Origin of the sequence: Curtobacterium sp. VKM Ac-1393 (assembly GCF_015350995.1) — a bacterium.
Classification (GTDB): domain Bacteria; phylum Actinomycetota; class Actinomycetes; order Actinomycetales; family Microbacteriaceae; genus Curtobacterium.
The window spans coordinates 227063-284733 of the sequence record NZ_JADKRW010000007.1; the positions used below are offsets into that span (position 1 = coordinate 227063).

Sequence of the window (57671 nt, forward strand, 5' to 3'; positions counted from 1 at the left end):
CCCGCGTACCCGTTCCTGGTGCGCGGACTCATGCTGCTGACCGGGGCGTCCTTCGAACTCGTGGCGGTCTCGGTCTCGCTGCTCGCCGGACTCGGTGCCGCGCTCGTGTTCCGACGCCTGATGGGGCGCTTCCTCGACCCGGCGCGGGCGACCTTCGCCACCGTGCTGTTCTGCGTGGCGCCGGTGTCCGCGATGTTCCAGGTCGCGTACGCCGAGTCGATGGGCCTGTTCCTGCTGCTCGTCGCGCTCCTGCTCATGGTCGACCGGCGGTGGTGGACGATGCTGCCCGTCGTGCTGCTGCTCGGCATGACCCGCCCGACCGGGCTCGCGTTCTCGCTGCTCGTCGTGCTGTTCGTCGGTGCGTGGGCGATCCGGCCCGCGTGGGTGCGTTCGTCGGAGCCGCTCACGCTGCGCAGCCTCGTGCCGCCGGCCGTGGTGGCGGTCGTGTCCGGACTGGTCGGCCTGGCGTGGCCGGCGATCGCCTGGGCCGTCACCGGGGTGCCGAAGGCGTACACCGACACCGAACTCGCCTGGCGGTCGTCCTACGTCGGGTGGCAGGAACTCGTGCCGTTCGCGCCGTGGGTCCAGGGCTTCGGTTGGTGGTTCCGGCAGCCGGCGGGCGGGGTTCTGCTGGCCTTCGTGGTCATCGGCTTCGCGGCGTTCGTCGGCATGCCCGCGGCACGGCGGATCGGCATCGAGCTGCGGCTCTGGGGCATCGCCTACGTCGTGTACCTGCTCGCCGTGTTCTTCCCGCAGTCGAGCACCTGGCGGATCCTCGTGCCCATCGCGCCGCTGCTCGGCATCGTGGCGTTGCCGCGGTCACGCGTCTACCGCGTGGCCGTCGTGGTGGCCTTCATCGGCCTGCAGTGGGTCTGGCTGTACTACTGCTGGTGGATCGACGGCTACGACTGGACCCCGCCGTGATCGTGGCGGCGCTCGCGTGCCTGGGCACGGGCCAGGAGGCGTGCGGCCGGTCCACTCCGCTCGCGCTTCGGCACCGTCGCTGACATCGGCTCCGGGTCGCCCGGCCGCCAGTTCGCGGCTGCCACGACCATCGCGTTGACGGTGGCGATGAACGGCACCGCGAAGAACGCGCCGACGACCCCGGCGATCGTCGTCCCAGCGGTCACCCCGAGGACGACGCCGAGCGGGTGCACCTTCACTGCGGTTCCCGTCAGGAACGGGTGCAGCACGTGACTCTCGAGCTGCTGCACGACGACCACGATGCCCAGCATCACGAGCGCCGGCACCCAGCCGTTGAACACGAGCGCGATGAGCACCGCGACCGCACCGGCGACGATCGCACCGACGACCGGGACGAACGCGCCGAAGAACACGATCACGCCGATCGGGATCGCCAGCGGGATCTGCAGCGCGAGTGCGCCGATGGTGACACCGAGGGCGTCCGTGACGGCGACCACGAGCTGGACGCGGATGAAGCTCGTCAGGGTCTTCCACCCGGCGTGCCCGGCGACGTCGATGCGTGCGCGGGCCCGTCGCGGGAAGAGCCGGACGACCCAGCCCCAGATGCGCGGGCCGTCGATGAGCACGAACAGGGTCGTGAACACGATGATGAAGAGGCCCTCGAGCACGTGCACGGCGCCGGTGCCCGCCGCCTGGAACCCGGACAGGATCGTCGCGGCGTGGCCCTGCAGGTAGTCGAAGCCGTTCGACACCCACGAGTCGACGTCCTTCTCGGTGATCCCGAACGGCTCGCTGTCGAGCAGGGTCCGCAGCGACTGCACGCTGTGGTGGAGTCGACGTTCGAGCGACGGCAGGTCGGACCGCACCTGCTCGGTCACGAGCAGCGCCAGCCCACCGAGGGCCAGCACCAGGGCGACCAGGCTCGACAGCACCGCCGTCCACTTCGGCCACCGGTGTCGTTGCAGGAACGACGACATCGGCATGAGCAGCGCGCACACGAGCAGCGCGATGAGGAACGGCACCACGATGTCCTGCAGCAGCACGACGAGCGCCACCAGCACGGCGAGCCCGGCACCCACGACGAGGAGGCGCCACGTGAACGCCGCCCCGATCCGCAGCCCGGCCGGCACCGCGTCGTCGGACCGCACGGTCCGGCCGGCCGGACCGGACCCCCCGGACCCCTCGGACCCCTCGGACCGGTGGGGACGTCCGTCGGGGGACTGACGGCGCATGGAGCGGATGTTCGGCATCCGCCAAGGTTACGAACGGAACCCGCGAAGAACCGGCGATCCGACACCCCCAACCTGGGCAGTTTCGCAGTTGCCCCATCAATACGAGATAATGAGCGAGCATGTACTTCGCGAAAGGGGACATCTGATGGCAGCCATGAAGCCGAGGACCGGTGACGGGCCGATGGAGGCTGTTAAGGAGGGTCGACTCATCATCGTGCGGGTTCCGCTCGAAGGAGGAGGCCGCCTGGTCGTCTCGGTCAACGATGCCGAGGCCAAGGAACTCCATGACGCACTCGCTGAGGTCGTCTCGGCCTAGCAGTCGAAAGCACCAGAACGACGGGCCCGGAGCGTGTACGCGCCGGGCCCGTCGTCTCGTTGTCGGCCCCGTCCGGCAGGATGGCCTCGTGCCGAGGACCCACATGCCGAGGACCCACATGCCGATCCGCCGCGTCGAGGAGTACCGCGACCCGGACCCGATGCCGCGCGACGTCTGGCCGGCGACGCTGCCCCCGGTGCGGCAGCTGCTCGACGAGGGGCTCGACCTCGACCCGGTGACGGTGTTCGTCGGCGACAACGGTGTCGGCAAGTCGACCCTGATCGAGGCGATCGCGTTGCGCTTCGGCATGTCAGCAGAGGGCGGCTCGACCCTGGCGAACCACTCGACGCGCCCGTCCGAGTCCGACCTGTGGGAGCACATCGTCCTGCGGCGGGACTTCGGCGCTCCCCGCGGCGGGTTCTTCCTGCGAGCCGAGACCATGCACGGGTTCTTCACCTACCTCGAGGAGCACCCCAACCACTCCCGCCCCGAGCCGGTCTTCCACGAGCGCAGCCACGGGGAGTCGTTCCTCGACTTCGTCATCGACCGTGCGCAGTGGCCGGGGCTCTGGATCCTCGACGAGCCGGAGTCGGCGCTGTCGTTCTCCGGGTGCCTCACGCTCATCGCGCTGTTGCGGTCGATCGTCGACAGCGGCGTCGGGCAGGTCGTGCTCTCGACGCACTCACCGGTCCTGGCGGCGTTCCCGGGTGCGACGATCCACGAGGTCGGCGAGTGGGGGTTCCGGCGCACCGAGTGGGACGACCTCGACCTGGTCCGCAACCAGCGCTCGTTCCTCGAGTCGCCGGAGCGGTACCTGCGGCACCTCGAGTGACCGCGCGGAGGCGGGTGCTACGCGGTGACCTTCGTCAGCTGCAGCAGTCCGTCGCCGGCCGGCGAGAGCGCACTGCGCACCGCACCCGACGTCGACACCTCGGTGAGCAGCAGCCGGAAGTCGGTGGTCGCCCGGTCCCGCTTGACCGGGTCGGCCACACGTCCGCGCCACAGCGCGTGCGGCACCAGGACGGTCCCACCGAGGCGCGCGAGCCGTAGCCCGTGCTCGACGTACTCGATGACGTGCTCGGGGTCGGCGTCGACGAGCACGACGTCGTAGGACGCCTCGTTCATGCGGGGGAGCACCTGGTTCGCGCGGCCCGGGATCAGCCGGATGCGCGCGGGCGCGGTTCCGGCGCTGATGTAGGCGTCGCGGGCGAACTGCTGGTGGTCGACCTCGACGTCGATCGTGGTCAGGGTCGCGTCCGGCGCGCCGCCGAGCAGGTACAGCCCGGAGACTCCCAGGCCCGTCCCGATCTCGATGATGCTCGTGGCGCGGGATGCTGCGGCGATGACACCGATCTGCGCACCGATCGCGGGCGAGATCGCCTCGACCCCGAGCTCCAGGGAGTGTTCACGTGCACGGGCGATCGCCTCGGACTCCGAGACGATGTCCTCGGCGAACTTCCAGTTCGACTCTTTCTCTGACACGCACACTCCGTTCGGGTCACAACTCTAGGGGTGCATCGGAGCCGCACGGGTTAGGCTCGCTCACGTGAACATCCCGCTCGACAAGATCCTGATCATCGGGATCATTGCCGTGCTCTTGCTCGGGCCCCAGCGCCTGCCGATGTACGCCCAGAAGCTCGCCGAGTTCGTGAAGGCCGTCCGCCGGTTCGCCGACACCGCGAAGGAGCGGATGCGCGACGAGATGGGCCCCGAGTTCGACGACATCGAGTGGCAGAAGCTCGACCCGCGGCAGTACGACCCCCGCCGGATCATCCGCGACGCGCTCCTCGACTCCGGCGGCGCCAGCAGCGCCGCAGCGGTCCAGACCGCGCAGGTGACGGCGTCAAAGGTGCGTGCGACGGCTCCCGTCGTGCCGTTGGCCGCGGGAGAAGCGCCACCCTTCGACGCGGAAGCGACCTGACGCCCGTCACGTGACCACGAGGCGGACGGGAGGCCCGGTGCCAGCTGGCACCGGGCCACCCGTCCGCCTGTGGTGACGACTACTGCAGGTCGGCGAGGAAGCGGTCCGTCCAGGCGAGTGCCGGCGCGCTCGGGACGGAGCTGCAGGTGGACGACGCTGTGGTCGAGGCGCAGGGCGTGTCCCGGTCGAGCGACCAGTAGTGGATGCCGGCGAGGCCGTTCGCCTTGGCGTAGGCGGACAGGGTGTCGACGTCGGCGAGGGTGAAGACCTCGTCCGTGGTGTCGTTGACCCCGATCATCGGGGTGACCTCGATCTTCGACGACGCGATGCCGTACGTGTGCTGCAGGTTCGTGACGGCCTGGATCGACGACTTGCCCATCTGGCAGGTGGAGCCGGAGAGCACGCAGTTCGCGGCGGTCGCGCGGCCGAAGTCCATCGTCATGAGGTTGATCGTGTAGTTCGTCAGGTTCGACGCCTTGATCGCCTTCACGGTGGCGTCGCCGGTGCTGTTCAGTCCGCCGTACGAGCCGTCGCTGGCGGCGAGGGTCGCGAGCGTGAACGAGAAGCGCATGCCGGGGTACTTCGTCTGGGCGAGGGCCGCGGCGCTCACCAGGTTCTGCACGTCCGCGGCGGACTGCCCGCTCTCGATGTCGAAGTCGACGCCGATCATGTGCGGGGTGGCGTAGCGCGCGATGAACGACTGCAGTGCCGCGCCCGAGCACTTGAACGAGCCGGCAGCGCCACCGGTGCTGACGATGTAGTTCACCCCGGCGGCGTCGAGCTTCGGGATGTTGGCGTTCGCGAAGGCATCCGCCGCGACGCCGCCCCAGTTCTCGCTGCCGCACGTGCCGGTCGCGAAGGCGAGGGTGATGGCCTTGAGGCCTGGCTCGCGGGTCGAGACCAGGCTGTTGCTCGAGCCGACCACCGGGATCCGTGAGCCGGTGACCGCGGTGTTCATGACGTTCGTGTTCCAGTCGAGGTTCACGGTGATGTCCTTGTACGGGCTGAACACCAGTCCCTTGGCAGTACCGCCGCTCCCGCCCGTGCCGGGGGTCGTCGTTCCCCCACCGGGAGGAGTGGTGCCGCCGCCGGTGCCGGTGCAGGCTCCGGTCGAGGTCCACGGCTGCCCGCTGCCCGTCGCCCCGGAGTGGGTCGCGGGCTCGTCACCCTGGGTCCACCAGTTCGCGGTGTAGTTCGTCCCGTTCTCGCTGACGGTGGCGCCGCCGTTGTAGGCGGTGCCGGCGCCCCACGCGGTGGCGCAGGTGGTGGCGGCGAGTGCCGGCGCTGCTGCGAGCGATCCCCCGGCGACGACCGCGGCGACGATCGTCGCCACGAGTCCTGATCGCATTCGGCTCTTCTGGTTCACACGGTTCTCCTGTCCTCGGCCGGACGTCGTCGTCCGGTGGGTGGAGCCCAGGCGGTCACATTCCGCAAGGGCATTGTGCAATGCCCTTGCATAATGCTCCGAGGTGGAACGACCTGTCCATGAACGAACACACAGGATGCGTCGAGCGGACCAGTGCCTCGAGGTCAGTCGCGGGTCGCCACGATCGTGTACGTCGTCGGCATCCGGTCGCGGTCGTGCTCCGGCCAGGCCCACGACCCGGAGCCGGTGTCCTCCATTCGCGGGCTGAACCGCCAGGGCAGCGTGCGGCCCTCGTCCAGGCGGCGGAGGCGCAGCCCGGCACCGAGCAGGGCGTTCACGATCTCGGACAGCGGGTGCGGCCACTCGAACGTCCGGGAGTTCGCGACCGTGCCGTCGCCGGCGTAGGTGCCGGCGTCGTCCCACTGCTGCGCCGTGCCGTCGGGGAAGTACCGGTAGCGGGCGACGAGCTCGTCGGCGGACTCGTCCAGGGCGTAGAGCGCGGGGTGGCCGTCGCGGATGAAGAACACCCCGCCCGGACGCAGTAGCCCCGCGACCTGTGCGGCCCAACGGTCGAGGTCGGGGAGCCACGTGATCGTGCCGATGCTCGTGTAGACGACGTCGAAGTCGCCCGTCACCGCGGCCCGGGCGTCGAGCACGTCGGTCTCGACCCAGGTGACGTCGAGTCCGAGCCGCGTCGCGAGGCCGGCGGCGGAGGCGAGCGCCGCGGGGGAGAAGTCGACACCGGTCAGCCGGGCGCCCTCGCGAGCGAGCGACACGGTGTCGGTGCCGATGTGGCACTGCAGGTGGCAGACGTCGAGCCCCTCGAGCGATCCGTTCGGCAGCCAGGGGGTGAGCGCCGGCAGGTCGTCGCGCACGACGTCGGAGCGGTGCGCCGGGTCGGACAGCTCGTCGACGGCGTAGGCGCGTTCGTGGAGGGGGACGCGGTCGTCCCAGTTCGCGCGGTTCGTGTCGCGGGCGCGGTCCCAGCCGACGCTGACGTGATCCATGCTCATGCTGACGAGCCTAGGACAGCGACAGGCCGAGCCTCCGTCCGGCCAGTCCGCGCCCCATCGTCGTGATGCCGTCGGCGATCGCGGCGAGGGCGACCGCCGCAGGGTCCTCCGGCGCACCGAGCACGACCGGCAGGCCGCTGTCCCCGCCCTCGCGCAGCGGCACCGACAGCGGCACGCTGCCGAGCACCGGCACGGGGGCGTCCTGTCCGCGGGACAGCCGTGCGGCGGTCTCGGCGCCGCCGCCCTCACCGAACAGGTGCAGGACCGAGCCGTCGGGCTGCACGAGGCCCGCCATGTTCTCGATGACCCCGATCACCCGCTGGCCGGTCTGGCGTGCGACGATCCCGCTGCGCTCGGCGACGTCGGCCGCGGCGGCCTGCGGGGTGGTGACGACGAGGACCTCGGCGTGCGGGAGGAGCTGGCCGACGGAGATCGCGACGTCGCCGGTGCCGGGTGGCAGGTCGAGCAGGAGCACGTCGAGGTCGCCGAAGAACACGTCGGTCAGGAACTGGTTCACCGTGCGGTGCAGCATCGGGCCGCGCCACGACACCGCGGTCGAGGCGTCGTCGACGAACATGCCGATCGACACGACCTTCACGTCGTGGGCGACGGGCGGCAGGATCATGCTGTCCACCCGGGTGGGACGGGGTGCGACACCGTGCTCGTCGGTCAGCCCCATCAGCCCGGGGATGCTGAAGCCGTGCACGTCGACGTCGACGACCCCGACCCGCAGGCCTCGGCGGGCGAGCGCGACGGCGAGGTTGGCGGTGACCGTCGACTTGCCGACACCGCCCTTGCCGCTCGTCACGGCGATGACGCGGGTGAGCGAGTCCGGGGTGAACTGGACGCCGCGAGGCCGGCCGGCCCGCAGACGTTCCGTGAGCGCAGCACGCGTCGCGGGGGCCATGACCGACACGTCGACGTCGACCGACGACACCCCGTCCACGGAACCGGCGGCGGCGCGCACGTCGCGCTCGATGGTGTCGGCGGCGGGGCACCCAACGATCGTGAGCTGCAGGTCGACGCGCACCGTGCCTCCCGGCTGCACGTCGACACCACGGATCATGTCGAGCTCCGTGACGGGCCGACGGATCTCGGGGTCGATCACGCGGCCGAGCGCCGCGAGGACGGCCGTGCCCAGCTGCTCGTCGGAGGGGACCGCGTCAGCCACGGGAGGAGTTGCCGGGCTCGTTCGCGTAGCCGGCGTCGTCGGCGTCGCGCCGGTCGAGTTCCTCGAGCAGCGAGCGCAGTTCGGCGCGGATGAAGTCCTTCGACGCCATGTCGCGCATCGCCAGACGGAGCGCCACGACCTCGCGCGCCAGGTACTCGGTGTCCGCCAGGTTGCGCTCGGCGCGCTGCCGGTCCTGCTCGAACTGCACGCGGTCGCGGTCGTCCTGCCGGTTCTGCGCGAGCAGGATCAGCGGGGCGGCGTACGAGGCCTGCAGGGAGAGCACGAGGGTCAGCGCGGTGAAGCCGATCGCCGCCGAGTCGAACTGCCACGGCTTCGGCGCGAGGGTGTTGTAGCCCATCCAGACCACGCAGAACAGGGTGAGGCCGATGAGGAACCACGGCGTGCCCATGCCCCGCGCGATGCCCTCGGTCGCGCGACCGAACGTGTCACCGCGGCCGCCGCGACGGCGGGTCGGGAGCACACGCGTGCGCATGCCCTTGGGGGAGTCGAGGCGGACGTCGGAGCGCTCGCGATCGCGACGGTTCTCATCCGTTCGGGCCACGGGTGGTCCTCCTTCCCGTCGTCACGGGTGTCTTGCGCGGGCGTTGGCGTGGAAGCGGTGAGGGTTCCCCCTCGCCCTGACTTCGCCAGTCGTCCGGCAGGACGTGGTCGAGGACATCGTCGATCGTCACCACCCCGACGAGGCGGTGGGCGTCGTCGACCACGGGGACGGACAGCAGGTTGTAGGTCGCCATCACGCGGGTGACCTCGGCGGCGCTCGCGTCGACCCGGACCGGCTCGGTCTGCTGGTCGATGAGTGTGCCGAGCCGCTCGTTCGGCGGGTAGCGGAGCATCCGCTGGAAGTGCACCAGCCCGAGGAACCGACCGGTCGGCGGCTCGTACGGCGGCAGCGTGACGCAGACCGCGGCGCCGAGCACCGGGGCGAGGTCGTGGCGGCGGACGAGCGCGAGCCCCTCGGCGACGGTGGCGTCGGCCGAGACGATGACGGGCTCGGTGGTCATCAGACCACCGGCCGTGTCCGGCTCGTACTCCAGGAGCATGCGGACGTCCTGCGCCTCTTCCGGCTCCATGAGCTGCAGGAGCGCCTCGCTCCGTTCGTCGGAGAACTGCGCGAGGACGTCGGCAGCGTCGTCCGGCTGCATCTGGTCGAGGACGTCGGCCGCGCGGGCATCCTCGAGCCGCGACAGGATCTCGACGCGCTCCTGGTCGGGCATCTCCTCGAGGACGTCGGCGAGCCGGTCGTCCGGCAGCTCCTCGGCGACCTCGAACCGGCGCTCTTCGGGCAGGTCGAGCAGGGTGCTCGCGAGGTCGGCCGGCACCAGGTCGGAGTACGCGGCGATGACGTGCTCGGCGGACTGTGCCTCGCCGGGGAGCTCGTCCTCGGTGACCTCGTTCCACGTCGCGAACGTCGTCGGGCCCTTGCCGAACGGCGACGGCGTGGTCTTCGGCTTGCGGAGGAAGAGCTGCGCGACCTCCCAGTCGCCCTGCCCGCGGTCCTCGATCGCGACGTCCTCGATGGTGGCGCGGATCCGCTGGTTCTTGATGAGCACCTTGCGGCCGAGCATCTCGGCGATCACCCGGACCTCGCCGCCGCGCTGCTCGAAGCGGCGCATGTTGACGAGCCCAGTGGTGATGACCTGGCCGGCACCGATCGAGGTGATCCGGCCGACGCTGACGAAGATGCGGCGCTTGCCCGGCACCTCGACGATCAACCCCACGACGTGCGGGGGATCAGCCCGGCGGTAGACCACCAGGACGTCCCGGACCTTGCCCACGCGGTCGCCCGCGGGGTCGAAGACGGAGCACCCGGCGAGGCGGGCGACGAAGACCTTCGTGGCGCTCACCCGACCCAGCGTAGTCGGTTGCGTGCTGCTGCTTCCCCGGCGGTGCACGTGCGATCGCAAGGTGTGCGGTGAATGATGGCTGTGTGAGCAATCAGAGTCCCTTCGCCGGCAGGACCGCCCAGGCCTTCCCGACGCTGCCCAAGGGCGACGTCCTCGGCACCTACGACAGCTACCCCGACGCCCAGCGCGTCGTGGCGAAGCTCGCCGAGGCCGACTTCCCGGTCAACCAGCTGTCGATCGTCGGCAACGACCTGAAGACCGTCGAGCGCGTCACGGGCAAGATGACCTACGGACGGGCCGCGATCGCCGGTGCGCTCTCGGGGCTCTGGCTCGGCATCTTCTTCGGCATCGTGCTCACCCTGTTCTCGCCGAGCTCCGGTGGCCTCATCCTGGCCGCCGCGATCATCGGTGCCGCGTTCGGCATGCTCTACGGCATCGTCTCGTTCGCCATCACGAAGCGCCAGCGCGACTTCACGAGCGTGCACCAGGTGCTCGCGACGAACTACCAGATCGTCGTCAACCCGCAGCTGACCGGTCAGGCGCAGCGGATCCTCGGTGAGCACGGCGCGACGCCGTCCACGCACTGGAACGAGGGCCCGCAGCAGGGCGGCCCCGGCGCGTCGGCGCCACAGCAGCAGCCCTGGCGTCCCGCCCCGCCGCAGCAGCAGTCGCCGTACGGCGGGCACGCCACACCCCACCAGCAGCCGGGAGGCCCGCAGCAGTCCGGCACGTCGGCTCCCGACACGCAGACGGGTGCGCCCACCGCCCCGGGTGCGCCGCGCTACGGCACGAACGACGGACCCCGGTACGGCGAGAACGCGGCTCCCGGAGCCGCTGCTCCTGCCGACCGTCCGGCATCGGGTGGGCCGGCGATCCCGGAGCGCCGTCCGCAGGACCCGCCGCAGTACGGCGAGCGGGTGCCCGGCGCGACGCCGCCGGCACCGTCGGCGCCCTCGTCTTCGTCGTCCCCGTCGTCCCCGTCGTCCTCGAAGGGCGACGAGCGCGCCTGACGGGTGCAGGGTCGGGGCTCGGGCTCGGGCTCGGGCTCGGGCTCGGGCTCGGACTCGCCGTGCTCGGGTTACAGCACCTTCGAGTAGCAGATCGACGACGGCGCACCGACGTAGGGCCCGAAGTTCGCGATGCGCGTGAACCCCTCGCGCTCGAAGAACCCGACGGCGCGCTTCTGTTCGTTGCCCGTCTCGAGCACGAGCGCCGGTGACCCGAGGTCCAGCGCGGCCTCTTCGAGCCGGCGCAGGAGTGCCGACGCGACTCCGACGCCGCGGGACTCCGGTCGGACGTACATCCGCTTGATCTCGGTGATGCCGTCGTCGACGACCCGGAGGCCGCCGCAGGCCAGCGGCGTGCCGGTGTCGTCGCGCACCACGAAGAACACCGCGATGGTCTCGGCAGTGGGTTTCTCGCCGGGTTCGTTGTCCCCGCCGTACGCCCGGTCGATCTCGAGCCGCTGTGCGGCGCGGAGCCGCTGGGCGTCCGGTGAGTCGAAGTGCTCGACCTCGATCGAGAACTGCGGCGTGCCGGTGTCGGTGGAGGCGTCGGGCGTCGTCACCCGTTCAGGCTAGCGGCCGGAGCGGGCGATCCACCCCTCCACTTCCGAGGGGGTCCTGGGGATGCCCACCGACAGGTTCTCGGCGCCGTCCTGGGTCACCAGGATGTCGTCCTCGATCCGGACGCCGATGCCGCGGAACTCTTCGGGCACCGTCAGGTCGTCCTGCTGGAAGTACAGTCCGGGCTCGATCGTGAAGACCATGCCGGCCTGCACGACGCCGTCGAGGTACATCTCGCGACGTGCCTTGGCGCAGTCGTGCACGTCGAGGCCGAGGTGGTGGCTCGTGCCGTGCACCATGTAGCGGCGGTGGAACTGGTTGTCCGGCTCGAGCGATTCCTCTGCCGAGACCGGCAGGAAGCCCCACTCGGCGGTCTTGCGGGCGATGACCTCCATCGCGGTGGCGTGCACCTGACGGAACGTGATGCCCGGCTTGACGATGGCGAACGCGGCGTCGGCTGCCTCGAGCACGGCGTCGTAGACCATGCGCTGCACGGGCGAGAACGTGCCGCTGACCGGCAGGGTTCGGGTGATGTCGGCCGTGTAGAACGAGTCGACCTCGACCCCGGCGTCGATGAGGATCAGGTCGCCGGGCTGCACGGCGCCGTCGTTCCGGGTCCAGTGCAGGATGCACGCGTGGTGGCCGGACGCGGCGATGGTGTCGTAGCCGACCGTGTTGCCGTCGGCACGTGCCCGGCGGTTGAAGGTGCCCTCGACGATGCGCTCGCCACGCGGGTGCGCGAGGACCGCGTCGAAGTCGGCGATCACGTCGTCGAAGCCGTGCTTGGTGGCGTCGACGGCCTTGCGGAGCTCGTTGACCTCGTAGGCGTCCTTCACGAGCCGCTGCTCGGACAGGTCGCGGGCGAGGACGTCGTCGGTCGCCGGTGCCTCGTCGGTCTCGGTGGCCCCGCCGAGTGCGGTGCCGAGGCGCGCGTCGAGGGTGCGGGTCAGGTCGTCGTCGGCCTCGCGCACGAGCAGCACCGAGGCGTCGAGCCCGTCGGCGACGTCGGTGAACGCGCCGAGGTCGGTGGTGGCCAGCCCGAGGTCCGCGGCGACGGCGTCGAGCGAGGGCCGCGGGCCGACCCAGAACTCGCCGATCTCGGGGTTCGCGTAGAACTCCTCGGAGTCACGACCGGCGGTGGCGCGGAAGTAGAGCGTGGCGTCGTGCCCGGAGCCGTTCGGCGTCATCACGAGGACCGAACCGACGACCGTGTCGGTGCCCCAACCCGTCAGGTGGGCGAACGTGGAGTGCGGGCGGAACGGGTAGTCGCAGTCGTTCGAGCGCACCTTGGCCTGGCCGGCCGGCACCACGATCGTGCGACCCGGGTGCTGCTCGGAGATGCGCGCCCGGCGTTCGGCGGCGAACGCGGCCTGCTCTCGGGGCTGCGGGATCGCCTGTCCGCGGTCCGCCCACTGCGACCCGATGAAGTCCTTGAAGGTCGAGGACCCGGGGGTCGTGGAACGGTTGCTCGTCGCGCGGGGAGTCGTGTCGGCCATGGCTCCATCATCGCACCGCGCTGCGCCGGCGTCCTGTGCGGCCGCTCACCTGTGGATAGCATTGTCGACGTGCCCGACCCGTTCATCGACCTGCACGCGCACTCGAGTGTCTCCGACGGCACCGAGCGACCCGCGGAGCTCGTCCGAGCGGCCGCGGCCGCCGGCCTGGACGCCGTCGCGCTGACCGACCACGACACGACCGCCGGTTGGGCCGACGCGTCGGAGTCCGCGCGCGAACTGCCGCTGACCCTCGTGCCGGGGCTCGAGCTGAGCACCCGCATCGGCTTCAGCAGCGTGCACGTCCTCGGCTACCTGGTGGACCCCGCGGACCCCGGCCTGCTCGAGGAGACCGACCGCATCCGCGACGGCCGTCTCTCGCGTGCCCGCCGCATGGTCGACCGGATCGGCGCGGACCACCCGATCACCTGGGCCGACGTGATCGCCCAGGCCAGCCCCGGAGCGACGATCGGCCGGCCGCACATCGCCGACGCCCTCGTCGCGCGGGGCCTGGAGCCCGACCGCAGTGCTGCGTTCCGCGGCATCCTGCACCCGGCCTCCGGCTACTACGAACCGCACGAGGCGCCGTCCCCCCTGCGCGGCGTCGAACTCATCCGCAGGGCCGGCGGCGTCCCGGTCATCGCGCACCCGGCCGCCTCGTCGCGGGGGATCGTCATCGACGAGCCGATGCTCCGCGACCTCGTCGACGCCGGGCTCGGCGGGCTCGAGGTCGACCACCGCGAGAACCTGGCGCACGGCAAGCGCACCCTGCTCGACTGGGCGGCGCGCTACGGCCTGTTCGTCACGGGGTCGAGCGACTACCACGGCACCGGCAAGCCGAACCGGCTCGGCGAACACCGCACCGCCCGGGTCGCGTTCGACGCCATCCTGTCCGAGGCCACCGGCAGTGCCCCCGTGGTCGGCCCCGGCTCGCGCCTGTCCTGACGACGTCCTGACCCGTCGCGCCGTCCCACGGAATCGACAGATCTCGCTCGGCGCACCCTGACCCCTCCGCGAAAGCGACAGATCCCCGCCGACAGTTCGCGGGAATCTGTCGCTTTCGCGGGCGCGGTCGGCGGGTGGGGACGACGAAGGGCCCGTCGCGTCAGCGACGGGCCCTTCGGTCTGGAGGCGCTACTCGCCGTCCGACGTGCCCTGCGGTGCCGAGGCGGTCGCCGAGGCATCGCCGGTGCCGGCACCGCGACGGCGGCGACGGCGGCGACGCTTCGCGGCGCCGTCGGTGGTCCCGCCCTCGGTGGCCGACATGCCCTCGGTGGGCGCGGAGGTCGGAGCCGTGGACTCGGCAGCAGGGGCCTGCGAGGCGGGCTGCTCCGCGCCTCCCGGCCGGGTGCGGCTTCGCGACCGCGAACGCGAGGCGTCACGCGGACCGGAGGCCGGGCGATCGCTGCTGCGCTTCTCGGCGGGGGCACCCGCCGACGCGGCGTGCGACGGGGCACCGGGCAGGCGGCCCTTGGTGCCCTTGGGGATGTCGAGCTCCTCGAACAGGTGCGGCGATGACGAGTAGGTCTCGACGGGCTCGGGGATGCCGAACTCGAGGGCCTTGTCGATCAGCGTCCACTTGTGCAGGTCGTCCCAGTCGACGAACGTGACCGCGATGCCGGTCTTGCCGGCACGGCCGGTGCGGCCCGCGCGGTGCAGGTACGTGTCCGGGTCGTCCGGGATCGTGTGGTTGATGACGTGCGTGACGTCGTCGACGTCGATGCCGCGGGCGGCGACGTCGGTCGCGATGAGCACGTCGCGCTTGCCGGCCTTGAACGCCGCCATCGCGCGCTCGCGCTGCTCCTGGTTGAGGTCACCGTGCACCGCTGCGGCGTTGAACCCGCGGTCCTTCAGTTCCTCGACGAGCTTCGCCGCGGCACGCTTCGTGCGGGTGAAGATCACGGTCTTGCCGCGACCCTCGGACTGCAGGATGCGCGCGATGACCTCGTCCTTGTCGAGCGAGTGCGCCCGGTAGATGAGGTGCTTGATGTTGGCCTGCATGAGGCCTTCGTCGGGGTCCGTCGCACGGATGTGGATCGGGCGCGACATGAAGCGGCGGGCGAGCGCGACGATCGGGGCCGGCATCGTGGCCGAGAACAGCATCGTGTGCCGCACCTCGGGGATGGCCTGGAAGATCCGCTCGATGTCCGACAGGAACCCGAGGTCGAGCATGCGGTCGGCCTCGTCGAGCACGACCTCCTGCACGTGGGAGAGGTCGAGGAGTCGCTGGCGCTGCAGGTCGATGAGGCGACCGGGCGTGCCGACGACGATCTGCGCGCCGGCCTTGAGCTGCTCGATCTGGCCCTCGTACGCCTTGCCACCGTAGATCGAGACGATCGTGGTCGAGCGGTTCGAGGCCGCGAGCTCGAGGTCCTCGGTCACCTGCACCGCGAGTTCGCGGGTCGGGACGACGACGAGCGCCTTGACGCCGTGCTCGGGGTCGACACCGAGGCGCTGGATGAGCGGCAGGCCGAACCCGAGGGTCTTGCCGGTACCGGTCTTGGCCTGGCCGATGATGTCCTGGCCGGTCAGGCCGAGGGGGATGGTCTGTTCCTGGATCGGGAAGGGCTCGAGGATGCCCTTGCCGGCGAGCGCATCGACGATGTCCTGCTCGATGTTGAGGTCTGAGAAAGTCAAAGAATCACCTTAGTTCTGGTGGAAGTCCCGGCCAGTCTACCGATGGGCGGGTGGAGCGGGGCGCGAGGCGGTTCCCGCTATGCTCTCCGGGTGGTGTCGTGGTGGAACCGGAAGCGCGCGGCGCAGCTCGCAGCAGCGTGGCTCGCGTCGCGGAACCCGCGGAACGCAGCCCAGGTCAAGCGTCTGGCGCTCGACGACGTCAGCCCCGAGCTCGACGTGTACCTCGGGCAGGCCGCGTACCTGCAGCTCTCGGTCTACGAGACGATGGGGCGGGCCGGTGCCTCGGCGCCGACGCTGTCCGGTCGCCTGGTGACCGGCGTGCTCGCGACGACCGCCCTCGACCGGCACCGCACGATCGTCGCCGAGATCGAGCGGGGCGGCTCGGACCCGGCTGCGCTGATGGCCCCGCACCGCGAGGCGATCGACCGGTTCCTCGAGCGCACGAGCGGTGCGGACTGGTACGAGTCGATGCTGACCGGGTACGTGACCGCCGGCATCCTGAACGACCTGTTCGGCAACCTGCTCCGGTCGCTGCCGGCCGACGTGCGGCAGCGGCTGCGGTCGGTGTTCGACGCGCGTGAGGAACCCGCCGTCGTCGAGGAACTGACCGCCCGCATCGCGGACGATCCCGAGGTCGGGTCGCGGTTGGCGATGTGGGGCCGGCGACTCGTCGGGGACACCCTGCTCGTGGCACGCTCGGCGCTGGCGTCGCACGCTCGCGAAGACCAGGAGCGGCTCGAGCCGGTCTGGACCGAGCTCATCGCCGCGCACACCCGCCGGATGGACGCACTCGGCCTGACGGCCTAGCGCCCGCTGCGGTGCGGTGCGCTGGCACTGCCGTGCGTCGGCGCTGCGGCGGCTGGTGGGTCGGCTCAGGCCACGTGTGCCTTGAGGCGCTCGTAGAACTCGACGTCGCTCTGCTCGCGTCGGGTGCCGAGCAGCCACTCGACGACCAGGGCGACGACGCCCGACCCGACGAGGGCCACGACCCAGATCCAGGTCGCGTCGTACTGCCAGCCGGCCCAGGTCAGGGCTTCCCACAGCACGGCGGCGGCGATGCCGCCCACGGCGGGACCGATCAGGACGCCACGGCTGGCACGCCACGGCAGGACCACGTGTGCGATCCCGCCGATGATCAGGCCGCCGAGGACGGCGAAGAGCAGCTCCACGTCGTCAGGCGACGAAGCCGATGCGGCGTGCCTCTTCCGCGCCGACCTCGACGTAGGCGAGCGCGGCGACCGGAACGATGAACCGGCGGCCCTTGTCGTCCTGCAGCGACAGGTGCGTCGCCTGCGACGCCAGGGCCTCTGACACGGTCTTCTCGATCTGGTCGGCGGTCTGGGCGGTCTCGAACGCGATCTCGCGGGGGCTGTTGATGATGCCGATCTTGATGTCCACGAGCACAGCGTATCCGAGCGGTCCCGGAGGGCATCCGACGTTCGCCGCGGGCGCACTCGACCGGCGGGGTGTGCGCCGCGCCCGCGTCCGACCGGGCGGTGTCGGCGGTCGTGGATACCGTACGAGCGTGCCGCAGACCACGCTGACACCAGCCCCCGCAGACGTCGGCGTCGCACGTGCCCTGGTCGACGACGCGACGCAGGCGGCCGTGCTCGCGCTGCCCGAGGGCCGGCACGCGGCGGTCATCGGCTCACCCGGCACGGGGAAGACGACCACGCTGGCCCGGCTCGTCGCCGACCGGCTGAACCGTCCGGGCGCGATCAGCCCCGACGGGCACGCCACGGTGCTGGCGCTGACCTCGGCGCGGACCGCCGCCACCGCGCTGCGCGACCGGCTCGCCGCCACGGTCGACCGCGTGGTGCCCGGAGCGCTCGCCCGGACCGTGAACTCGCTGGCGTTCCAGATCGTCGCGCACGCCGCCGCGGTCCAGGGGCAGGACGCCCCGACGCTGCTGACCGGTGGCGAGCAGGACCGCATCATCGCCGACCTGCTCGCCGGTCACGAGATCGACGGCACCGGTCCGGAGTGGCCCGAGCCGATCACCGCGGTGGTGCGCGAACGCGCCGGGTTCCGCACGGCGCTGCGCGACGTCATGATGCGTGCGGTCGCGGCGGGCGTCGAGCCCGAGGACATGCGCGAGCTCGGCGACGAGGGCGGCCGACCCGAGTGGCGGGCCGTCGGTGACTTCGTCGACGAGTACCGCGCGTCGGTCACGGCGTTCCGCACCACGAGCCTCGACTCCGGTGAACTCGTCGCGTTCGCCACCGCCGCCGTCCTGCGGGGCGAGCTGCCCGCGAGCATCGCCGCCCTCGGACTGATCGTTGTCGACGACACCCAAGAACTCGTCGAGGGCGAGATCGCGCTGCTCGGTGCGCTCGCCCGGTCCGGTGTGCAGATCGTGGCGTTCGGCGATCCGGACATCGCTGCCTCGGCGTTCCGCGGCGCCGAACCCGACGTGCTCGGGCGCCTGGCCGTCCGCCTCGGGGTGGACCGCGTCGACGAGCTGTTCCTCGGCACCGTGCACCGCCACCCCGCGCCGATCCGAGCGCTGGTCTCGGGCATCACGGGCCGGATCGGCACCGCGGCCGCCGGCCGGCAGCGCGCCGCCACCGCGAGCGACGAGGACACCAGGGCCGACGCCGTCGTGCACCTCGAGGCGGCCAGCCGGTCGGCGCTGGTCGTCGCGATCGCTCGGCGGCTCCGCGAGCACCGCCTGCTCGACGGCGTGCCGTGGCACCGGATGGCCGTGGTCACCCGGAGCGGTGCCGCGATCCCCGAACTCGTGCGCGCGCTGTCGGTCGCCGAGGTCCCCGCCACCGCCGGCGCCGCTCCTGTCCGTCCGCGCGACGACTCCGCGGCGCGGGCTCTGCTCGACGCCGCAGCCGTCGCCCTCGGGGTGCTGCCGCTGGACGCCACCCTGGCCACCGCGTTCGCCACCGGACCGCTCGGCGGGCTCGACACCCTGGCGATGCGCCGGCTCCGGCTCGCCCTGCGACGCGAAGAGCTCGCGGGCGACGGCACCCGCACCGCCGACGAACTGCTGGTCGACGCGCTCGGTGCGCCGGAGCGCCTGGCCACGGTCGACGCGGGATTCGCACGACGGGCCACCCGCCTCGCGCGCAGCCTGGTGCAGGCGCACGCCGACGCCCAGGCCGGTTCGAGCATCGAGGAGATCCTCTGGGGACTGTGGGAGCGCAGCGGGCTCGCGAAGTCGTGGGGCGGGCAGTCAGCGGCCGGCGGGGTCGGCGCGGGCGAGGCCGACCGGCACCTCGACGCGGTCGTCGGACTGTTCACCGCAGCGAAGCGGTTCGTCGAGCGCACCCCGGACGCTCCGGCGCGGGTGTTCGTCGACGACCTGCTCGGTGCCGACCTGCCCGAGGACTCCATCGGCCCCGATCGCACCACCGGTCGCGTGCGGGTGCTCACGCCGTCGGCGACGATCGGACTCGAGTGCGACGTCGTCGTCGTGCTGGGGCTGCAGGACGGCGTGTGGCCGAACACCCGGGTGCGCGGCAGTCTGCTCGATCCCGACGGCCTGGTCCGTGCGGCCTCGGGCGTCGAACGCTCGCCGATCGACGACCGAGCGGCCGTGGTCGCCGACGAGCTCCGGCTGTTCGCCCGTGCCGTCTCCCGCGCCACCACCCAGGTCGTGATCGGCACCGTCGCGAACGACGACGAGTCCCCGTCGCCGTTCGTCCGCCTGGTGCCGGTGCCACCGGACCGACAGCCGACCGTGCACCCGCTGTCCCTCCGTGGGTTGGCCGGGTCCCTCCGACGACGTGTGGTGCTCTCCGGCGACCACGAGGCCGCCTCGGCGTTGGCCCGGCTGGCCGACGCCGAGGTCCCCGGGGCCGCGCCCGACCATTGGTACGGACTCGCCGAGCCGACGACCGACGAACCCCTGGTCGACCTCGCGGCCGATCCGGTGCCCGAGGTCGAGGGCAGCGAACCCGTCGCTCCCACCGTGTCGGTCTCGCCGTCGCGCATCGGCACGTTCGAGGAGTGCCCGGTGCACTGGTTCGTGCAGACCTTCGGGGGCGGTGCACCGAGCCCGGCGATGGGGATCGGCACGATCGTGCACGAGGTGATGGAGCGCGCGACCGAGATCGACGTGGAGTCGCTGTGGGAGCGGGTCGAGGCCAGGTGGGACGAACTGACCTTCGAGTCGCCGTGGGTCGCCGACCGTGAACGCGCGCGCACACGACGGATGATCGAGGGGCTCAGCGACTACCTGCGCACCTTCGCGGGAGCCGGACGCCGGGTGCTCGGCGCCGAGACCTCGTTCGCGCTCGTGACCGGCCCCGCCCGGATGCGCGGCAGCATCGACCGCATCGAGGTCGACCCCGAGGGCCGCGTGAGCGTCGTGGACCTGAAGACCGGTCGGTCGATGCCGAGCGAGAAGAACGACATGCCCGAACACCCGCAGCTCGGCGCCTACCAACTGGCGGTCGAGGACGGCGCGGTCGAAGGGGTGCCGGCCGGCTCGGTGATGACGGACGCCCGGCTGGTGTTCGTGCAGAACCCCCGCGGCGGGCACGCGTACTCGGAGCGCACCCAGCAGGCGTTCGACGACGACGCCCGCGATGCCTACCGGGAGCGACTGCACGGCGTCGCCCGCGGCATGGCGGCACGGACGTTCCTGGCGAACGTCGACGACCACTGCGAGAAGGCACGGACCGGCGTCGAGTGCCGGATCCACGTGGTGGCGGAGGTGACGTGGTGACCGACACGACCGACACGACCGACACGACCGACACCGTGGCGCCCACGATCCGGCACGGTGCCGACGCCATCGCCGACGCGCTCGAACGCCCCCGACCCACCGCACAGCAGCGCGCCGTCATCGAGTCCCCGCTCGCCCCCGCCCTGGTCGTCGCCGGCGCCGGCAGCGGCAAGACCGAGACGATGGCGTCGCGCGTGGTCTGGCTGCTGGCCAACGGCCTGGTCCGACCGGACGAGGTCCTCGGCCTGACCTTCACCCGCAAGGCCGCCGGTGAGCTCTCGATCCGCATCAACGACCGCATCCGTGCGCTCGAACAGGTCGGGCTGATCACCCCGGGCGACGCCTTCGAAGCGCCGACGGTGTCGACCTACAACGCGTTCGCGAACGCCGTCTTCCGCGAGAACGCCCTGCTCGTCGGCCGCGACGGCGAGTCCCAGGTCCTGACCGAACCGTCCGCCTGGCAGCTGGCCCGCCGCGTGGTGGTGGCGGCCCGCGACGACCGGCTGGCCGGACTCGACCGCGACGTCGACACGCTCACGGCCGCCGTGGTCGCGCTCGCCGGGGCGACGTCCGAGCACCTCGTCGAGCCGGAGGACCTCCGCCGCTTCGCCGTGGAGTTCTCCGAGCTGCTCGAACTCCCCGGCAACCGCGGCAAGCCGTACAAGGCGATCACCGACGCCGTCGCCGCGATCGGTGCGCTGGAGCCCCTCGCCGACCTGGTCGCCGAGTTCCGCCGACAGAAGGTCGACCGCGGTTTCGTCGAGTTCTCCGACCAGATCGCCCTCGCGCTCGCCGCAGCCGAGTCCGCCCCTCGTGTGGTCACCGACCTGCGGCAGCGGTTCGGCGTCGTGCTGCTCGACGAGTACCAGGACACCTCGGTGGTGCAGACGCGGTTCCTCGCCAGGCTGTTCCGCGGGCACTCGGTGATGGCCGTGGGCGACCCGCACCAGTCGATCTACGGGTTCCGCGGTGCGAGTGCGGCGAACCTCGCGCGCTTCCCGCGCGACTTCGGCGGTACCGAGCCGGACGCAGCCCGTCCGGTCACGTTCGCGCTGTCGACGAGCTGGCGGAACCCGGTCGACGTCCTCGCCGGGGCGAACGCGATCGTCGCGCCGCTCTCCGAGGCGTCCGAGGTCGACGTGGAGCGCCTGTCACCGCGACCCGGTGCGGACGCCGGCACGGTCCGCGTGGTGTTCCCGGAGACCCTGCCGGAAGAAGCCGACGAGGTCGCCGCGTGGTTCCAGGCCCACCGGAAGCAGCGACCGACCGCGTCGATGGCGTTGCTGCTCCGTGCCCGCAAGGACCTGGCGTCGTTCACCGCGGCGCTCGGAGCCCGCGCGGTGCCCTTCCACGTGCTCGGCACCGGCGGGCTGCTCCAGCGTCCCGAGATCGTCGACCTGGTGGCCTGCCTGCGGGTGCTCCACGACCCGGCTGCCGGCAACGACCTCATCCGGTTGCTCGCCGGCGCACGGTGGCGGGTGGGAGCGGCGGACATCGTCGCCCTGCACCACCTCGCGCGGTGGCTGTTCCAGCGCGACCACACCCAGCAGCGACTCGACGACGAGCTGACCGCAGCCTTCCGGGCCTCGGTCGCGGCGGGGGAGCACGGGTCGATCGTCGACGCCCTGGACTTCGTGGCGACGGCACCGGACGAGCACGGCGCGCTCGAGGGCATCACACCCGCCGGTCGCAGCCGGATGCGGGAGCTCGGCGCTCGGCTCGCGATGCTGCGGTCGCGTGCCGGCAGCGACCTGGTCGACTTCGTGACGCTCGTGGTGCAGGAGATGCGGCTCGACATCGAGGTCGCAGCGCACGAGCAGGGCAGCGGGGCGTACCTCGACGCCTTCATCGACGAACTCGCCGGGTTCGTCGCCACCGACGACCGCGCCGACCTCGGGTCCTTCCTGGGCTGGATCGACGCCGCCGCCCGTCGTGACGACATGGGCCCGCGCTCCGAGGAGCCCGAGGCGGGAACGGTCCAGATCCTGACGATCCACGGCTCGAAGGGCCTCGAGTGGGACGCCGTCGCGGTGCCGCGCATGGTCGAGGGCGGACTGCCCGCGCGACCGCAGGAGGGCTCGTCCGGCTGGCTCGGCTTCGGCCGGTTGCCCTACGAGTTCCGCGGGGACGGCGCCGAGCTGCCGAACCTCGCGTGGCGTGGACAGGAGACCCAGAAGGACGTCACCACCGCGATCGACGCCTTCAAGGAGCAGATGAAGGCGCGCAACGAGGACGAGGAGCGGCGACTCACGTACGTCGCGCTGACCCGTGCCCGCCACAACCTGCTCGTGTCCGGCTCGTTCTGGGCCGGCGGCGTGCGGCCCACCGAACCGAGCCGGTACCTCCACGACCTGGTCGAGGCCGGGGTCATCGACGGCACCGCGATCCCGGAGACCACCGTGCACGACGAGAACCCCCTCGGCGAGGACGGCGCGACGCAGCTCTGGCCGCACGTGCCGTTCGGGCAGCGGGCGCCCCGGGTGCTGGCGGCGGCCGAACGGGTGCGGAACGCCAACCCCGGCGCCTCCGGTCGTTACGCGGCCGACATCGACCTGCTGCTCGCGGAACGACGGGCGACCCGGAACGCGAAGCACGCGGTCGTCGTGCCGCACCGCGTGCCGGCGTCCGGTTTCAAGGACTACCTGACCGAGCCGGACAAGGTCGCCGAGCGCCTGCGCCGACCGATGCCGGAACGTCCGTACCGCGCGACCCGGCTCGGCACGCTCTTCCACCAGTGGGTGGAGCAGCGCGCGCGGACAGGCGGGTCGCTCGAGACCCTCGACGTCTGGGGTGACGAACTCGACGCCGACGACCTGGTCGACGCCGCACCCGACGCCGTGGTCACGGACGACGACGCCCGACGGCTCGCCGAGTTCCAGGCCACCTTCGCCCGATCCCGATGGGCCGGTCGCACACCTGTCGAGGTCGAGCGGGAGATCCACATCCCGTTCCTCGGGCACAGCGTCGTCTGCAAGCTCGACGCCGTGTACGAGATCGACGGTCGCGCCGAGGTGGTCGACTGGAAGACGGGCAAGGCGCCGTCGGGCACCGACGACCTGGCCCGCCGGACCCTGCAGCTCGCGTTGTACCGGGTGGCGTACGCCGAGTTCACCGGGCGGCCCCTCGACCAGGTCGACGCGGTGTTCTACTTCGTCGCCGATGACCTCGAGGTCCGCCCGACCGAAATGCTGGACCGAGCCGGCCTGGAGCGTGCGTGGACGGACGCGATCGGCTGACGGGCCGCCGGGCTGATGGGCCGCCGGGCCGCACCCGGTCGGCGGACGTGACGGTTCGGCGGAGCGCCCCGCGCCCGCCCGGCGACGCACTGGAGGCCCGGTGCCGGTCCGGCGGACCGGCACCGGGCCTCCAGGCGGTCACGTGCACCGCGCACCACGCGACCGACGTCGGCCGCCCGGCCGACGCGTGGGGTCAGCCGTGCCGGCGCTCGGTCGACGACAGCAGCTGCTCGACCTCGCCGATCTCCATCGTCTCGGGGGACACCGACTGCAGCGGTTCCGCGCTCGGCGCGTGCACCGCATCCACCAGTCGGTGCATCATCGCGACCGCGTCGTCGACGACCTCGGTGCTCTTGGCCTGCACGCCGTGCAACAGCCAGTGCGCCGTCTCGAGCTCGTGGTGCACCCGAGCGCGCTGCGCGAGCTGGCGGTCGCGCCCGCCGCCGTTCGCCTCGTAGGCGCTCAGCACGGTGTCGAAGGCGTCGCGCCGACCGGCGAGCACCCAGGCGAGGTCCTTCGCCGGGTCGCCGAGCCGGAGCTCGCCCCAGTCGAGGATCCCGCTGACGGCGTCTCCGTCGACGAGCAGCACGCCGGTGCCGATCGATCCGTGCACGACGGTCGGGGTGAACTGCCACAGCTGCTGGTCGCGGGCGGCGCCCTCCCAGCGTTCGACCAACGCGGCGGGCACGAGCTTGGTGGCGACCGCGCGGTCCATCACCGAGACGGCCGACCGCAGCACCTCGAACGGGGTGAGCGAGGGCAGACCGGCGTCGGAGACGAAGCTCGTCGGCAGCTGGTGGATCGCGGCGAGGGCGCGGCCGACGCTCGTGGCGAGCTCGGGGCGCTCGGCGAACGACGCGAGCGTCGGGTGCGCGCCCGACAGACGGGTGGTCACGATGGCGCGGGTCGATCCGATCGGCGCCTGACCGCGGTACTCGGCCACACCGAACGGGAGGCGCGTGCGGATCCCGGCGCTCAGCGCTCGGATCGCGACGAGGTCGGCCGACTGCCGGGCTTCCGCCCGCTGGTTGCGGGGACGACGGATGACCAGCTCGACGCCGTCGGCGTCGCGGAGGAGCGCCGACTCGTAGTCACCGGCCGCGGCCGAGCCGAGCGTGCGCGTGCCCGTGACGACGAGACCGGGCACGGCCGTCGTCGCCAACGCGGCTAGAGTGAACTGGGATCCCGCCATGCCCTCAGGGTAGGTGCGTGACGCCTGCACGGGTGCACGCCACGCTGTTCCCGAAGCCTTCCCAGCACGCCTTGTCCGCCCGCACCGTCCGTCCGCCTTCCCCGCAGGTCTACCCTGCACTCGCACCGAGGAGTCCTCTGCCGTGACCGTCGAGTTCGCCTCCCGGCTCCCGCTGTCCCGCAACGAACTCGACCGCGACGCCGAGTTCCGCACGACGCCGGACCTCGACCAGGTCCTGCGCGAGGACCCAGCGACCCGGTACCTGCCGGTGCACGGCTCGGAGATGCTCCGGAACGCCGACGGCACCCTGCGGTTCGTGACCGCGGCCGACGTGCCGGTCGGCACCGTGACCCTGTACCTCGGCCGCGCCGTGTCGGACGCTGCCGACGCCCCCGCCGGCACCCGCTTCGTCGCCGCCCTCGTCGACGACGCCACCGCGTCGGCCATCGAACCGTCGGACGACGCGTGGGAGAGCCTGCGCATGTTCGGCACCGAGCTGTCCCCGCGCGACCAGGGCCTGGCGGTCGAAGCCGTCGCGATGGCGAACTGGCACGCGGTCCACGGGTTCTCACCCCGCACGGGGTCCGCGACCGACGTCGTCACCGGCGGCTGGGTGCGCCGCGACCCCGAGGGGCACGAGCACTTCCCGCGCACCGACGCCGCGATCATCGTCGGTGTCGTCGACGCCGACGACCGCATCCTGCTCGGCTCGAACGCCGCGTGGGACGCCAACCGGTACTCGTTGCTCGCCGGGTTCGTCGAACCGGGGGAGTCGCTCGAGGACGCCGTCCGCCGCGAGGTGTTCGAGGAGTCCGGCGTGCACGTCGAGGAACCCGAGTACCTCGGCTCGCAGCCGTGGCCGTTCCCTGCGTCGCTGATGGTCGGTTTCCGGGCCCGGGCGGTGGACGGCGACCCGTCGACCGCGCGGCCGGACGGCGTCGAGATCCTCGACGTGCGCTGGTTCTCGCGCGACGACATCCGGGAGCGTGCGGGGGACACCCTGCTGCTGCCCGGTCGGACGTCGATCGCCCGCGCCATCATCGAAGAGTGGTACGGCGGGCCGCTGGACCTGCCGTGAGCGGCGCTGGTGGTCCGGTGTCGGCTGGTGGTCCGGCTGGTGCTCCGGCCGAGATCCGGCCGCCGTCGCCCGATGAACTCCTCGCCGCGCTCGACACCGAGCAGCGCACCGTCGCCCGGACGCTGCTCGGCCCCGTCGCGGTGCTCGCCGGCGCCGGGACCGGCAAGACGCGGGCGATCACGCACCGGATCGCCTACGGCGTCGCGACCGGCACGTACGCGCCGAACCACGTCCTCGCGCTGACGTTCACCAGCCGTGCGGCCGGGGAGTTGCGGTCCCGGCTCCGATCGCTCGGTGCCGGCACGGTGCAGGCGCGCACGTTCCACGCGGCTGCCATGGCGCAGCTCAGCTACTTCTGGCCGGACACCGTCGGCGGGCACGCCCCGAAGATCGTCGAGTCCAAGGGCCGGATGATCGCGCACGCTGCGGACACCGTCGGCATGTCGGTCGACACCCCGGCGCTCCGCGACCTGGCCGCCGAGGTCGAGTGGCGCAAAGTGCAGATGCTCTCGCTCGAGGAGTACGAGGCCGCCGCCGCCGAACGCGTGATGCCGCGCGACACCTCGCCCCGCCGGGTGATCGACCTGATGAAGGCGTACGAGCGCCTGAAGGACGACCGCCGGCAGCTCGACTTCGAGGACGTCCTGCTCACCACGCTCGGCATGGTCGAGTCAGAGCCGCGGGTGGCGTCGTACGTGCGGCAGCAGTACCGGTTCTTCGTCGTCGACGAGTACCAGGACGTCTCGCCCGTGCAGCACGACCTGCTGCGCGCATGGCTGGGTGGCCGCGACGACCTCTGCGTCGTCGGTGACGCCAGCCAGACGATCTACTCGTTCGCCGGCGCCTCGAGCGACTACCTGCTCGGCTTCGGTTCCGAGTTCCCCCGCGGCTCGGTCGTACGGCTCGAACGGAACTACCGCTCCACCCGCGAGGTCGTCCACGCCGCCAACACCCTGATGCGCGGACAACCGGGTGCACTCGATCTGGTCGCCCAGACCCAGGAGCCCGGCCCGGACCCGCTCGTCGTGCCGTGCGTGCACGACGGCGACGAGGCCCAGACCATCGCCCGGCGCATCGCCGAGCTCGTCGCCGCCGGGGCGTCGTACGGCGACTGCGCGGTGCTGTTCCGTGTCGGAGCGCAGTCCGCGGCGCTCGAGTCCGCGCTGGGTCGCAACGGCATCCCGTACCGGGTGCAGGGCGGAACCCGGTTCTTCAACCGACCCGAGGTGAAGCTCGCCGTCCACCACATGCGCGGCGAGGCGATCCGGCAGACCGACGACGAACTGACCCGACGTGTCCGGCTCGTGCTGCAGGTCAGCGGGTGGACGTCGACCGCGCCCGAGGGCACCGGCGCCGTCCGCGAGCAGTGGGAAGCGCTGCAGGCGATCATGGGCCTGGCCGAGGACGCCCCCGCCGGCACGACCATGCAGCAGTTCACCCAGGACCTGGTCGACCGCGCGGCGACCCACCACGAGCCGGAGATCGACGCCGTCACGTTGGCGACCCTGCACTCGTCCAAGGGCCTCGAGTGGCCGAACGTGGTCATCGCCGGAGCCGCCGAAGGACTCCTGCCGATCTCGCACGCCACCACGGACACCGCGGTCGACGAGGAACGCCGCCTGTTCTACGTCGGCCTGACCCGTGCGCGACGGACCGTGACGATCACGTGGTCGCGACAGGGTTCCACGCGTGGGGGAGCGCGGGCCCCGAGTCGGTTCCTGGCAGCGCTCGGCACGCACACCGCGGATGGAGCGGCACCGACCACCGGCTGACGGCCAGGTCACCCCGGTCGAACACGAGCTGGTCCGGGTCGGCGCGCTGCGTGCGGAGCGGCAGCCGTTCGACCAGCAGACGCGTCGTGGCCGCGGCCACCGCGGCCGTGCGCCACGGCGACAGTGGTTTCGGTGGTCGCCCCCACAGCTGCGACGCGATCGCCGGCCACGCCGGATCGTCGTCCACGCGGGCGAACTCGGCACACTGCAGGCACGGCCCGGCCCCCGGGACGACGAACGGCCCGAGACGGATGCGCCCGTCGCCCACGACGACCGCCAGGTGCGGCACACCTCGGCGGGACCAGGCGGCGCGGAGCGCCGGGTCGACGACGTGGTCGGCGACCACCACCGCGAGTCGGGGGTCGTGCTCCGGCACCACGACCGGGCCACCCCGCGAGGACGACGTCCGTGCGACGGTCACACCCTCGCCGGACAGGTAGGACGCCACCGTGTCGGCGAGCGCACCCGAGCCGTGCACCTCGATCCGTTCAAGTGGTTCCGGCAGGACCTCGATCACCGCTGGGGACGCTGCGCCGAGGATCCGTGCGGCCACGTCGGGCGGGCAGCCCGACGCGGCGGCGAGACCGCTCAGCGCCTCGCGCCCGGTCTCGCGGCGCAGGGCGCTGAGGAACCGTTCTTCTCCCACTGACGGCACGGCGACCACGGCGCGCGGTGGATCGACCCCGAGCTGCACCGTCGCCGGGTCGCGCCAGACGAACTCGAGTGTCGGATCGATGCGGATGCCCATGGACCCACGGTGCCCGAGTCGGGGGCACGCGTGGGGTCGGGCGGTGGATCTGTGGAGAACTCGCCGTGCCGTGCCGGGCACGCCGTTGCCGGGCTCGCCGTTGCCGGTCTCAGCGGGGCTGGTCGCCGGGGTGGTCTTCGTCGGCACCGGACTGGTCCGTGGCCGGGCCGTCGGTGTCCGGGGCGCCGGTGCCCGGGGCGCCGTCGTCGACGCGGCCGGACTCGTCCTCGTGCGGGCGCGAGCCGGTGGCGTCGTTGAGCAGGTCCTCGAGCGCCTTGTCGAACGCGTCGTCCTCCTCGGTCTGTGCCGGGTTCCGCAGGCGGGCGACCAGGGCGTCCGGTGCGTCGACGTCGTCGGACGTGGGCACGAGGTCGAAGTGCGACCAGAGCGCGTCGCGCTGCTCGGCACCGAGCTCGTCCGTCACGCGCTGCCACATGGCAGCGGCCTCACGCAGGCGGCGCGGTCGGAGTTCGAGACCGACGAGGGTCGCGAACGCGGATTCCGCGGGCCCACCGGCTGCCCGGCGTCGGCGGACCATCTCGGCGATCGCACCGCTCTTCGGCAGTCGCACGGTCGCAGCGGCCGTGACGGTGTCGACCCAGCCCTCGACGAGCGCGAGCATGGTCTCGAGCCGGGCGAGCGCGGCGTCCTGCTCCGGCGTCCGCGGCGGGATGAGTGCACCGGAGGCCAGCGCATCGCGCAGCTGCTCCTGGTTCGTCGGGTCGATGTCCGCCGCGAGCTCCTCGACGCGGTCGAACGGGATGTGGATGCCCCGGGCGTAGTCGGTGATCGACGAGATGATGTGCAGGCGCAGCCACCGTGCGGAGCGGAAGAGCCGTGCGTGCGCGAGCTCGCGGACCGCCAGGTAGATGCGGACCTCGTCCTCGGAGACGTCGAGCCCTTCCGCGAACTCGGCCACGTTCTGCGGCAGGAGCGCCGCGACCTGCTCGTCGAGCAGGGGCACACCGACGTCGCCGCCGGACACGACCTCCTTCGACAGCTGGCCGACGACCTGGCCGAGCTGGATCGCGAAGAGTGCACCACCGACCCCGCGCATGGCCTTCGAGACGTCACCGAGCATCGCCTTGAGCTCCTCAGGCGCTCGCTGGTCGATCGCCTCGGTCAGGGCATCCGCGATGCTGAACGCCACGGGCTCGGCGATCTGGGTCCACACCGGCACCGTCGCCTTCGCCCACTGCTCGCGCGTGTAGAGACTCGGCTTGGCGGTGAGCTCGGCGACGGTCGTGACCTCGTCGAGCCAGAGCGCGGCGACCTGGAAGGCCTGGTCGGCAGCCTGCGACGCCACCGGGTCGACGGCGTGACCGCCTTCGCGGGCGATCGCGGTGGCGCGCTCGGCGGTCGCGGAGAAGTCGATGCCGTCCCCGCCGGACTGCGCAGCGCGCTGCAGCTGGCTCATCAGGTTCGCCACGAAGGCCGGGTCGTTCGGCAGGCCGGCTGCGCCGGCGAGCTGCGACGGGTCGATCTGACCCTCGCCCGAGAGCAGCTTGCGCAGCATCTCCTGGAAGTCGTCGTCCGGCCCCGGCTGTGGTTCATCAGGCATGCCGACTACGCTAATCGCTGCTCACGGGGCCGCACCTGGGATGCCCCCGTGGGAACGCCCGAACCGCTGCGCCGAGGGCGAACAGTCCCGCCGTACGGTGTGGACGACCGCCCCTGGAAGGACCCCGCGTGACCCTCTTCGCCCCCGCGCCCCGACGTCGTTCGCGTGCCAGGACCGTCGGCTGGGCGTTCGTGATCGGCGCCGTCGTGCTCGGGATCCTGGCGAGCGTCCTGCCGAGCCCGTACCTGATCGAGGTCCCCGGACCGGTCTACAACACGATCGGCACCCAGAAGCAGGGCACGGGCAAGGACGCGAAGGACGTCAAGCTGATCCAGGTGTCCGGGCACGAGACCTACCCGACGGCCGGAGCGCTGGACATGCTGACGGTCGGCATCCAGGGCGACGCCACCAACCGTCCGTCGTGGACCAGCGTCGTGCGTGCGATCTTCACGAAGTCCGAGGCCGTGATCCCGGTCGAGGCGATCTACCCGACCGGCACAACGACCGAGCAGGTCAACCAGCAGGACTCCGCCGACATGCAAGCCTCGCAGCAGTCCGCGGTGGCCGCTGCACTCGTCCAACAGGGCTACGACCTGCCGACGGACCTCGAGGTCGGCGTCGTGCAGAAGGGCTCGGCGGCGGACGGCACGATCGAGAAGGGCGACGTCATCACCGCGTTCGACGGCACACCGCTCACCACGAACGCCGACGCGACGACGCTCCGCGAGGCCGTTGCGAAACACGGCACCTCGACCCCGGCGACCGTGACGATCGAACGCGACGGTTCGACGAAGGACGTCCGGGTGACCCCGCGCGAAGAACAGGGCGCGGCCCTCCTGGGCGTCGGCGTCACCGAGAAGTACGACTTCCCGTTCGACGTCTCGATCAAGCTGCAGGACGTCGGTGGCCCCTCGGCCGGCATGATGTTCGCGCTCGGGATCATCGACGAGATCACGCCGGGCAAGCTGAACGGCGGCGAGCACGTCGCCGGCACGGGCACGATCACCGCCGACGGCGAGGTCGGGGCCATCGGCGGGATCCGGCAGAAGCTCTACGGTGCGCGGGAGGCGGGCGCGACGGTGTTCCTCGCTCCGGCGGACAACTGCGACGAGGTCGTCGGCCACGTGCCGGACGGACTGGACGTCTACAAGGTGTCGACACTCGACCAGGCCGTCACGGACCTGCAGACGATCGCGGACGGGAAGAGCACCGCGAAGCTCGCCCGCTGCGGTTCCTGACCGGATTCCTGAGTCCTCGCACAGTTTCACGCTCCGCCGCGTCCAATAGGATCAGTGCACTGACGGCCCGCCGCGAGCCGGGCCCGCCGGTCCGACACGTCTGGAGCACATCAAGTGACGACAACTTCGTCCACCTCGGGGCGGCGTTCGCCGCGGGTCCCGATCGTGGTCACGATCATCGTGCTGGCCGCACTGGTGATCGGCTTCTTCATCTTCGCCAGCCTGTACACCGACTACGCGTGGTTCGCGCAGCTCGGGTTCCAGCAGGTCCTCACGACGCGGTGGATCGCAGGGACCCTGATGTTCCTCGCGGGCTTCCTCGGCATGGCGGTGCCCGTCTTCCTGAGCATCTGGCTGGCCTTCCGGTACCGCCCGGTCTACGCGAAGCTCAACTCGCAACTCGACCGTTACCAGCAGGTCATCGAGCCGCTCCGCCGCGCGGTCATGATCGGCATCCCGGTCGTGCTCGGCATCTTTGCCGGGCTGTCGACCTCGGGGCGCTGGAGCATGGTGCTCGAGTACTTCAACCGCACGCCGTTCGGCAAGAAGGACCCGCAGTTCGGGCTGGACATCGGCTTCTACGTGTTCGAGCTGCCGTTCTGGCGCTCGATCGTGGCGTACTCGTCGGCCGTCGTGCTCATCGCCGGCCTCGCCGCACTCGCTGCCTGCTACCTGTACGGCGCGCTGCGCTTCGGTGGTCGTGAGGTCCGGATCTCCCGTGCGGCGCGCATCCAGCTCGCCTCGACCGCGGCGCTCTACATCGCCCTGCAGGCCGTCAGCCTGTGGCTCGACCAGTACGCGGCGCTCACCAAGTCGAACTCGCTCATCACCGGTGCGCAGTACACCGAGGTGAACGCGGTCATCCCGGGTCGCGAGATCATGGCGGGCATCGCCGCGATCGTCGCGCTCCTGTTCATCGTGACCGCGGTGATCGGCCGCTGGCGCATCTCGATCGTCGGCACCGGGCTGCTGCTCGTCGCCGCGATCGTGATCGGTGGTGTCTACCCCTGGATCGTCCAGCGCCTGCAGGTCAAGCCGTCGGAGCGCACCTACGAGTCGGCCTACATCGAGCGGAACATCAAGGCCACCCGTGATGCCTACGGTGTCTCGGACGTCAAGGAACAGAACTACGACGCCACGACCGAGGCGAGCTCCGGCGCCCTCGCGCAGGACGCGCAGACCACGGCGAACATCCGTCTGATCGACCCGAAGATCGTCTCCGACACGTTCAGTCAGCTGCAGCAGTACCGGCAGTACTACCAGTTCCCGGACGAGCTCGACGTCGACCGCTACGACGTCAAGGGCGAGACCGAGGACACCGTCATCGCCGTGCGTGACATCGACCTCGACGGCCTGAGCTCCGCGGCGAACACCCAGTACAACCGGGCGTTCGTGTACACGCACGGTTACGGCGTGACCGCGGCCTTCGGCAACCAGCGCGCGAGCGACGGCAAGCCGGTGTTCCTCGAGTCGGGCATCCCGTCGAACGGTGCCCTGGGCGACTTCCAACAGCGCGTGTACTTCGGTGAGACCTCGCCGGCGTACTCGATCGTCGGGGCGCCGAAGGGATCGAAGGACGTCGAACTCGACTACCCCTCCGGCTCCGACGACGACAACGGCGGCAACGCCACCACGACGTACTCGGGTGACGGCGGGCCGAGCGTCGGCAACTTCTTCAACCGGCTCGTCTACGCGGCGAAGTTCCAGTCCGAGCAGGTCCTGCTGTCGGACGCCGTCAACAAGGACTCGCAGATCCTCTACGACCGTGACCCGATCACGCGTGTGCAGAAGGTCGCGCCGTACCTGACGGTCGACAGCGACGCCTACCCGGCGATCGTCGACCACCGCATCCAGTGGGTCGTCGACGGCTACACCACGAGCGACGCCTACCCGTACTCGCAGAGCCAGAGCCTGTCGGACAGCATCGCCGGCGCCGAGTCCTCGGCGTACCGGACCGACCAGGTGAACTACATCCGCAACTCGGTGAAGGCCACGGTCGACGCCTACACGGGCAAGGTGACCCTCTACGCGTGGGACACCAAGGACCCGGTGCTGAAGACGTGGCAGAAGATCTTCCCGACCTCGGTCAAGTCGGTGTCGAGCATGAGCGCGGAGCTGCTGGACCACGTCCGGTACCCGACGGACCTGTTCAAGGTGCAGCGTTCGATCCTCGGCACCTACCACGTGACGAACGCGAACTCGTTCTACTCGGGTGACGACGCGTGGAACACACCACAGGAGCCCACCACCACCGGTGGGACCGACTCCGACACCAGCGCCGCGGACACGTCGACGACCACGAACGCCCTTGGGGCGCAGACGACCACGACGGCGAGCAAGGCGAACCTGCAGGATCCGTACTACCTGACGATGAAGGTGCCGGGGCAGGAGACCGCGTACAACCTGTACACGACCTACATCCCCCAGCAGTCCGCCGGAGCGAACAACCGCAACGTGCTGACCGGGTACCTCGCGGCCGACTCCGACGCAGGAGGTGCTGGGAAGGGCAAGAAGGCTTCGGGCTACGGCAAACTCACGTTGTTGACGATGCCGAAGACCGACAACATCCCGGGCCCGGCGCAGGTGCAGAACCTGTTCAACTCCGACACCACGGTGTCGCAGGAGCTGAACATCCTGAAGCGCGGCAACTCGACCGTGAAGCAGGGCAACCTGCTCACCCTGCCGGTCGGCGGCGGTTTCCTCTACGTGCAGCCCGTGTACGTCCAGTCGACGTCGAGCGGTTCGTACCCCCTGCTGCAGAAGGTGCTCGTCGCGTTCGGCGACAAGATCGCCTTCGAGGACACCCTCGACGAGGCACTGAACTCGCTGTTCGGTGGCGACTCGGGGGCCGCAGCCGGTGACTCCGGTGCCGGGAGCTCCGGCTCCTCGGGCTCTGGCTCGTCGTCAGGCTCCGGCTCGTCCGGTTCCGGCTCGTCGGGCTCCGGTTCGACCGGCTCGGGCACCGTCGACAACGACGCGCTCCAGCAGGCGCTCTCCGACGCGAACGATGCGCTGCAGGACCGCCAGCAGGCCTACGCCGACAACGACCTGGTCGCTGCAGCCGAGGCCGACAAGCGCCTGCAAGAAGCCATCCAGGCCGCGACCGCGGCCGAAGACGGCAGCTGACACGCCGTGGCGGGGCACTCGATTTGTGCCCCGCCACGACCGTGTGTAGGCTATTCAATGTGCCGCGGGGTGGAGCAGTTCGGTAGCTCGCTGGGCTCATAACCCAGAGGTCGTAGGTTCAAATCCTGCCCCCGCAACCAAGCGTCACATGAAAGCCCCGGTCCGAAAGGACCGGGGCTTTCCTCGTTCCCGGACACGAGTTCCCGGACACGAGTTCCCGGACACGAGTTCCCGGACACGAGTTCCCGGACCCGAGCTCCCGGACACCAGCCGCCGACGACTGTGTCCGGCACCACGCCGGTACGCTCGGCGGATGTCCACCCTCACGATCGCAGCAGCGCAGTTCGCCCCGGTGGACGACACCGAGGCGAACCTCGCGACCATCCGCACCGCGGCCGTCGACGCCGCCGCGCGGGGAGCCGACCTGCTCGTCACGCCGGAGTACTCGTCCTACTTCACCGCCGACATCGACGAGCGGTTCGTCGCCGCAGCACAACCGCTCGACGGCCCGTTCGTCTCGGGGCTGCAGGACATCGCGCGCGAGACCGGACTCGCGTTGGTCGTCGGGATCGCCGAGACCGCGGAGCGAGCTGCCCCGGCGACCCCGGAACGCTTCCGCAACACCCTGGTCGCGGTGCTGCGGTCGGGGGAGCTCGCCGCGACCTACCGGAAGGTGCACCTCTACGACGCCTTCGGTTCGCGGGAGTCCGACCGCATCGAACCCGGCGATCCGGAGCAGCTGCCGGTCTTCGAACTCGCGGGCCTCCGGATCGGGCTCGAGACCTGTTACGACCTGCGCTTCCCCGAGGTCACCCGGCGGCTGGCGGCTCCGGAACACGGGGCAGCCGACGTCGTCGTCCTGCCGGCCGAGTGGGTCCGTGGCCCCGGCAAGGAGCAGCACTGGCGGACCCTGCTGACCGCGCGGGCGATCGAGAACACGGTCTGGGTGGTCGGCGTGGGTCAGACGCCCCCGGTCGGCATCGGCGCCTCGGTGGTGCTCGACCCGTCCGGCGTCGCCGTGGCCGCCGCCGGCGCGACGCCCGCCACGCTGGTCGCGACGGTCGACACAGCGGTCACCGACGCCGTCCGGCGCGTGAACCCGTCACTGGGTCTCCGCCGGTACGACGTCGCGGTGCGGACCCAGCCAGGAGGCGCGGCTCACCCCTGACGCGCACGTTCCGTCCCATCGCGGTCGCCCTGCAATGCCAGAACGCGCGTTGGGAGCAGGAACGCCGGGCCTCCCACACGCGGAACGTCCTGGTGCGCGCGGAACGTCCCCTGACGCGCGAGAGGTCTCCCTACGCGCGGGACGGCAGCTGCGCCATGCGGGCGGCGGCGTCCTCGAGCACGGAGCGCCGCTTGCAGAACGCGAAGCGCACCAGGGAGCGGTAGCCCGCGGCGTGGTCCGGTCGCACGAACGCGGACACCGGCACGCCGACGACCCCGGCGAGGGCGGGCAGCTCGAGGCAGAAGGCCCGCGCGTCGTCGTACCCGAGGGGCGCGGTGTCCGCGATCACGAAGTACCCGCCGTCCGGTCGCATCACGTCGAAGCCAGCGGTCCGGAGCCCTGTCGCGAGCAGGTCGTGCTTCGCGGCGAGCTCGGCGGCGATCCCGGAGAAGACGGCATCGGGCAACCGCAGTCCGACTGCGACGGCCGGTTGGAACGGTGCGCCGTTGACGAAGGTCAGGTACTGCTTCACCGTCGTGATGGCGTCGACGAGCGCCGGGGGAGCGGTGAGCCACCCGATCTTCCAGCCGGTGGTGCTGAAGGTCTTGCCGGCGCTCGAGATCGACACCGTGCGCTCGGCGGCACCGGGCAGCGTCGCGATCGGCGTGTGCGGGACGGTGAACGTCAGGTGCTCGTAGACCTCGTCGGTCACGATGAGTGCGTCGTACCGCGTGGCGAGGTCGACGATCGTGGTCAGGACGTCGTCGGGCAGGACCCGGCCGGTCGGGTTGTGCGGGGTGTTGACGAGCACGACCCGCGTGCGGTCGGAGAACGCTGCGCGCAGGGCGTCCTCGTCCGGCAGGAACTCCGGAGCCGCGAGCGGCACGGTGACGTGCGTGCCACCGGCGAGCCGGATGAGCGCGCCGTACGCGTCGTAGAACGGCTCGAACGTGATGACCTCGTCGCCCGGCTCGACCAGGGCGAGGAGCGTCGCGGCGAGGGCCTCGGTGGCACCGGCCGTCACCAGGACCTGCCGGTCCGGATCGACGTCGAGGCCGTACCACCGCCGCTGGTGCTCGGACACGGCCGCGCGGAGGTCGGCCGTTCCGCGTCCGGGCGGGTACTGGTTCACGCCGTCGCGGATGGCCTGGACCGCTGCGTCGAGCACCTCGACTGGACCGTCCTCGTCGGGGAACCCCTGACCGAGGTTGAGTGCACCGGTGCTCGTGGCGAGGGCGCTCATCTCGGCGAAGACGGTGGGCGCGGGGACGCCGTCCGGTCCCAGGAGCATCGCGCCCTCGGCTGCTCGCAACCAGGGTCCGGCCTGCCGCATGTGGTTCCCTCCGGTGACGGCGACGACGTGTCGCGCTGCGTGTCGCGCTGCCTGTCGCGCTGAACGGACCCCAACCTAGCTGGCCGTCCAGCGGTGGTCCGGGGCGGGACCCACAGCGCACGCATAAGATCGGCAGAGGATGCTTCCAGCGTCGCCAGAAGCACCGCTCAGGTGGCTGCGACAGACTGCACGAGCTTGAAAGGAGCACGTCCAGCATGACCGACACCACGCCCAACGGGCAGGGCGACGACCGCCGTCCGGACGATGCGGCATCGCCTGCCGCCAGTGACGACGCCGCCGCAGCGGCCACGAAGGGGAACACGTCGATGCCGAACGACTCCGAGCAGGTCAACGACGCCGAGCAACCGCACGACGCCACGCCCCACGCGGCGCCGTCCGACGACAGCGCACGTGCCGACCACACCGACGTGATCCCGTCGGCGGCCGAGCACCCCACGGACCGCTACACGGCGCCGTACCCGACGCTCTCCGACGACCAGCAGCGCGACGCCGGCCAGCAGCAGCCGACCGACCAGCAGCCGAGCGGGCAGCAGCCGACGGGCTACGGTCAGCAGACCTCGCCCTACGGCCAGGCGTCCCAGTACGGACAGCAGCCCGCGGCCGACCAGACAGGTCAGCAGGGCAAGTACGGGCAGCAGTCCCAGTACGGCCAGGCCAACCCCTACGGTCAGCCGGCGCAGCAGAGCCAGTACGGCCAGCAGAGCCAGTACGGCCAGCAGCCGCAGTACGGGCAGCAGGACCAGTACGGCCAGCAGTCGCAGTACGGGCAGCAGGACCAGTACGGCCAGCAGTCGCAGTACGGGCAGCAGGACCAGTACGGCCAGTCGAACCCGTACGGCCAGCAGCCGCCTGCCAGCCGGCCCCGCTACGGCGAGTACGCCCAGCCGACCTCGTCCGCGGCCCCCGCGTCCTCGTCGGAGTACACCGCAGCCTCGGCGCAGGCCCCGCAGTCCGCCACGAGCGCCTTCGGCGACGTCGACGGCGCGAACCAGCGCAACGGCCACTACTTCGCCGACGGCGCAGCCAGTGCAGCCGGTGCCTCGGGCGCAGCCGCCACCACGACCACCACACGCTCCGGCCGCAACAAGCTCGTCCTGCCGATCATCGCGGGCCTGGTCGTCGCCGGCCTCGTCGGCGGCGGTGCCGGTTGGCTCGCCGGGTCGTCGCAGGGCGGCACCGTCACGTCGTCGTCGGGTTCGTCGCAGAGCGGCAACCTCACGGTCAACGACTACGACTCGGCCACGGTGGTCACCGCGGTGGCCGCGCAGGCGACGCCGTCGGTCGTCACGATCAACGTGTCGTCCAGCAGTGAGGCCGGCACCGGTTCGGGCGTCGTGATGAGCAAGGACGGCTACATCGTCACGAACACCCACGTGGTGACGCTCGACGGCGACAGCGCGAACGGTTCGATCACGGTCACCACCTCGAACGGCAAGATCTACGAGGGCAAGCTCATCGGCACCGACCCGACGGTCGACCTGGCGGTCATCAAGATCGACGCGACCGACCTCAAGCCGATGGAGTTCGCGGACTCCTCGAAGCTCAACGTCGGTGACACCGCGGTCGCGATCGGCGCCCCGCTCGGCCTGTCGAACACGGTCACGGACGGCATCGTCTCGACCCTGAACCGCAGCATCCAGGTCACCTCGAGCGCCCCCAGCGAGGGTGGCGACTCGAACGAGGGCGGCAACGGCGGCAGCGGACCGTTCGACTTCTGGGGGAACGGTGACAACGGCAGCAGTTCGTCGTCGAACACGACGGTCTCGCTGCCGGTCATCCAGACCGACGCGTCGATCAACCCGGGCAACTCCGGTGGCGCGCTGCTCGACTCCAAGGGCAAGCTCATCGGCATCAACGTCGCGATCGCGTCGGCGGGCAGTTCGTCGTCGTCGGACTCCGTGGCCGGCAGCATCGGCGTCGGGTTCTCGATCCCGTCGAACCTGGTCGAGCGCGTGGCGAACGAGATCAAGGACAAGGGCTCGGCCACGCACGGCCTGCTCGGCGCCACGGTCGGCGATGCCTCGGAGAACGCCAGTGCGACCCAGATGGGGGCGCTCATCAAGTCGGTCTCGTCCGGCGGCGCAGCGGCCAAGGCCGGCCTGCAGAAGGGCGACGTCGTCACGAAGATCGGTTCGGCGACCGTCTCGGACGCCACCGACCTGACGGCGCAGGTCCGCTACTTCGCAGGCGGCGCGTCGACCACGATCAGCTACATCCGCGACGGCCAGACGCGCGAGGCGGACGTGACACTGGGCACGTACGACAGCAAGGGCTGACGCCACCACGGACAGGACGGGAGGCCCGGTGCACGACGTGCGCCGGGCCTCCCGTCCGTCTGCGGGTCGCGTCGCGGGCGCCCCGCAGGTTCCGGGTCCGGGTCTTGATAGGCTCATGGTCGCTCTGCGGGGCGGCACCGCCCCGGTGCGTCCCGTGCACCCAGCCAGCACCCCGAGGTACGCATGCAGACAGACGGACAGCCCCTGCCGGGCGTCTCGTACGTGATGCCCGTGCTCAACGAGGTCACCGAGGTCCGCGCGGCGGTCGCCAGCCTGCTCGACCAGGACTACGCCGGCGTCTTCGAGGTCATCCTCGCGCTCGGGCCCTCGATCGACGGCACGAACGAGCTCGTCGCCGAGATGAGTGCCGCCGACCCGCGCATCCGGGCGATCGACAACCCCGTCGGGTCCACCCCCGCGGGCCTCAACGTCGCGATCAAGGCGTCCGTGCACCCCGTCGTGGTGCGCGTCGACGCGCACTCGGTGCTGCCCGCGGACTACACACGGATCGCCGTCCGGACGCTGCTCGAGTCGGGCGCGGACAACGTCGGCGGCATCATGCGCGCCGAGGGCCGCAGCCCGTTCGAGCGTGCCGTCGCCCTGGCGTACGGCAGCCGGGTCGGGCTCGGCGGCACGCCGCACCACGTCGGCGGCACTGCCGGCCCCGCGGAGACCGCGTACCTCGGTGTCTTCCGCCGCGACCGTCTGTTCGAGGTCGGCCTGTTCGACGAGGGCATCAAACGCGGCCAGGACTGGGAGCTGAACCGGCGACTGCGGCAGACCGGCGGCACCGTCTGGTTCACACCGGAGCTCGTCGTCACCTACCGGCCGCGTCCGAGCCTCAAGCGCCTGGTGCGGCAGTTCGTCGCGACCGGCCTGTGGCGCGGTGAGCTCGCCCGCCGGTTCCCCGCGAACAACGGCCTGCGGTACTTCGTACCGCCCGCGATGGTCGCGGCGATGGCCGTCGGCATCGTCGCCGGCATCGTCGGCGTCGTCGGCGCAGCCCTCGCCAGCCCGGTCGCCTGGGCGATGCTCGGGTTCGCCGTGCCCGCCGTGTACCTGCTCTTCGTCATCGTCGGGTCACTCGCCGTCGCGCGTCGGTCCGGGGTGGCGACCTTCCTCTGGCTGCTCGTGGTGCTGCCCTGCATCCACGTGGGATGGGGGCTCGGTTTCATCATCGGGTTCCTCACCCGCACCTCCGAGCTGACCACCCACACCGGACGGTGACCCCATGACCGACCACGCCACCCCCGGCCGCGGTTCCGCACGCCCGACGTCCATCGCGGAGCTCCGGGCCGTCGCCCAGCCCGACGAGGTCCGCGCCCGTGCCAACGCCGAGCACTGGACGGCGTCGCTGTACCTGCGCGACGTGTCCCCCTACCTGACCTGGGTGCTCCTGAAGACCCGCGTCAGCGCCAACCAGGTGACCGGCCTGATGATCCTGGTGGGCTGGAGCGTCGCGGCCGCACTGTTGATCCCGGGGATCTGGGGAGCGGCACTCGCCCTCGTGCTCGGGCAGCTGCAGATGCTCGTCGACTGCTGCGACGGCGAGGTCGCGCGCTGGCGTGGCACCCGCTCGCCCGCCGGGGTGTTCCTGGACAAGGTGGGGCACTACACGACCGAGGGGCTGATCCCGATCGCGCTGGGCATCCGTGCCGCCACGTGGCCGATCCACGGCGCCGACTGGATGTGGACCACGATCGGATGTGCGCTGGGTCTGGTGATCGTGCTCAACAAGGCCCTGAACGACATGGTGCACGTCGCCCGTGCGAACGCCGGGCTCGACAAGCTCGTCGACCGCCGCGATGCCTCGACCGCGCCGTCCGGCCGGAAGCTCGCATCGCTGCGCCGCCTGGCCCGGTTCCTGCCGTTCCACCGGCTGTACCACTCGGTGGAGTTGAGCATGCTGGCGTTCGTGTTCGCCCTGATCGCGCTGGTGATCGGCGACCCGCTCGCCAGCCGGATCCTGGTCGGCGCGCTGCTGCCGCTCGCCGTGCTGGCGACGGCTGGTCACTTCATGGCGATCATGGCCTCGAAGCGGGTCAAGGCGTGACCGGCGGCTCCGTCCCGAGCACGGTACGTCGCCACGCGGTCGTGCACCGCGAGCGGCCCCGCATCGCGGTCGTGAGCCTGTCACAGGGCACCCGGCCGGACGACCTGCGCCGTGGGCTCGACAGCGTGCTCGCGCAGCAGGGGGTCGAGCTGGACATCGTCTGCGTCGGCAACGGGTGGGAGCCCACCGGGCTGCCGGACGGGGTCCGGACGCTGGCGCTGCCGGAGAACCTCGGGATCCCGGCGGGACGCAACGCCGGTGCCCAGGTGGTCGACGGCGACTACGTGTTCTTCCTCGACGACGACGCATCGATCCCGTCCACGTCGTTCCTGCTGGACGCCGTCGCCCGGTTCGAGCGGGATCCGTCGCTGGGTCTGGTGCAGCCGCGCGTGGTCGACCCGACCGGAGCCGCGAACCCACGACGATGGGTGCCGCGCATCCGCAAGGGCGAGCCGGACCACTCGTCGGCGGTGTTCTCCGTCTGGGAGGGCGCCGTCGTGCTGCCGATGGACGTGTACCGCGTCGTGGGCGGGTGGGGCGCCGAGTACTTCTACGCCCACGAGGGCATCGAGCTCGCCTGGCGCGTCTGGGACGCCGGTCGACGTGCCTGGTACGCCGGCGACCTCGTCGCACACCACCCCGCGATCGACCCGGCGCGACACACCGAGTACTACCGGCTGAACGCCCGCAACCGGGTGTGGCTCGCACGGCGCAACCTGCCGGCCCCGATCCGGCCGCTGTACGTCGGCTCGTGGGCGGCGATCCAGGTCGCACGCTGGTGGCGGCACCCGCGTCGCCTGGCGACCTGGTTCGGCGGCCTCCGCGAGGGCTGGACCACCGACTGCGGGCCGAGCCGACCGATGAGCTGGCTCACCATCGCCCGGATGACCGTCGCCGGGCGTCCGCCGGTCGTCTGACCCACCCGCCCCACACCGCCACAGCAGACCGGGAGACAGAGCATGTCGATCACCAGTGACCTGCGGACCGCCGTGCGGCTGGCCCAGCGCCTGCTCACGTCGCGCCGGAGCCGCCGTGCACTCGCCCGTCGTCTGCCCTCGGCAGCGGTGCCGGCACCCGGCACGATCGAGATCGCGGTGTACTTCGCCGACGGCCCGGTCAACATGTACCAGGTGCGCCAGTGGTACGCGCCGCTGGCCGAGCTGGCGAAGACCCACCCCGTCGCGATCATCTCGCGGAGCCCGGGCACCATGCTCGCCCTGCTCGACGAGTCGCCCGTGCCCGCGGTGTACGCCCGCCAGGTGGTCGACCTGGAGCAGTTCGTGGACACCCAGGCGCCGAAGGTGGTGTTCTACGTCAACCAGAACGCCCGCAACTTCCAGATGATGCGGTACGGGCGGATGTGGCACGTCTTCGTCAACCACGGCGAGAGCGACAAGATGTACATGACGACGAACCAGTTCAAGGCGTACGACTACGCGTTGATCGCCGGGGACGCCGCGCGGGGACGGCTCGCCGAGGCCCTGTGGGACTACGACCTCGACGCGAAGACCATCGCGATCGGACGGCCACAGGCCGACCACTTCGCCGGCGCGGCACCGTACCCGGACGACGACCGTACCGTCGTGCTGTACGCACCGACCTGGGAGGGCGACCGCGGCGCCGCGGCGTACGGCTCGATCGCGTCGCACGGCACGACCATCGCGGAGCAGGTGCTCGCATCGCCCCGTCATCGGCTGGTGTACCGACCGCACCCCCGCAGCGGCGTGCTCGAGCCGGCCTACCGCGCGGCGCACGAGCGGATCGTCGCTGCGATCGCGGCGGCGAACGCGGCCGATCCGTCCGCGCACCACGTGCACGACGACGGCGGAGAGCTGGGCTGGCAGCTGGCAGACGCCGACGTCGCCATCACCGACATCAGCGCGATGATCTACGACCGGCTGGCCGTGGGCAAGCCGCTCATCGTGACACGACCGGTCTCGCCCGAGGCCGACGTCGACGAGCGCGGCTACCTGAGCGACGCGAACTGGTTGACCGCGGCGGACGCCCCGTCGGTCCTCGCGCGGATCGACGCCGCCGTGGGAGACGCCGCCGAGCTCGCGAAGCTGCAGCACTGGGTCGCGCAGTACTTCGGCGACACCACGCCCGGTGCGGCGACGGCGCGGTTCCACGCGGCCGTCGAGTGGCTGCTGGGACGGTGGCGCACCGTCGCCGCCGAGCGCGGAGAGCACTGACCGGCGTCCGGACCGGGTCACGGGTGCACACCCTGACCGACCAGCGACATCCGCCACAGGTACTCCGAGCGGTCCGGGCGACGCCAGCGGACGATGACGACGCCGGTGTCCTGTGCGTCGGCGCCGAACACGGCGACGGACAGGCTGCGCCCCGGTTCGAGTCGGTGCACTCCCAACGGCGGACTGTAGCCGTTGCCGAGGTGGGTGAGGGTGAGGCCGTCGAGCGGCTCGTCCCCGGTGTTGACGAGGTCGTAGCGGCGCGGGGCCTGCGAGCGGTCGATGGTGAACGGGACGGCGTACGCGGGTGCTGGGTGGTGCATGGGGGAAACGGTAGGGGGAGGGTCCGACGGCTGGGGCCCGGTGCGGACCTCGGGGCCCTGCGGGTGTGGAGCGGGTACGGGGCGCCCGGATTGTGCAGGGGGAGTACCCCGGGTGTTCGGGGCCGCGAGTCGACTCAGACGCCGTAGTCGGCCGAGTACCGCGCCAGGGCGTCCTCGACGGGGCCGTCGAACTGCAGCCGACCCTTGTCCAGGTACAGGCCGCGGTCGCAGAAGCGCCGCAGGTCCTTGTCGCTGTGGGACACGAAGAACAGGGTCCGACCACCGGCCAGGAGTTCCTCGATCCGCTTGTAGCACTTCTCGCGGAAGGCCTTGTCGCCGACGGCCAAGACCTCGTCCACCAGGATCACGGGTTCGTCGAGGCGCGAGATCACCGCGAAGGCGATGCGCACCTTCATCCCGCTCGACAGGTGCTTGTAGGGGGTGTCCACGAAGTCGGCGATCTCGGCGAACGCGATGATCTCGTCGAACGCGTCGCGGATCTCGGCGCGCGACATGCCGTGCAGACCGGCGGTCAGGTAGACGTTGTCGCGGACGGACAGGTCGCCGACGAAGCCGCCGGTGATCTCGATGAGCGGCGCGACACCGGCACCGACGTCGATGCGTCCTTCGTCCGGCAGCATCACCTGTGCCACGAGCTTCAGCAGCGTGGACTTGCCCTGGCCGTTCCGGCCGACGACGCCGATCGCCTCGCCCGGGCGGACGTCGAACGACACGTTGCGGAGGGCCCAGAACTCGTCGGCACGCTTGCGACGGCCGCGTCCGGCGAAGAGGTCCTTGAAGTTGCGGCTCGCGCGGCGGTTCCGCTTGAAGCAGATGCCGGCGTCGCGCACCGAGATGACGGGGGCGACGGTCTCGGTGCGTCGGGTCTGGTCCGTGGCGGTCATCACAGCTCCTTCAGCACGCGGTGCTCGCTGCGGCGGAACACGGCGAAGCCGATCACCAGGACGATGCCGGTGATCACGACGGACGCGCTGACCTCGAGCCAGTCGAGCTGGCTCGGGAAGAACGCGGCACGGTACATCCCGAAGATGCCGGTGAGCGGGTTGATCGCAGCGATGGGGTGCAGGGCGTCCGGCAGTGCGTGCGTGCCGTAGATGATCGGCGATGCGTAGAACAGGAACCGCAGGACGAGCTTGGTGGCGCGTTCGAGGTCGCGGAAGAAGACCACGAGCGGGGCGACGATCAGGCCGAGGCCGTACACGAGCGCGCACTGCAGCACGATCGCCAGGGGGAAGAACACCACCTGCCAGTGCAGGTGTGCACCGGTGGCGATCGCGAACGCCGCCAGCACCGGCAGGCTCAGCAGGAACTCGATGCCCTTGGACGCGTCGATCCGCGCGACCCAGATGGTGCGGGGGATCGTCGTCGAGCGGATGAGCTTCGACTCCTTGATGAACGCCCGTGTGGAGTCCGAGACGCCTCCGGTGAACCACATCCAGGGCAGCAGCGCGGAGAGCAGGAAGACGATGTACGGGTCTTCACCGACGGACCCGCGGTGGAACACCTGGGTGAAGACGAACCAGTAGATCGCCGACATCACGAGCGGGTCGAGGATCGACCAGACGTAGCCGAGCGCCGAGGTGGAGTACCGGACGCGGAGATCGCGGACGGTCAGCAGCCAGAGCGCATGACGATAGCGCCGACCGGCGCTCCGGGTCGCCGCTGGTGCGGCAGCCGCGGGCACGGTCGGCGCGCTCGCTGTGGTCACGGTTTCCCTTCGGGCGGAACCGCCGAAGGGGTCCTGACGGAGGTTCAGGCGAACAGGTTGTTCGCGCGCTCGAGGTCCTCGGCGAAGTCGATCTCGACCGCGTACAGGTCGGAGATGTCGATCGGGGACCAGCGTAGCCCGTCCTCGGCGATGGCAGCCTCGATGCCGCCCTCGAAGTACTCCTGGTCGTCGACGCGACCGAGCTGGCGGATGAGCGCCTGCTTGTCGGCCGCCGACACGTAGTTGATGCCGACCGCTTCGCCGAGCCCGCCGACGACCTGCTTGGAGAGCTTGTGGATGAAGCCCTCGGCGTCGACGGTGTACTTGACCTCTTCATCGGAGACCTTGTCGGTGTTGACGCTGACGAACGAGCGGTCCTCGTCGATCATGTCGGCCGCGCGGACGAGTGCCATCGGGTCGAAGACCACGTCGCCGTTCATCCAGAGGACACCGCTCTTGCCGGTCGCCTTGAGTGCACGGAGGAGGCTCTTCGAGGTGTTCGTGGAGTCGTAGGACTCGTTGTAGACGAAGGCGGCGTCGGGGAAGGCCTCGACGATGTGCTCCGACTTGTAGCCGACGACGATCGTCACGCGGGCGCTCGAACCGAACGCTGCGCGGATGTTGTCGAACTGCTGCTGCATGATGGTGCGGCCGTCGCTGAGCTCCGTGAGCGGCTTCGGCAGGCTGCGGCCGAGGCGGCTCCCCATCCCCGCTGCGAGGATCACGATCTGCGTGGTCATGATGGTCCCTTCTGGTGTCCGCCCGCGCGCCCTGGGGCACGGGCGGGCCTCGTCGAGTCTGCTCGCGCAATGTCCGAGTTCCCCGAGAGCCGCGCGCCACGGGCCCTGACGGCCCACTGCTGCACGAGTTCGAGGAGCCCGCCGGAGCAGGTTTCCAAGTGGTGAACACTCCTTCGTGCCCTGGTGAATGATACGGAAACACCCGCTCCACGGGTAGGCCTGCCGCGCTTCGTACTCATTTCGTGACACTGGCGCAGGCGGGTCCCCGCAGCCCGGAGACCGTTGGTACGGTTGGGCGATGGCCGCCGGTGCAGAGAACGAGGACGTGTACGCCACGACCGACGCTGCCTGGATGACCGAAGCGAGTGACACCGAACCGAGCGACGCCGACGAGCGTGACGCCGACCGGGTGGACGCCGCGGCGGGGGACGACGCCGACGACGACGACATGGGGGAACCGGATGCGCGCGACGCCTCCGTTGATGACGCGATGACCGACGACACCACGGCCACCGACGGCGCGACGGCCACCGATGCCGCCACCGAGTCGGCCACGCGGGCGGCAGCGGCCGCCCCCACGACGACCACCGGTCCCCGCCCTGCCAAGGCGCGCACCGGGAAGCAACGCACCAAGCGGCCGACGAAGGCCGCCGGCGAGACCGGCACCGTGCCTCCCGGCCAGCCGACGGATGCCGACGCGCTCGACGCGACCACGGCCGCACCGCCGACGGACGCAGCACCCACCGTTCCACCGACCAAGAAGCGCGCGCCGCGCGCCACGACGCCGAAGGCCCAGCAGCAGCTGCAGCCCGTCGTGCTCGCGGCGAGCGGGCTCGTCAAGCGGTACGGGCAGACGCTCGCCGTCGACGAGGTCGACCTCGAGATCCGCCAGGGCTCGATCTTCGGGGTCGTCGGTCCCAACGGTGCCGGCAAGACCACCACGCTGTCGATGATCACCGGGCTGCTGCGACCCGATGCCGGGTCCGTCGAGGTCCTCGACCACGACGTCTGGGCCGATCCCACTGCGGCCAAGCGGAGCCTCGGGGTGCTGCCGGACCGGCTTCGCCTCTTCGACCGGCTCACCGGCGCGCAGCTGCTCTACTACTCGGCGACGCTGCGTGGGATCGACGGCGCCACCGCCCGCGAGCGCAGCACCGACCTCGCCGAGGCCTTCGGTCTCGGCGAAGCGCTCGGTCGTCAGGTGGCCGACTACTCGGTCGGCATGGCGAAGAAGATCGCCCTGGCCGCCACCCTCATCCACTCGCCACGGGTCCTCGTGCTCGACGAGCCGTTCGAGTCGGTCGACCCGGTGAGCGCCGCGACGATCACCGACATCCTGCGCCGCTACACGCGCGGTGGCGGGACCGTCGTGCTCTCCAGCCACTCCATGGAGCTCGTGCAGCGCACCTGCGACTCCGTCGCCATCATCGTCGGCGGGAAGGTCCTCGCCTCGGGGACCATGGCCCAGGTGCGCGGTCGCAAGAGCCTCGAGGACAAGTTCGTCGAGCTCGCCGGTGGCCGCGTCGTGGCAGAGAGCATGGAATGGTTGCACAGCTTCTCCGGCTGAGGGCCGACCTGCTGGCGGGCGAGGTCCGCGGCAGCGCCCGCCGGTCCGTGCTCGTCGTGCTCGGCAGTCTGGTCGGGTTCCTCGCCGCCGTGTTCGTCGCGACGCAGATGGTCGCCCTGCGGACGGTCGACCCCGACGCAGCCCGCGCGGTCATCGTGCCGGTCGGGACACTCATCGCGTTCGGGTTCACCGTCGTGCCGCTCGTCGTCGGGCGGGGCGACCAGCTCGACCCGCGACGCTTCGCCGTGTTCGGGATCGGGCGCCGTCGGCTCGCCGTCGGCCTCGTCGTCGCCGGGCTGATCGGCATCCCCGTACTCGGCGTGGTCGTCGTCGCCGTCGCGCAGTCGATCGTCTGGACCCGCGACGCCGGGACCGGTGTGCTGGCAGTCGTCGGCGGGCTGCTCGCGATCGCCACGTCCGTGCTCCTGATCCGGGTGTGCTGCACCGTCGGTTCGAGGCTGATCGGTCCGAACCGGTCCCGTGACGCCGGGTGGCTCGTCGCACTCGTGATCGTCGTGCTCACGATCCCGACCGTCTCGCTGTTGCTCCGGGTCGACTGGCTCGACCCCCAGGGTGCCGAGATGCAGCGCGTCGCGGACGTCGCCGGGTGGACGCCGTGGGGCGCCGCCTGGGCCGTGCCCGCCGAGGTCGCCAGCGGCCACGTCGGCACCGGCTTCCTCAAGCTCCTCGTCGCGGTCGCGGTCGTCGCCCTGCTGACCTGGGCGTGGTGGGCACTCGTCGGCCGTGCGCTCGAGTCCGTCGACGGGCGGACCCGCACCCGGCGCTACCAGGGGCTCGGCTGGTTCGACCGACTCGGGTCGACCCCGGTCGCCGCCGTCGCCGCCCGCGCCCTGACCTACTGGGTGCGCGACCCGCGGTACCGCACCTCGTACCTGATCATCCTGTTCGTCCCGCTCGTCGTGATCCCGCTCGGGGTCGCCGGGGTGCCGTGGCACTGGACGGCGCTCGTTCCGCTGCCACTGATGGCGCTCATCGCCGGGTTCCTGCCGCACAACGACGTCTCGTACGACAACACCGCGGTGTGGTTGCACGTCGCCTCAGGCGCTCCGGGGTGGAGCGACCGCCTCGGCCGCGTCGTCCCGGTCCTGGTCGTCGGGGCTCCGGCGCTCGTGGCCGGTTCGGCGGTGTCGGCCTGGCTGTTCGACGACTGGACGGTGTTCCCGCTGCTCATCGGCGTGAGTGCGAGCGCCCTGCTCTCCGGGCTCGGGCTGTCGAGCATCGTCTCCGTGCTGCTGCCCTACCCGACCGTGCGGCCGGGGGACCACCCGTTCCAGCAGCCGCAGGCCGCCGGTGTGACGGCGACGGTCGCGCAGTCGACGATGGTGATCGGGATCGTGCTGTGCACCGTTCCGGCAGCGTGGTTCGCCGTGCTGGCGTTCGTCGAGGGTGCGGACCCGTGGTCGATGCTGACGCTGTCGGTGGGCATCGGGGTCGGCATCGTCGTGCTGGTCGTCGGGATCTTCGCGGGCGGTCGGCTGTTCGACCGACGCGGCCCGGACCTGCTGGCAGCGGCGCAGCGCAACTAGCACGCAGCGCGTCGGCGCGCAGACCGTCGTACCCTGGAGCCATGAGCATGACGGAACCAGGCGGCGGCCTCGACGTGATGGACCGGGAGCTCGAGAAGCTCCTCGAAGAAGAAGCGATCGAGCCCGGCGACCACGAGCGGTTCTCGCACTACGTCAAGAAGGACAAGATCCTGCAGTCCGCACTGTCCGGCAAGCCGGTCAAGGCACTGTGCGGCAAGAAGTGGATCCCGGGCCGCGACCCGGAGAAGTTCCCGGTCTGCCCGGACTGCAAGGCCATCTACGAGAAGATGAAGGCCGAGTAGACGCGACCCCAGGACGGACGGGAGGCCCGTGGCGACGCCGCCACGGGCCTCCCGTCCGTCGTCTGCGTCCGCAGACCGCTCAGATCACCAGGGTCGGGATGGCGGGGTCGCCGCGGCCGATGCGGGCGGCGTCCGCGGGCAGCTCGGCCTTCGCCCGTGCGTGGTGCGCCCGAGCGGCCTCGACCCCGGCAGCGCCGAGGAACGCCGGATCGACCTCGCCGCCGGTGACCACGGGGACGAGCAACGGGCGCTCGTCGGGCCCGACCTGTCCGGCCGTGAGCACGACCTCGGCCGTGGCGACGCCGTTGCGCAGCCGCCGCCCGGCTTCCTTCCGCCCACCGATCGAGGCCTTGTCCGCCGACTTCTTGGCGACGGAGACCCACTCGCCGTCGGCGTCGGCCCCGCGGTGCGCGACGAGCTTGAACACCATGCCCGCGGCCGGGTGCCCCGACCCGGAGACGACCGAAGTGCCGACGCCGTACGAGTCGACCGGTGCCGCGCGGAGAGCCGCGATCGTGTACTCGTCCAGATCGTTCGTGACGGTGATCTTCGTGTCGGTCGCGCCGAGACGGTCGAGTTGTGCCCGGACTGCCGCGACGACGGAGGGCAGGTCGCCGCTGTCGATGCGGACGCCGCCGAGCTTGCCGTCGGTCAGCCGGACGGCCGTGTCGACGGCCTGCTCGATGTCGTAGGTGTCGACGAGCAACGTCGTCCCGTTGCCGAGTGCGTCGAGCTGGGACCGGAACGCTGCTTCCTCGGAGTCGTGCAGCAGGGTGAACGCGTGCGCCGCGGTGCCCATCGTCGGGATGCCCCAGGTGCGTCCGGCCTCGAGGTTGCTCGTCGCGCCGAACCCGGCGATGTACGCGGCCCGTGCGGCGGCGACGGCGTTCCACTCACCGGTGCGGCGCGAGCCCATCTCGGCGAGTGGACGACCGTCGGCAGCGGAGACCATGCGTGCGGCGGCCGAGGCGATGGCGGAGTCGGCGTTGAAGACCGACAGCGCGAGGGTCTCGAGCACGACGGCCTCGGCGAAGGTGCCCTCGACCTGCAGGATGGGGGAGTTCGGGAAGTACACCTCGCCCTCGCGGTACGCCCGGATGTCTCCGGTGAACCGGTAGTCGGCGAGCCACGCTGCGGTGCCCGCGTCGATGACCCCGCGGTCGCGCAGGAACCCGATCTCGTCGTCGCCGAAGCGGAAGTCGCCGAGTGCGGTCAAGAACCGGCCGAGGCCGGCCGCCACGCCGTAGCGCCGCCCGTCGGGGAGCCGCCGGGCGAAGACCTCGAAGACGCACCGCCGGTCGGCGGTCCCGTCCTTCAGGGCCGCGTCGACCATGGTGAGTTCGTACTGGTCCGTCAGGAGCGCGCTGGTCACGCTGTCGACAATAGTGACGTGACCTCCTGGAGGCCCGGATCGCCTCGGGCGCCCGGCCCGCGGCGCGCAGGCGGTCCATCCTGACGTCCGCAGCGAGCGTCGGTACGCTGGTCACCGTGACGGATGCACCGATCGGAGTCTTCGACAGCGGGGTCGGCGGGCTCACCGTGGCCCGCGCGATCATCGACCAGCTGCCGCGCGAGAGCATCCGGTACGTCGGCGACACCGTGCACTCGCCGTACGGCCCGAAGCCCATCGCCGACGTCCGCCGCTACGCGCTCGAGGTCATGGACGACCTGGTCGAGCAGGGCGTCAAGGCCCTTGTCATCGCCTGCAACACGGCGTCGTCGGCCGTGCTCCGCGACGCCCGCGAACGGTACGAGCAGGCGTACGGCATCCCGGTGGTCGAGGTCATCCAGCCCGCCGCCCGCGCCGCCGTGAAGCAGACCCGGACCGGGCGCATCGGCGTCATCGGGACCGTCGGCACCATCACCTCGCGTGCCTACGAGGACGCCTTCGCCGTGGCCTCCGGCGTCACGCTGAGCCTGGCGGCGTGCCCGCGGTTCGTCGAGTTCGTCGAGGCGGGGGACACCTCGTCACCGGAGCTGCGCGAGGTCGCCGCCGGGTACCTCGACCCGATCCGCGCCGCCGACGTCGACACCCTCGTGCTCGGCTGCACCCACTACCCGCTGATGTCAGCCGCCATCCAGTACGTGATGGGCCCGGACGTCACCCTGGTGTCGAGTGCCGAGGAGACCGCCAGCGACGTGTACCGCCGGCTCGTCGAGCACGGCCTCGAGCGCACCACCACCACCGCCCCGACGTACTCGTTCGAGTCGACCGGCGACGACGAGGACGGGTTCCTGCGGCTCGCCCGCCGGTTCCTCGGCCCCGAGATCGTCCGCGTCGGCCACCTCGAGACCGGCGCCATCACGCTGCCCCGTGGGCGGGCCTGAGCGGCGACCCGCCGCTCGCCGCCGCCCGCTCCGATGACCCGCACCGCGCCTCCAGGCCGGACCGAAAGGACACCATGACCACCCGCATCGACGGCCGCCAGGCCGAGGACCACCGCCCCGTCACCATCGAGCGGGGGTGGAGCTCGCAGGCCGAGGGCAGCGCGCTCATCTCGTTCGGCAACACGAAGGTGCTCTGCACCGCCTCGTTCACGAACGGCGTGCCGCGCTGGCTCGCCGGCAAGGGCACCGGCTGGGTCACCGCCGAGTACTCGATGCTGCCGCGGTCGACGAACGAGCGCATGCAGCGCGAGTCGATCAAGGGCAAGGTCGGTGGCCGCACCCACGAGATCTCCCGGCTGATCGGTCGGTCGCTCCGTGCCGTGGTCGACACGAAGGCCCTCGGCGAGAACACACTGGTCATCGACTGCGACGTGCTACAGGCCGACGGCGGCACCCGCACGGCGTCGATCACCGGCGCCTACGTGGCCATGGTCGACGCGATCGAGTGGGGCCGCGGCAAGGGCTTCATCGGCAAGAAGGCCACTCCGCTGACCGACAGCGTGCAGGCGATCTCGGTCGGCATCGTCAAGGGCGAGCCGATGCTCGACCTGGCGTACACCGAGGACTCGGCCGCCGACACCGACATGAACATCGTCACGACCGGGTCGGGCAAGTTCATCGAGGTGCAGGGCACCGCCGAGCACGCGCCCTTCGACCGCGACGAGTTGAACGTCCTGCTCGACCTCGGCCTGGCCGGCAACCAGTCGCTCGCGGCGATCCAGCGTTCGGTCCTGGGCCTGGCGTGACGTCCCGCGAGGTGGTGCTGGCCACCCACAACCAGGGCAAGGTCGTCGAACTGCGCGAGATCCTCGGGTCGGCGTTGGGCGAGGGTGTCGAGCTGGTCGGCTACGACGGCCCCGAGCCGGTCGAGGACGGCGACACCTACGCCGCGAACGCCCTGATCAAGGCCCGTGCCGCGGTCGCCCACACCGGGCTGCCGGCGCTCGCCGACGACTCCGGCATCGCGGTCGACGCGCTCGACGGTGCCCCGGGCATCCACTCGGCGCGGTACGCGGGCACCCGGTCGGACGCCGACAACATCGCGCTGCTGCTGCAGAACCTCGACGGCGTCGTGGAGCGCACAGCCGCGTTCGTGTGCGCGGCCGCGTTCGTGACGCCCGACGGGTTCGAGCACGTCATCGAGGCGGTGTGGAACGGCGAGGTGCTGACCGAGCCCGTCGGCGACGGCGGCCACGGCTACGACCCGGTGTTCCGGCCGGACGACGCCGACCGCTCGTCGGCCGAACTCACCCGCGACGAGAAGAACGCGCTGTCGCACCGCAGCAAGGCGTTCCGGGGCATCGCGCCGACCGTCCGGGAGCACTTCGGCGTGTAGGTGTCGGTGCCGGTGCGCTTTCGTTCTGCACAACCGAAGTCGCCCCGAACCGCGGGAATCCGTGGTTCGGGGCGACTGCGGTTGTGCGGCGGGCGTCCGGAGTTCGCTACAGCTGCGGGTCGGCGGCCGGCGTCTCGGCCTCGGCCTCGTGCTTCTTCGCCTTGCGGGCGTTCCGGATGTACGTCAGCGCCATCGGCACGACGGTCACCAGGACGGCGGCGAGCAGGATGATGTCGATGTACTCGCGCACGATGTGGGCGATGAACGGGATGTGCCCGATGAAGTACCCGAGGAACGTCACGCCGACGCCCCATACAACGGCGCCGATCGCGTTGTACAGCGAGTACTTCTTGTAGTCCATCCGGCCGACACCGGCGGCGATCGGCGCGAAGGTGCGGACGACCGGCACGAAGCGCGCCAGGATCACGGCGAGGGGGCCGAAGCGGTGGAAGAAGGCGTTGGTCCGCTCGACGTTCGCCTTGGAGAACAGACCGCTCTCCTTGCGCTCGAAGATCGGTGGACCGGCCTTCTTGCCGATGTAGTAGCCGAGCTCCCCGCCGAGGAACGCCGCAGCACCGATCATCAGCGCGGCGACCCAGATCGGGATGCCACCGATCTCGCCGCCGCGGTCGAAGGCGAACAGCCCGGTGATGACCAGCAGGCTGTCGCCCGGGAAGATGAAGCCGATGAGCAGACCGGTCTCGGCGAAGACGATCGCACAGACGACGAGCACGGCGACGGCCCCGAAGTGGTCGAGGATGTACTGCGGATCCAGCCATGGGATCAGGGCGAGTGCGACGGAGTGCATGTCTCTTCCGGTCGTGCGGATGCGGTGACGGGAGGTGCACCCGCACGACGAGGGTACCGTCCGCCGATGACGCGGACGTCCGCCGACGGTATGAGATGCGTGAGCAAGCAACGGCCGGTGCGGAAGGAGGGACTCGAACCCTCACGCCTGGGGCACAGGAACCTAAATCCTGCGTGTCTACCGATTCCACCACTCCCGCGAGCAGCGGCAGTCTACCGAGCGCGCGCGGCGAGACGGACGTGCGCCGGGCCTCCCGTCCGTGCCGCGCACCGTGCGCCGGACGTGACGTGGTGCGAGGTACTGGACGTGGTGCGGGGCACGCAGGGTGCCACCGAGTACGGAACCTCGCACGAGACGGCAGCGCGCGCAGCGCGCTCGTCAGCGCAGCTGCCGCGGCAGGTACCGGGGCACGTAGCGCAGCAGCACGCCGGCGCCGATCAGGCCGAGCACGCCCATCACGCCGCTGGCCACCGCGATCGTCGCGACGGCCGTCACCCCCGAGATCACCAGCGGCGCCGCGGCTGACCCGAAGTCGCCGGTGAACCGCCACGCGCCGAGGAACGGCGCCGGGTCGTCCCGCGGGGCGAGGTCCGCGCCGAGCGTCATGAGGATGCCGGATCCGACGCCGTTGGCGAGCGACATCCCCATCGCGATCCCCACGAACCAGCCCACCCGGGCGTCGAGGTGGCCGCTCCACGCGAGCAGGAAGTAGCTGATGCTCAGCCCGAGCATGCAGGGGAGCGCGCTCGCCAGGCGCCCCCAGCGGTCCATGATCTGGCCGCTCGTGTAGAACAGCGCGAAGTCGACCGCACCGGCGATGCCGATGATCAGCGCCGCCGTCGAGTCGTCCACCCCGACGCTGACCGCCCACAGCGGCAGGATGACCTGCCGCCCGGCGCGCATCGCCCCGATCAGGGCGGCACCGCTGCCGAGGCGCAGCAGGACGGCGCCGTTCGCGCGGATGGTGCGGAAGAGGCCGTGCGCCTCCTTCTCGACGAAGACCGCGCCGGTGTCCGTGGACGGCTCCGTCACGTCGGTCGCGTCCGACCCCGACCGGGAGGCCCGTGGCGGCAACCGCAGACCGCGTGCGCCCGTCGCCGGGTCGCGGAGCACCAGGAGCACGGTCGCCGCCGCCAGGCAGCACACGACGTGGATCCAGAAGGCGCTGGCGGTGGTGCCGGTCAGGTGGATCACGCCGGCGGCGATGAAGGGGCCGACGAAGTACCCGAAGCGGAACACGCCGCCCAGGCTCGACAGGGCCCGCGCGCGGATCCGGACCGGGATGGCGGTCGTCATGTAGGCGTGCCGGGCGAGGGCGAACACCGCGGTGGAGACACCGACCAGGAACACCCCGAGCGCCAGCACCCAGGCGTTCGCCGCGGTCGTGCAGACGACGAGGCCGCCCACGGACACCAGGGCAGCGCCGATCATGGCGTTCCGCTCGCCGATCCGGGCGACGACGATGCCGGAGGGGACGTCGCCGATGAGCTCGCCGACCAGGATCAGGGACGCGACGAAGCCCGCGAACGCCAGGGTCGCGCCGAGGGAGTCCGCGGCGATCGGGATGATCGGGATGATCGCACCCTCGCCGATCGCGAAGAGCGCCGCGGGCAGGAACCCGGACAACAGGACGGACCGGAAGTCGAATGAGTCGTTCTCGGTCGTGGACATCGCTCGACCAACGGTACGCCAGCGGTACCGGTTCGTCGGCGGGTTACCCTGGAGGCATGCGTGTTCTGGCAGCGATGAGCGGTGGGGTCGACTCGGCGGTGGCGGCTGCCCGTGCGGTCGACGCCGGACACGACGTGGTCGGGGTGCACCTCGCGCTGAGCCGGATGCCGGGCACGCTCCGCACCGGCAGCCGCGGGTGCTGCACGATCGAGGACTCGATGGACGCCCAGCGCGCCGCGTCCGCCCTCGGGATCCCGTACTACGTGTGGGACTTCTCGGCCCGGTTCAAGGAGGACGTCGTCGACGACTTCGTCGCCGAGTACCAGGCCGGTCGGACCCCGAACCCCTGCATGCGGTGCAACGAGCGGATCAAGTTCGCCGCACTGCTCGAGAAGGCCCTGGCCCTCGGGTTCGACGCGGTCGCGACCGGACACTACGCCTCGATCGTCACCGGCCCTGACGGCGCCCGCGAACTCCACCGGTCGGCAGCGTGGGCGAAGGACCAGTCCTACGTGCTCGGGGTCCTGACCGCCGAGCAGCTCCAGCACGCGATGTTCCCGCTCGGGGCGACCCCGTCGAAGGACGAGGTCCGGGCCGAGGCCGCCGAGCGTGGCCTGACGGTCGCGCAGAAGCCGGACTCGTACGACATCTGCTTCATCCCGGACGGCGACACCCGCGGCTGGCTCGCCGACCGCGTCGGCAGCGAGACCGGTGACGTCGTCGAGCGAGACGGCACGGTCGTCGGCTCGCACGACGGCGCCCACGGCTACACGGTCGGGCAGCGTCGCGGGCTCGCCCTCGGTCGCCCCGCCGCCGACGGCAAGCCCCGGTTCGTGCTCGAGATCCGCCCGAAGGACAACACCGTCGTGGTCGGTCCGAAGGAGGCCCTGGCCGTGTCGTCGATGTCGGGCTCGCGCTTCACGTGGGCCGGCACCGCCCCCGCCGAGCCGCAGACGCCGTTCGCGTGCGACGTGCAGATCCGGGCGCACGCCGACCCGGTGCCGGCGACCGCGCGGGTGCAGGACGACGTGCTGGTCATCGACGTCGCCGAGCCGCTGCACGGCGTCGCCCCTGGTCAGACGGCCGTGGTCTACGTCGGCACCCGGGTGCTCGGGCAGTGCACGATCGACAGCACGGTCAGCGCCGTCCCCGTCGACGCCTGACACCGCCGCTCCCGGGGCGGGGGCTCGCTGCACGCCGCGTCGGTGGCACACGGTAGAACTGTTGGCATGAGCGAGACCGACGCCACGTTCGAGACCATCGACCCCGACGGGCTCGACGCCGCCCAGGCGGGGCGCGAGGTCGACCGGCTGCGGGCACGCATCAACGAACTGCGCCAGGCGTACTACCAGGGCGAGAACGGATCACCCGAGGCCGACGCCGACTACGACGTGCTGGTCCGCCGGCTCGACGCGATCGAGCAGCGGTTCCCCGAGCTCCTGACCGAGGACAGCCCGACCCAGACCGTGGGCGGGCACGCGCAGACGACCCAGTTCGCGCCGGTCGAGCACGCCGAGCGGATGCTCTCGCTCGACAACGTGTTCAGCCCGGACGAGCTCACCGAGTGGGCCGTCAAGGTGCAGCGCGACGCCGGCGCCGAGCGGGTCCGGTTCCTGACCGAGCTGAAGATCGACGGCCTCGCGATCAACCTGCGCTACGAGCACGGCCGGCTGGTGTCCGCGGCGACCCGTGGTGACGGTGTCGTGGGCGAGGACGTCACCGGCAACGTGCGGACGATGGGCACGATCCCGGACCGCCTGACGGGCACCGGCCACCCGCCCCTGGTCGAGGTCCGCGGCGAGATCTTCTTCCCCGTCGCCGAGTTCGACGAGCTCAACGCGAACCAGCGCGAGGCGGGGGAGCACGTCTTCGCCAACCCGCGCAACGCCGCCGCCGGGTCCCTCCGCCAGAAGGAAGAGGGCAAGTCCGAGGCGAAGCGCGCGCTCATGGTGGACCGGCTCCGCCGCCTGCGCATGCTGGTGCACGGCATCGGCGCGTGGCCCGTGCGGGAACTCGAGCAGGAGACCGACGTCCGCTCGCAGTCCGAGGTGTACGAGCTCCTCGACACCTGGGGACTGCCGACGA

The 57671-nt window shown here is 71.3% G+C and carries 50 protein-coding genes and 2 tRNA genes (2 of these 52 running past the window's edge); 28 read left to right on the forward strand and 24 right to left on the reverse strand.

The features are described 5' to 3' along the window. On the forward strand, positions 1 to 924 hold the 3' portion of the coding sequence (locus tag ITJ59_RS16570) for a hypothetical protein (protein WP_194652385.1). 321 nt of this gene lie to the left of the window's left edge; 924 of the gene's 1245 nt are visible here — the last part of the coding sequence; the start codon falls outside the window, past its left edge; it ends in the stop codon at positions 922 to 924. Here ITJ59_RS16570 and ITJ59_RS16575 read toward each other — a convergent pair. Next, on the reverse strand, positions 903 to 2174 hold the full coding sequence (locus ITJ59_RS16575) for an AI-2E family transporter (protein WP_228511665.1): 1272 nt from the start codon (positions 2172 to 2174) through the stop codon (positions 903 to 905). The two genes, ITJ59_RS16570 and ITJ59_RS16575, sit on opposite strands and share 22 nt — an antisense overlap. Before the next feature lie 127 nt (positions 2175 to 2301). Between ITJ59_RS16575 and ITJ59_RS16580 the strand changes: the two genes are divergently transcribed. Both ITJ59_RS16580 and ITJ59_RS16585 read left to right on the forward strand, forming a co-directional pair. Next, on the forward strand, positions 2302 to 2472 hold the full coding sequence (locus ITJ59_RS16580; RefSeq protein WP_017887054.1) for a DUF3117 domain-containing protein: 171 nt from the start codon (positions 2302 to 2304) through the stop codon (positions 2470 to 2472). Positions 2473 to 2575: 103 nt separating this feature from the next. Further along, entirely contained in the window at positions 2576 to 3304 is a 729-nt protein-coding gene (locus ITJ59_RS16585) for an AAA family ATPase (RefSeq protein WP_194652386.1), read from the forward strand. A gap of 17 nt (positions 3305 to 3321) precedes the next feature. Here the strand turns inward: ITJ59_RS16585 and ITJ59_RS16590 are convergent, their stop codons facing one another. Next, entirely contained in the window at positions 3322 to 3954 is a 633-nt protein-coding gene (locus ITJ59_RS16590) for an O-methyltransferase (protein WP_123294100.1), read from the reverse strand. Between the two features lie 64 nt (positions 3955 to 4018). Here ITJ59_RS16590 and ITJ59_RS16595 point away from each other — a divergent pair, with 64 nt between their 5' ends. Then, on the forward strand, positions 4019 to 4393 hold the full coding sequence (locus ITJ59_RS16595) for a twin-arginine translocase TatA/TatE family subunit (protein ID WP_123340711.1): 375 nt from the start codon (positions 4019 to 4021) through the stop codon (positions 4391 to 4393). 79 nt (positions 4394 to 4472) lie between these two features. On the opposite strand, the gene ITJ59_RS16600 is transcribed toward ITJ59_RS16595, so the two are convergent. From ITJ59_RS16600 to ITJ59_RS16620, 5 genes are all read right to left on the reverse strand, one after another. Beyond that, positions 4473 to 5741 (reverse strand): carbohydrate-binding protein, encoded by a 1269-nt coding sequence (locus tag ITJ59_RS16600; protein ID WP_228511666.1) that lies wholly within the window; start codon positions 5739 to 5741, stop codon positions 4473 to 4475. A gap of 182 nt (positions 5742 to 5923) precedes the next feature. Continuing rightward, complete coding sequence (locus tag ITJ59_RS16605) at positions 5924 to 6772, reverse strand: class I SAM-dependent methyltransferase (protein ID WP_194652387.1); 849 nt, start codon at positions 6770 to 6772, stop codon at positions 5924 to 5926. Between the two features lie 10 nt (positions 6773 to 6782). Next, entirely contained in the window at positions 6783 to 7943 is a 1161-nt protein-coding gene (locus ITJ59_RS16610) for a P-loop NTPase (RefSeq protein ID WP_194652388.1), read from the reverse strand. After that, positions 7936 to 8436, reverse strand: a complete 501-nt coding sequence (locus ITJ59_RS16615; RefSeq protein ID WP_194652447.1) for a DUF1003 domain-containing protein — start codon at positions 8434 to 8436, stop codon at positions 7936 to 7938. Before ITJ59_RS16615 ends, ITJ59_RS16610 begins: the two co-directional genes overlap by 8 nt. Positions 8437 to 8488: 52 nt before the next feature. Then, complete coding sequence (locus tag ITJ59_RS16620) at positions 8489 to 9808, reverse strand: magnesium transporter MgtE N-terminal domain-containing protein (protein ID WP_123313343.1); 1320 nt, start codon at positions 9806 to 9808, stop codon at positions 8489 to 8491. Between the two features lie 83 nt (positions 9809 to 9891). On the opposite strand from ITJ59_RS16620, the gene ITJ59_RS16625 reads away from it, so the two are divergent. After that, complete coding sequence (locus ITJ59_RS16625) at positions 9892 to 10818, forward strand: general stress protein (protein WP_194652389.1); 927 nt, start codon at positions 9892 to 9894, stop codon at positions 10816 to 10818. A gap of 68 nt (positions 10819 to 10886) precedes the next feature. Here ITJ59_RS16625 and ITJ59_RS16630 read toward each other — a convergent pair whose 3' ends face one another. Continuing rightward, positions 10887 to 11375 (reverse strand): GNAT family N-acetyltransferase, encoded by a 489-nt coding sequence (locus ITJ59_RS16630; RefSeq protein WP_194652390.1) that lies wholly within the window; start codon positions 11373 to 11375, stop codon positions 10887 to 10889. A 9-nt stretch (positions 11376 to 11384) separates the two neighbouring features. Then, positions 11385 to 12869 (reverse strand): aminopeptidase P family protein, encoded by a 1485-nt coding sequence (locus tag ITJ59_RS16635; RefSeq protein ID WP_194652391.1) that lies wholly within the window; start codon positions 12867 to 12869, stop codon positions 11385 to 11387. Positions 12870 to 12938: 69 nt separating this feature from the next. Between ITJ59_RS16635 and ITJ59_RS16640 the strand changes: the two genes are divergently transcribed. After that, positions 12939 to 13811: a PHP domain-containing protein gene (locus ITJ59_RS16640; protein WP_194652392.1), complete on the forward strand. Its 873-nt coding sequence runs from the start codon at positions 12939 to 12941 to the stop codon at positions 13809 to 13811. A gap of 189 nt (positions 13812 to 14000) precedes the next feature. Here the strand turns inward: ITJ59_RS16640 and ITJ59_RS16645 are convergent, their stop codons facing one another. Then, complete coding sequence (locus ITJ59_RS16645) at positions 14001 to 15503, reverse strand: DEAD/DEAH box helicase (protein WP_194652393.1); 1503 nt, start codon at positions 15501 to 15503, stop codon at positions 14001 to 14003. Between the two features lie 90 nt (positions 15504 to 15593). Here ITJ59_RS16645 and ITJ59_RS16650 point away from each other — a divergent pair, with 90 nt between their 5' ends. Beyond that, positions 15594 to 16310 carry a ferritin-like fold-containing protein gene (locus ITJ59_RS16650; protein ID WP_323749536.1) on the forward strand — a complete coding sequence of 239 codons (717 nt, stop codon included), beginning with the start codon at positions 15594 to 15596 and terminating at the stop codon, positions 16308 to 16310. A 65-nt stretch (positions 16311 to 16375) separates the two neighbouring features. Here the strand turns inward: ITJ59_RS16650 and ITJ59_RS16655 are convergent, their stop codons facing one another. After that, a complete protein-coding gene (locus ITJ59_RS16655) occupies positions 16376 to 16672 on the reverse strand; it encodes a hypothetical protein (RefSeq protein ID WP_194652394.1) in 297 nt (98 codons plus the stop codon). A 4-nt stretch (positions 16673 to 16676) separates the two neighbouring features. Next, positions 16677 to 16901 carry a DUF3107 domain-containing protein gene (locus ITJ59_RS16660; protein ID WP_194652395.1) on the reverse strand — a complete coding sequence of 75 codons (225 nt, stop codon included), beginning with the start codon at positions 16899 to 16901 and terminating at the stop codon, positions 16677 to 16679. 127 nt (positions 16902 to 17028) lie between these two features. On the opposite strand from ITJ59_RS16660, the gene ITJ59_RS16665 reads away from it, so the two are divergent. Both ITJ59_RS16665 and ITJ59_RS16670 read left to right on the forward strand, forming a co-directional pair. Further along, positions 17029 to 20184 (forward strand): PD-(D/E)XK nuclease family protein, encoded by a 3156-nt coding sequence (locus ITJ59_RS16665; protein ID WP_194652396.1) that lies wholly within the window; start codon positions 17029 to 17031, stop codon positions 20182 to 20184. Further along, positions 20181 to 23420, forward strand: a complete 3240-nt coding sequence (locus ITJ59_RS16670; protein WP_194652397.1) for a UvrD-helicase domain-containing protein — start codon at positions 20181 to 20183, stop codon at positions 23418 to 23420. The genes ITJ59_RS16665 and ITJ59_RS16670 overlap by 4 nt, the downstream gene beginning before the upstream one ends. Positions 23421 to 23613: 193 nt before the next feature. Here the strand turns inward: ITJ59_RS16670 and ITJ59_RS16675 are convergent, their stop codons facing one another. After that, entirely contained in the window at positions 23614 to 24612 is a 999-nt protein-coding gene (locus ITJ59_RS16675) for a phosphotransferase (RefSeq protein WP_194652398.1), read from the reverse strand. Positions 24613 to 24754: 142 nt separating this feature from the next. Between ITJ59_RS16675 and nudC the strand changes: the two genes are divergently transcribed. Beyond that, on the forward strand, positions 24755 to 25690 hold the full coding sequence (gene nudC, locus ITJ59_RS16680; RefSeq protein ID WP_194652399.1) for an NAD(+) diphosphatase: 936 nt from the start codon (positions 24755 to 24757) through the stop codon (positions 25688 to 25690). Continuing rightward, positions 25687 to 27462: an ATP-dependent helicase gene (locus tag ITJ59_RS16685; protein ID WP_323749537.1), complete on the forward strand. Its 1776-nt coding sequence runs from the start codon at positions 25687 to 25689 to the stop codon at positions 27460 to 27462. The genes nudC and ITJ59_RS16685 overlap by 4 nt, the downstream gene beginning before the upstream one ends. Here ITJ59_RS16685 and ITJ59_RS16690 read toward each other — a convergent pair. Then, entirely contained in the window at positions 27353 to 28210 is an 858-nt protein-coding gene (locus ITJ59_RS16690; RefSeq protein WP_194652400.1) for a hypothetical protein, read from the reverse strand. The genes ITJ59_RS16685 and ITJ59_RS16690 overlap by 110 nt on opposite strands. Before the next feature lie 109 nt (positions 28211 to 28319). Continuing rightward, entirely contained in the window at positions 28320 to 29771 is a 1452-nt protein-coding gene (locus ITJ59_RS16695) for a zinc-dependent metalloprotease (protein ID WP_194652401.1), read from the reverse strand. A gap of 128 nt (positions 29772 to 29899) precedes the next feature. Between ITJ59_RS16695 and ITJ59_RS19725 the strand changes: the two genes are divergently transcribed. The 4 genes from ITJ59_RS19725 to ITJ59_RS16715 all read left to right on the forward strand — a co-directional run bounded on the left by ITJ59_RS19725 (position 29900) and on the right by ITJ59_RS16715 (position 35303). Then, a complete protein-coding gene (locus ITJ59_RS19725; protein ID WP_323749538.1) occupies positions 29900 to 31009 on the forward strand; it encodes a PDZ domain-containing protein in 1110 nt (369 codons plus the stop codon). A gap of 165 nt (positions 31010 to 31174) precedes the next feature. Continuing rightward, a complete protein-coding gene (locus ITJ59_RS16705; protein ID WP_194652402.1) occupies positions 31175 to 34135 on the forward strand; it encodes a UPF0182 family protein in 2961 nt (986 codons plus the stop codon). Between the two features lie 63 nt (positions 34136 to 34198). Next, positions 34199 to 34275 (forward strand) — tRNA-Met (locus ITJ59_RS16710). Positions 34276 to 34448: 173 nt separating this feature from the next. Next, a complete protein-coding gene (locus ITJ59_RS16715; RefSeq protein WP_194652403.1) occupies positions 34449 to 35303 on the forward strand; it encodes a carbon-nitrogen hydrolase family protein in 855 nt (284 codons plus the stop codon). Positions 35304 to 35433: 130 nt separating this feature from the next. Here the strand turns inward: ITJ59_RS16715 and ITJ59_RS16720 are convergent, their stop codons facing one another. Beyond that, a complete protein-coding gene (locus ITJ59_RS16720; RefSeq protein ID WP_194652404.1) occupies positions 35434 to 36636 on the reverse strand; it encodes an aminotransferase class I/II-fold pyridoxal phosphate-dependent enzyme in 1203 nt (400 codons plus the stop codon). A 215-nt stretch (positions 36637 to 36851) separates the two neighbouring features. Here ITJ59_RS16720 and ITJ59_RS19265 point away from each other — a divergent pair, with 215 nt between their 5' ends. From ITJ59_RS19265 to ITJ59_RS16745, 5 genes are all read left to right on the forward strand, one after another. After that, positions 36852 to 38933 carry a S1C family serine protease gene (locus ITJ59_RS19265; RefSeq protein WP_228511668.1) on the forward strand — a complete coding sequence of 694 codons (2082 nt, stop codon included), beginning with the start codon at positions 36852 to 36854 and terminating at the stop codon, positions 38931 to 38933. 183 nt (positions 38934 to 39116) lie between these two features. Next, positions 39117 to 40160, forward strand: coding sequence for a glycosyltransferase family 2 protein (locus tag ITJ59_RS16730; protein ID WP_194652405.1), 1044 nt, complete (start codon positions 39117 to 39119; stop codon positions 40158 to 40160). A 4-nt stretch (positions 40161 to 40164) separates the two neighbouring features. Beyond that, positions 40165 to 40986, forward strand: a complete 822-nt coding sequence (locus tag ITJ59_RS16735) for a CDP-alcohol phosphatidyltransferase family protein (protein ID WP_194652406.1) — start codon at positions 40165 to 40167, stop codon at positions 40984 to 40986. After that, entirely contained in the window at positions 40983 to 41903 is a 921-nt protein-coding gene (locus ITJ59_RS16740) for a glycosyltransferase family 2 protein (protein WP_323749539.1), read from the forward strand. Before ITJ59_RS16735 ends, ITJ59_RS16740 begins: the two co-directional genes overlap by 4 nt. A gap of 42 nt (positions 41904 to 41945) precedes the next feature. Further along, positions 41946 to 43178, forward strand: coding sequence for a CDP-glycerol glycerophosphotransferase family protein (locus ITJ59_RS16745; protein WP_194652407.1), 1233 nt, complete (start codon positions 41946 to 41948; stop codon positions 43176 to 43178). Between the two features lie 17 nt (positions 43179 to 43195). Here the strand turns inward: ITJ59_RS16745 and ITJ59_RS16750 are convergent, their stop codons facing one another. The 4 genes from ITJ59_RS16750 to ITJ59_RS16765 all read right to left on the reverse strand — a co-directional run bounded on the left by ITJ59_RS16750 (position 43196) and on the right by ITJ59_RS16765 (position 45967). Then, entirely contained in the window at positions 43196 to 43498 is a 303-nt protein-coding gene (locus ITJ59_RS16750; RefSeq protein WP_194652408.1) for a hypothetical protein, read from the reverse strand. Positions 43499 to 43632: 134 nt separating this feature from the next. Further along, positions 43633 to 44403, reverse strand: coding sequence for an ABC transporter ATP-binding protein (locus ITJ59_RS16755; RefSeq protein ID WP_194652409.1), 771 nt, complete (start codon positions 44401 to 44403; stop codon positions 43633 to 43635). After that, on the reverse strand, positions 44403 to 45227 hold the full coding sequence (locus tag ITJ59_RS16760) for an ABC transporter permease (RefSeq protein WP_416354878.1): 825 nt from the start codon (positions 45225 to 45227) through the stop codon (positions 44403 to 44405). Before ITJ59_RS16760 ends, ITJ59_RS16755 begins: the two co-directional genes overlap by 1 nt. Before the next feature lie 44 nt (positions 45228 to 45271). Continuing rightward, the gene (locus ITJ59_RS16765; RefSeq protein ID WP_194652410.1) at positions 45272 to 45967 is read right to left on the reverse strand and encodes an NTP transferase domain-containing protein; all 696 of its coding nucleotides are present in this window, start codon (positions 45965 to 45967) and stop codon (positions 45272 to 45274) included. 298 nt (positions 45968 to 46265) lie between these two features. Between ITJ59_RS16765 and ITJ59_RS16770 the strand changes: the two genes are divergently transcribed. Genes ITJ59_RS16770 through ITJ59_RS16780 form a run of 3 tightly spaced genes read left to right on the forward strand, consistent with a single transcriptional unit; the run spans position 46266 to position 49383 of the window. Then, the gene (locus ITJ59_RS16770) at positions 46266 to 47534 is read left to right on the forward strand and encodes an ABC transporter ATP-binding protein (protein ID WP_228511669.1); all 1269 of its coding nucleotides are present in this window, start codon (positions 46266 to 46268) and stop codon (positions 47532 to 47534) included. Then, on the forward strand, positions 47510 to 49081 hold the full coding sequence (locus tag ITJ59_RS16775) for an ABC transporter permease (protein WP_194652411.1): 1572 nt from the start codon (positions 47510 to 47512) through the stop codon (positions 49079 to 49081). Before ITJ59_RS16770 ends, ITJ59_RS16775 begins: the two co-directional genes overlap by 25 nt. Before the next feature lie 41 nt (positions 49082 to 49122). Next, positions 49123 to 49383, forward strand: coding sequence for a DUF3039 domain-containing protein (locus ITJ59_RS16780; RefSeq protein WP_092093667.1), 261 nt, complete (start codon positions 49123 to 49125; stop codon positions 49381 to 49383). Positions 49384 to 49462: 79 nt separating this feature from the next. On the opposite strand, the gene ITJ59_RS16785 is transcribed toward ITJ59_RS16780, so the two are convergent. After that, positions 49463 to 50755: a nicotinate phosphoribosyltransferase gene (locus ITJ59_RS16785; RefSeq protein WP_194652412.1), complete on the reverse strand. Its 1293-nt coding sequence runs from the start codon at positions 50753 to 50755 to the stop codon at positions 49463 to 49465. 116 nt (positions 50756 to 50871) lie between these two features. Between ITJ59_RS16785 and murI the strand changes: the two genes are divergently transcribed. From murI to rdgB, 3 genes are all read left to right on the forward strand, one after another. Next, positions 50872 to 51711 carry a glutamate racemase gene (murI, locus tag ITJ59_RS16790; RefSeq protein ID WP_194652413.1) on the forward strand — a complete coding sequence of 280 codons (840 nt, stop codon included), beginning with the start codon at positions 50872 to 50874 and terminating at the stop codon, positions 51709 to 51711. Between the two features lie 74 nt (positions 51712 to 51785). Further along, positions 51786 to 52517 (forward strand): ribonuclease PH, encoded by a 732-nt coding sequence (gene rph, locus ITJ59_RS16795; RefSeq protein WP_194652414.1) that lies wholly within the window; start codon positions 51786 to 51788, stop codon positions 52515 to 52517. Continuing rightward, positions 52514 to 53107 (forward strand): RdgB/HAM1 family non-canonical purine NTP pyrophosphatase, encoded by a 594-nt coding sequence (gene rdgB, locus ITJ59_RS16800; protein ID WP_194652415.1) that lies wholly within the window; start codon positions 52514 to 52516, stop codon positions 53105 to 53107. The genes rph and rdgB overlap by 4 nt, the downstream gene beginning before the upstream one ends. Positions 53108 to 53213: 106 nt before the next feature. Here rdgB and ITJ59_RS16805 read toward each other — a convergent pair whose 3' ends face one another. From ITJ59_RS16805 to ITJ59_RS16815, 3 genes are all read right to left on the reverse strand, one after another. Beyond that, the gene (locus ITJ59_RS16805; protein WP_194652416.1) at positions 53214 to 53915 is read right to left on the reverse strand and encodes a DedA family protein; all 702 of its coding nucleotides are present in this window, start codon (positions 53913 to 53915) and stop codon (positions 53214 to 53216) included. 118 nt (positions 53916 to 54033) lie between these two features. After that, positions 54034 to 54114, reverse strand: a tRNA-Leu gene (locus ITJ59_RS16810). Between the two features lie 179 nt (positions 54115 to 54293). After that, positions 54294 to 55586, reverse strand: a complete 1293-nt coding sequence (locus ITJ59_RS16815; protein WP_194652417.1) for an MFS transporter — start codon at positions 55584 to 55586, stop codon at positions 54294 to 54296. Between the two features lie 56 nt (positions 55587 to 55642). Between ITJ59_RS16815 and mnmA the strand changes: the two genes are divergently transcribed. Then, positions 55643 to 56749 (forward strand): tRNA 2-thiouridine(34) synthase MnmA, encoded by a 1107-nt coding sequence (mnmA, locus tag ITJ59_RS16820; RefSeq protein WP_194652418.1) that lies wholly within the window; start codon positions 55643 to 55645, stop codon positions 56747 to 56749. 66 nt (positions 56750 to 56815) lie between these two features. Continuing rightward, a protein-coding gene (ligA, locus tag ITJ59_RS16825; RefSeq protein WP_194652419.1) for an NAD-dependent DNA ligase LigA crosses the window boundary here: on the forward strand, positions 56816 to 57671 show its 5' end (the start). The gene runs 1478 nt beyond the window's last position; only the first 856 of its 2334 coding nucleotides appear in the window; it begins with the start codon at positions 56816 to 56818; its stop codon lies off the right edge, out of view.

What these genes read in the sequence shown, in the direction of transcription:
- ITJ59_RS16575 (WP_228511665.1), bottom strand. Translation starts at nt 2,174, where the DNA reads ATGCCGAACATCCGCTCCATGCGCCGTCAGTCCCCCGACGGACGTCCC.
- ITJ59_RS16580 (WP_017887054.1), top strand. Translation starts at nt 2,302, where the DNA reads ATGGCAGCCATGAAGCCGAGGACCGGTGACGGGCCGATGGAGGCTGTT.
- ITJ59_RS16585 (WP_194652386.1), top strand. Translation starts at nt 2,576, where the DNA reads ATGCCGAGGACCCACATGCCGATCCGCCGCGTCGAGGAGTACCGCGAC.
- ITJ59_RS16600 (WP_228511666.1), bottom strand. Translation starts at nt 5,741, where the DNA reads ATGCGATCAGGACTCGTGGCGACGATCGTCGCCGCGGTCGTCGCCGGG.
- ITJ59_RS16605 (WP_194652387.1), bottom strand. Translation starts at nt 6,772, where the DNA reads ATGAGCATGGATCACGTCAGCGTCGGCTGGGACCGCGCCCGCGACACG.
- ITJ59_RS16615 (WP_194652447.1), bottom strand. Translation starts at nt 8,436, where the DNA reads ATGCGCACGCGTGTGCTCCCGACCCGCCGTCGCGGCGGCCGCGGTGAC.
- ITJ59_RS16635 (WP_194652391.1), bottom strand. Translation starts at nt 12,869, where the DNA reads ATGGCCGACACGACTCCCCGCGCGACGAGCAACCGTTCCACGACCCCC.
- ITJ59_RS16675 (WP_194652398.1), bottom strand. Translation starts at nt 24,612, where the DNA reads ATGGCGGGATCCCAGTTCACTCTAGCCGCGTTGGCGACGACGGCCGTG.
- ITJ59_RS16690 (WP_194652400.1), bottom strand. Translation starts at nt 28,210, where the DNA reads ATGGGCATCCGCATCGATCCGACACTCGAGTTCGTCTGGCGCGACCCG.
- ITJ59_RS16695 (WP_194652401.1), bottom strand. Translation starts at nt 29,771, where the DNA reads ATGCCTGATGAACCACAGCCGGGGCCGGACGACGACTTCCAGGAGATG.
- ITJ59_RS16715 (WP_194652403.1), top strand. Translation starts at nt 34,449, where the DNA reads ATGTCCACCCTCACGATCGCAGCAGCGCAGTTCGCCCCGGTGGACGAC.
- ITJ59_RS16720 (WP_194652404.1), bottom strand. Translation starts at nt 36,636, where the DNA reads ATGCGGCAGGCCGGACCCTGGTTGCGAGCAGCCGAGGGCGCGATGCTC.
- ITJ59_RS19265 (WP_228511668.1), top strand. Translation starts at nt 36,852, where the DNA reads ATGACCGACACCACGCCCAACGGGCAGGGCGACGACCGCCGTCCGGAC.
- ITJ59_RS16730 (WP_194652405.1), top strand. Translation starts at nt 39,117, where the DNA reads ATGCAGACAGACGGACAGCCCCTGCCGGGCGTCTCGTACGTGATGCCC.
- ITJ59_RS16735 (WP_194652406.1), top strand. Translation starts at nt 40,165, where the DNA reads ATGACCGACCACGCCACCCCCGGCCGCGGTTCCGCACGCCCGACGTCC.
- ITJ59_RS16745 (WP_194652407.1), top strand. Translation starts at nt 41,946, where the DNA reads ATGTCGATCACCAGTGACCTGCGGACCGCCGTGCGGCTGGCCCAGCGC.
- ITJ59_RS16750 (WP_194652408.1), bottom strand. Translation starts at nt 43,498, where the DNA reads ATGCACCACCCAGCACCCGCGTACGCCGTCCCGTTCACCATCGACCGC.
- ITJ59_RS16755 (WP_194652409.1), bottom strand. Translation starts at nt 44,403, where the DNA reads ATGACCGCCACGGACCAGACCCGACGCACCGAGACCGTCGCCCCCGTC.
- ITJ59_RS16765 (WP_194652410.1), bottom strand. Translation starts at nt 45,967, where the DNA reads ATGACCACGCAGATCGTGATCCTCGCAGCGGGGATGGGGAGCCGCCTC.
- ITJ59_RS16770 (WP_228511669.1), top strand. Translation starts at nt 46,266, where the DNA reads ATGGCCGCCGGTGCAGAGAACGAGGACGTGTACGCCACGACCGACGCT.
- ITJ59_RS16775 (WP_194652411.1), top strand. Translation starts at nt 47,510, where the DNA reads ATGGTTGCACAGCTTCTCCGGCTGAGGGCCGACCTGCTGGCGGGCGAG.
- ITJ59_RS16780 (WP_092093667.1), top strand. Translation starts at nt 49,123, where the DNA reads ATGAGCATGACGGAACCAGGCGGCGGCCTCGACGTGATGGACCGGGAG.
- rph (WP_194652414.1), top strand. Translation starts at nt 51,786, where the DNA reads ATGACCACCCGCATCGACGGCCGCCAGGCCGAGGACCACCGCCCCGTC.
- ITJ59_RS16805 (WP_194652416.1), bottom strand. Translation starts at nt 53,915, where the DNA reads ATGCACTCCGTCGCACTCGCCCTGATCCCATGGCTGGATCCGCAGTAC.
- ITJ59_RS16815 (WP_194652417.1), bottom strand. Translation starts at nt 55,586, where the DNA reads ATGTCCACGACCGAGAACGACTCATTCGACTTCCGGTCCGTCCTGTTG.
- mnmA (WP_194652418.1), top strand. Translation starts at nt 55,643, where the DNA reads ATGCGTGTTCTGGCAGCGATGAGCGGTGGGGTCGACTCGGCGGTGGCG.